This is a genomic window from Streptomyces sp. NPDC127108, from assembly GCF_042677545.1.
GTDB lineage: Bacteria > Actinomycetota > Actinomycetes > Streptomycetales > Streptomycetaceae > Streptomyces.
Map to the genome: position 1 here is coordinate 57,672 of NZ_JBHXTE010000015.1, position 55,879 is coordinate 113,550.

The 55,879-nt window shown below is 72.1% G+C and carries 50 protein-coding genes, 6 tRNA genes, 1 other RNA gene and 2 pseudogenes (2 of these 59 only partly in view); 31 read left to right on the forward strand and 28 right to left on the reverse strand.

What is annotated here, in order from left to right; genetic code table 11:
- The 3 genes from hrpA to ACFVHO_RS14800 all read left to right on the forward strand — a co-directional run.
- Positions 1 to 2,622 carry the 3' portion of an ATP-dependent RNA helicase HrpA gene (gene hrpA, locus ACFVHO_RS14790; RefSeq protein ID WP_385713551.1) on the forward strand. 1,344 nt of this gene lie to the left of the window's left edge, so the window shows 2,622 of its 3,966 coding nt (coding positions 1,345-3,966); its start codon lies beyond the left edge, outside the window; it ends in the stop codon at positions 2,620 to 2,622.
- Positions 2,623 to 2,730: 108 nt separating this feature from the next.
- Positions 2,731 to 2,805 (forward strand) — tRNA-Asp (locus ACFVHO_RS14795).
- A 215-nt stretch (positions 2,806 to 3,020) separates the two neighbouring features.
- On the forward strand, positions 3,021 to 3,263 hold the full coding sequence (locus ACFVHO_RS14800; RefSeq protein ID WP_385713553.1) for a DUF6274 family protein: 243 nt from the start codon (positions 3,021 to 3,023) through the stop codon (positions 3,261 to 3,263).
- A 581-nt stretch (positions 3,264 to 3,844) separates the two neighbouring features.
- Here ACFVHO_RS14800 and bldC read toward each other — a convergent pair.
- Positions 3,845 to 4,051, reverse strand: a complete 207-nt coding sequence (gene bldC / locus ACFVHO_RS14805; protein WP_003949541.1) for a developmental transcriptional regulator BldC — start codon at positions 4,049 to 4,051, stop codon at positions 3,845 to 3,847.
- 513 nt (positions 4,052 to 4,564) lie between these two features.
- Positions 4,565 to 5,476: a hypothetical protein gene (locus tag ACFVHO_RS14810; RefSeq protein ID WP_385713555.1), complete on the reverse strand. Its 912-nt coding sequence runs from the start codon at positions 5,474 to 5,476 to the stop codon at positions 4,565 to 4,567.
- A 236-nt stretch (positions 5,477 to 5,712) separates the two neighbouring features.
- On the opposite strand from ACFVHO_RS14810, the gene ACFVHO_RS14815 reads away from it, so the two are divergent.
- Both ACFVHO_RS14815 and ACFVHO_RS14820 read left to right on the forward strand, forming a co-directional pair.
- Positions 5,713 to 6,795, forward strand: a complete 1,083-nt coding sequence (locus tag ACFVHO_RS14815) for a Leu/Phe/Val dehydrogenase (RefSeq protein WP_385713557.1) — start codon at positions 5,713 to 5,715, stop codon at positions 6,793 to 6,795.
- Between the two features lie 331 nt (positions 6,796 to 7,126).
- Entirely contained in the window at positions 7,127 to 7,381 is a 255-nt protein-coding gene (locus ACFVHO_RS14820; protein WP_289948836.1) for a DUF3073 domain-containing protein, read from the forward strand.
- 139 nt (positions 7,382 to 7,520) lie between these two features.
- Here the strand turns inward: ACFVHO_RS14820 and purM are convergent, their stop codons facing one another.
- Positions 7,521 to 8,594 carry a phosphoribosylformylglycinamidine cyclo-ligase gene (gene purM / locus ACFVHO_RS14825; RefSeq protein ID WP_385713559.1) on the reverse strand — a complete coding sequence of 358 codons (1,074 nt, stop codon included), beginning with the start codon at positions 8,592 to 8,594 and terminating at the stop codon, positions 7,521 to 7,523.
- 31 nt (positions 8,595 to 8,625) lie between these two features.
- Entirely contained in the window at positions 8,626 to 10,152 is a 1,527-nt protein-coding gene (purF, locus tag ACFVHO_RS14830; RefSeq protein ID WP_385713561.1) for an amidophosphoribosyltransferase, read from the reverse strand.
- Between the two features lie 186 nt (positions 10,153 to 10,338).
- Between purF and ACFVHO_RS14835 the strand changes: the two genes are divergently transcribed.
- Both ACFVHO_RS14835 and ACFVHO_RS14840 read left to right on the forward strand, forming a co-directional pair.
- Positions 10,339 to 10,413 (forward strand): putative leader peptide, encoded by a 75-nt coding sequence (locus ACFVHO_RS14835; protein WP_380843595.1) that lies wholly within the window; start codon positions 10,339 to 10,341, stop codon positions 10,411 to 10,413.
- A gap of 47 nt (positions 10,414 to 10,460) precedes the next feature.
- A pseudogene (locus tag ACFVHO_RS14840) lies at positions 10,461 to 11,562 on the forward strand (sulfatase).
- Positions 11,563 to 11,658: 96 nt separating this feature from the next.
- Here the strand turns inward: ACFVHO_RS14840 and ACFVHO_RS14845 are convergent.
- The 8 genes from ACFVHO_RS14845 to purS form a co-directional block, all read right to left on the reverse strand.
- Positions 11,659 to 12,483 (reverse strand): META domain-containing protein, encoded by an 825-nt coding sequence (locus ACFVHO_RS14845; RefSeq protein ID WP_385713563.1) that lies wholly within the window; start codon positions 12,481 to 12,483, stop codon positions 11,659 to 11,661.
- Between the two features lie 91 nt (positions 12,484 to 12,574).
- Complete coding sequence (locus ACFVHO_RS14850) at positions 12,575 to 13,411, reverse strand: sterol carrier family protein (protein WP_385713565.1); 837 nt, start codon at positions 13,409 to 13,411, stop codon at positions 12,575 to 12,577.
- Between the two features lie 9 nt (positions 13,412 to 13,420).
- Entirely contained in the window at positions 13,421 to 14,152 is a 732-nt protein-coding gene (locus ACFVHO_RS14855; RefSeq protein ID WP_385713567.1) for a TetR/AcrR family transcriptional regulator, read from the reverse strand.
- Between the two features lie 36 nt (positions 14,153 to 14,188).
- Entirely contained in the window at positions 14,189 to 15,037 is an 849-nt protein-coding gene (locus tag ACFVHO_RS14860; RefSeq protein ID WP_385713569.1) for a M23 family metallopeptidase, read from the reverse strand.
- A 38-nt stretch (positions 15,038 to 15,075) separates the two neighbouring features.
- On the reverse strand, positions 15,076 to 15,582 hold the full coding sequence (locus ACFVHO_RS14865) for an ArsR/SmtB family transcription factor (protein WP_385713570.1): 507 nt from the start codon (positions 15,580 to 15,582) through the stop codon (positions 15,076 to 15,078).
- Between the two features lie 107 nt (positions 15,583 to 15,689).
- Positions 15,690 to 17,939: a phosphoribosylformylglycinamidine synthase subunit PurL gene (gene purL, locus ACFVHO_RS14870; RefSeq protein ID WP_385713572.1), complete on the reverse strand. Its 2,250-nt coding sequence runs from the start codon at positions 17,937 to 17,939 to the stop codon at positions 15,690 to 15,692.
- Entirely contained in the window at positions 17,936 to 18,613 is a 678-nt protein-coding gene (gene purQ / locus ACFVHO_RS14875; RefSeq protein WP_385713679.1) for a phosphoribosylformylglycinamidine synthase subunit PurQ, read from the reverse strand. The genes purL and purQ overlap by 4 nt, the downstream gene beginning before the upstream one ends.
- Before the next feature lie 56 nt (positions 18,614 to 18,669).
- Complete coding sequence (purS, locus tag ACFVHO_RS14880) at positions 18,670 to 18,933, reverse strand: phosphoribosylformylglycinamidine synthase subunit PurS (RefSeq protein ID WP_030362773.1); 264 nt, start codon at positions 18,931 to 18,933, stop codon at positions 18,670 to 18,672.
- 457 nt (positions 18,934 to 19,390) lie between these two features.
- On the opposite strand from purS, the gene ACFVHO_RS14885 reads away from it, so the two are divergent.
- From ACFVHO_RS14885 to ACFVHO_RS14920, 8 genes are all read left to right on the forward strand, one after another.
- Positions 19,391 to 19,708 (forward strand): Lsr2 family protein, encoded by a 318-nt coding sequence (locus tag ACFVHO_RS14885; protein WP_385713574.1) that lies wholly within the window; start codon positions 19,391 to 19,393, stop codon positions 19,706 to 19,708.
- A 144-nt stretch (positions 19,709 to 19,852) separates the two neighbouring features.
- Positions 19,853 to 19,924, forward strand: a tRNA-Gly gene (locus tag ACFVHO_RS14890).
- A gap of 79 nt (positions 19,925 to 20,003) precedes the next feature.
- Positions 20,004 to 20,079 (forward strand) — tRNA-Gly (locus ACFVHO_RS14895).
- A gap of 175 nt (positions 20,080 to 20,254) precedes the next feature.
- Positions 20,255 to 21,250, forward strand: coding sequence for an ABC transporter ATP-binding protein (locus ACFVHO_RS14900; RefSeq protein ID WP_385713576.1), 996 nt, complete (start codon positions 20,255 to 20,257; stop codon positions 21,248 to 21,250).
- Positions 21,247 to 22,068 (forward strand): ABC transporter permease, encoded by an 822-nt coding sequence (locus ACFVHO_RS14905; protein ID WP_385713578.1) that lies wholly within the window; start codon positions 21,247 to 21,249, stop codon positions 22,066 to 22,068. The genes ACFVHO_RS14900 and ACFVHO_RS14905 overlap by 4 nt, the downstream gene beginning before the upstream one ends.
- Before the next feature lie 46 nt (positions 22,069 to 22,114).
- Positions 22,115 to 23,398, forward strand: a complete 1,284-nt coding sequence (locus ACFVHO_RS14910) for a sensor histidine kinase (RefSeq protein WP_385713579.1) — start codon at positions 22,115 to 22,117, stop codon at positions 23,396 to 23,398.
- Positions 23,395 to 24,006, forward strand: coding sequence for a response regulator (locus ACFVHO_RS14915; RefSeq protein WP_385713581.1), 612 nt, complete (start codon positions 23,395 to 23,397; stop codon positions 24,004 to 24,006). The genes ACFVHO_RS14910 and ACFVHO_RS14915 overlap by 4 nt, the downstream gene beginning before the upstream one ends.
- A 23-nt stretch (positions 24,007 to 24,029) precedes the next feature.
- Positions 24,030 to 24,102 (forward strand) — tRNA-Gly (locus ACFVHO_RS14920).
- 45 nt (positions 24,103 to 24,147) lie between these two features.
- Here ACFVHO_RS14920 and ACFVHO_RS14925 read toward each other — a convergent pair.
- The 6 genes from ACFVHO_RS14925 to ffs all read right to left on the reverse strand — a co-directional run bounded on the left by ACFVHO_RS14925 (position 24,148) and on the right by ffs (position 33,793).
- Positions 24,148 to 25,062 (reverse strand): phosphoribosylaminoimidazolesuccinocarboxamide synthase, encoded by a 915-nt coding sequence (locus ACFVHO_RS14925; RefSeq protein ID WP_385713582.1) that lies wholly within the window; start codon positions 25,060 to 25,062, stop codon positions 24,148 to 24,150.
- A 153-nt stretch (positions 25,063 to 25,215) separates the two neighbouring features.
- Positions 25,216 to 26,724 carry a N,N-dimethylformamidase beta subunit family domain-containing protein gene (locus tag ACFVHO_RS14930; RefSeq protein WP_385713584.1) on the reverse strand — a complete coding sequence of 503 codons (1,509 nt, stop codon included), beginning with the start codon at positions 26,722 to 26,724 and terminating at the stop codon, positions 25,216 to 25,218.
- 571 nt (positions 26,725 to 27,295) lie between these two features.
- Positions 27,296 to 29,299 (reverse strand): hypothetical protein, encoded by a 2,004-nt coding sequence (locus ACFVHO_RS14935; RefSeq protein ID WP_385713681.1) that lies wholly within the window; start codon positions 29,297 to 29,299, stop codon positions 27,296 to 27,298.
- 464 nt (positions 29,300 to 29,763) lie between these two features.
- Complete coding sequence (purD, locus tag ACFVHO_RS14940) at positions 29,764 to 31,023, reverse strand: phosphoribosylamine--glycine ligase (protein WP_385713586.1); 1,260 nt, start codon at positions 31,021 to 31,023, stop codon at positions 29,764 to 29,766.
- A 220-nt stretch (positions 31,024 to 31,243) separates the two neighbouring features.
- The gene (locus ACFVHO_RS14945; protein ID WP_385713587.1) at positions 31,244 to 33,604 is read right to left on the reverse strand and encodes a DNA polymerase III subunit gamma and tau; all 2,361 of its coding nucleotides are present in this window, start codon (positions 33,602 to 33,604) and stop codon (positions 31,244 to 31,246) included.
- 90 nt (positions 33,605 to 33,694) lie between these two features.
- An RNA gene (gene ffs, locus ACFVHO_RS14950) (signal recognition particle sRNA small type) lies at positions 33,695 to 33,793 on the reverse strand.
- 120 nt (positions 33,794 to 33,913) lie between these two features.
- On the opposite strand from ffs, the gene ACFVHO_RS14955 reads away from it, so the two are divergent.
- Positions 33,914 to 34,001 (forward strand) — tRNA-Ser (locus tag ACFVHO_RS14955).
- Between the two features lie 95 nt (positions 34,002 to 34,096).
- Here ACFVHO_RS14955 and ACFVHO_RS14960 read toward each other — a convergent pair.
- From ACFVHO_RS14960 to ACFVHO_RS14970, 3 genes are all read right to left on the reverse strand, one after another.
- The gene (locus tag ACFVHO_RS14960; RefSeq protein WP_385713589.1) at positions 34,097 to 35,062 is read right to left on the reverse strand and encodes a CU044_5270 family protein; all 966 of its coding nucleotides are present in this window, start codon (positions 35,060 to 35,062) and stop codon (positions 34,097 to 34,099) included.
- On the reverse strand, positions 35,055 to 35,687 hold the full coding sequence (locus tag ACFVHO_RS14965) for an RNA polymerase sigma factor (protein ID WP_385713591.1): 633 nt from the start codon (positions 35,685 to 35,687) through the stop codon (positions 35,055 to 35,057). Before ACFVHO_RS14965 ends, ACFVHO_RS14960 begins: the two co-directional genes overlap by 8 nt.
- Before the next feature lie 279 nt (positions 35,688 to 35,966).
- Complete coding sequence (locus tag ACFVHO_RS14970; protein ID WP_385713593.1) at positions 35,967 to 36,419, reverse strand: hypothetical protein; 453 nt, start codon at positions 36,417 to 36,419, stop codon at positions 35,967 to 35,969.
- Positions 36,420 to 36,700: 281 nt separating this feature from the next.
- Between ACFVHO_RS14970 and ACFVHO_RS14975 the strand changes: the two are divergent.
- A pseudogene (locus ACFVHO_RS14975) lies at positions 36,701 to 37,396 on the forward strand (sensor domain-containing protein); the annotation flags it as partial.
- Here ACFVHO_RS14975 and ACFVHO_RS14980 read toward each other — a convergent pair.
- A complete protein-coding gene (locus ACFVHO_RS14980; protein ID WP_385713595.1) occupies positions 37,333 to 38,352 on the reverse strand; it encodes a DMT family transporter in 1,020 nt (339 codons plus the stop codon). The pseudogene ACFVHO_RS14975 and the gene ACFVHO_RS14980 sit on opposite strands and share 64 nt — an antisense overlap.
- Positions 38,353 to 38,446: 94 nt before the next feature.
- Here ACFVHO_RS14980 and ACFVHO_RS14985 point away from each other — a divergent pair, with 94 nt between their 5' ends.
- Positions 38,447 to 39,445, forward strand: coding sequence for a LysR family transcriptional regulator (locus tag ACFVHO_RS14985; protein ID WP_385713597.1), 999 nt, complete (start codon positions 38,447 to 38,449; stop codon positions 39,443 to 39,445).
- On the opposite strand, the gene ACFVHO_RS14990 is transcribed toward ACFVHO_RS14985, so the two are convergent.
- The gene (locus ACFVHO_RS14990) at positions 39,442 to 39,999 is read right to left on the reverse strand and encodes a GNAT family N-acetyltransferase (protein WP_385713599.1); all 558 of its coding nucleotides are present in this window, start codon (positions 39,997 to 39,999) and stop codon (positions 39,442 to 39,444) included. The two genes, ACFVHO_RS14985 and ACFVHO_RS14990, sit on opposite strands and share 4 nt — an antisense overlap.
- A gap of 56 nt (positions 40,000 to 40,055) precedes the next feature.
- Positions 40,056 to 41,648, reverse strand: a complete 1,593-nt coding sequence (locus ACFVHO_RS14995) for an ABC-F family ATP-binding cassette domain-containing protein (RefSeq protein ID WP_385713601.1) — start codon at positions 41,646 to 41,648, stop codon at positions 40,056 to 40,058.
- Positions 41,649 to 41,949: 301 nt separating this feature from the next.
- Between ACFVHO_RS14995 and ACFVHO_RS15000 the strand changes: the two genes are divergently transcribed.
- Entirely contained in the window at positions 41,950 to 42,543 is a 594-nt protein-coding gene (locus tag ACFVHO_RS15000; RefSeq protein WP_385713602.1) for an HhH-GPD-type base excision DNA repair protein, read from the forward strand.
- Positions 42,544 to 42,656: 113 nt separating this feature from the next.
- Here the strand turns inward: ACFVHO_RS15000 and ACFVHO_RS15005 are convergent, their stop codons facing one another.
- Positions 42,657 to 44,363, reverse strand: a complete 1,707-nt coding sequence (locus ACFVHO_RS15005; protein WP_385713604.1) for a helicase HerA-like domain-containing protein — start codon at positions 44,361 to 44,363, stop codon at positions 42,657 to 42,659.
- 120 nt (positions 44,364 to 44,483) lie between these two features.
- Between ACFVHO_RS15005 and ACFVHO_RS15010 the strand changes: the two genes are divergently transcribed.
- Together ACFVHO_RS15010 and ACFVHO_RS15015 are read left to right on the forward strand one after the other, a co-directional pair.
- Positions 44,484 to 44,780, forward strand: coding sequence for a type II toxin-antitoxin system VapB family antitoxin (locus ACFVHO_RS15010; protein ID WP_003955420.1), 297 nt, complete (start codon positions 44,484 to 44,486; stop codon positions 44,778 to 44,780).
- Between the two features lie 99 nt (positions 44,781 to 44,879).
- Positions 44,880 to 45,539 (forward strand): LytR C-terminal domain-containing protein, encoded by a 660-nt coding sequence (locus ACFVHO_RS15015; protein ID WP_385713606.1) that lies wholly within the window; start codon positions 44,880 to 44,882, stop codon positions 45,537 to 45,539.
- 77 nt (positions 45,540 to 45,616) lie between these two features.
- Here the strand turns inward: ACFVHO_RS15015 and upp are convergent, their stop codons facing one another.
- Positions 45,617 to 46,252 (reverse strand): uracil phosphoribosyltransferase, encoded by a 636-nt coding sequence (gene upp / locus ACFVHO_RS15020; RefSeq protein WP_030363603.1) that lies wholly within the window; start codon positions 46,250 to 46,252, stop codon positions 45,617 to 45,619.
- Positions 46,253 to 46,355: 103 nt separating this feature from the next.
- On the opposite strand from upp, the gene ACFVHO_RS15025 reads away from it, so the two are divergent.
- The 7 genes from ACFVHO_RS15025 (at position 46,356) to ACFVHO_RS15055 (ending at position 52,545) form a co-directional block, all read left to right on the forward strand.
- Positions 46,356 to 46,553, forward strand: a complete 198-nt coding sequence (locus ACFVHO_RS15025; protein ID WP_030363602.1) for a hypothetical protein — start codon at positions 46,356 to 46,358, stop codon at positions 46,551 to 46,553.
- 193 nt (positions 46,554 to 46,746) lie between these two features.
- Positions 46,747 to 47,304, forward strand: a complete 558-nt coding sequence (locus ACFVHO_RS15030) for a hypothetical protein (RefSeq protein ID WP_385713683.1) — start codon at positions 46,747 to 46,749, stop codon at positions 47,302 to 47,304.
- A gap of 54 nt (positions 47,305 to 47,358) precedes the next feature.
- Positions 47,359 to 47,820 carry a tRNA adenosine(34) deaminase TadA gene (gene tadA / locus ACFVHO_RS15035; protein ID WP_385713685.1) on the forward strand — a complete coding sequence of 154 codons (462 nt, stop codon included), beginning with the start codon at positions 47,359 to 47,361 and terminating at the stop codon, positions 47,818 to 47,820.
- Between the two features lie 48 nt (positions 47,821 to 47,868).
- Positions 47,869 to 47,956: transfer RNA gene (locus ACFVHO_RS15040), tRNA-Ser, on the forward strand.
- Between the two features lie 244 nt (positions 47,957 to 48,200).
- On the forward strand, positions 48,201 to 49,748 hold the full coding sequence (locus ACFVHO_RS15045) for a hypothetical protein (protein WP_385713608.1): 1,548 nt from the start codon (positions 48,201 to 48,203) through the stop codon (positions 49,746 to 49,748).
- A 2-nt stretch (positions 49,749 to 49,750) separates the two neighbouring features.
- Positions 49,751 to 51,586: a hypothetical protein gene (locus ACFVHO_RS15050; protein WP_385713610.1), complete on the forward strand. Its 1,836-nt coding sequence runs from the start codon at positions 49,751 to 49,753 to the stop codon at positions 51,584 to 51,586.
- A 26-nt stretch (positions 51,587 to 51,612) separates the two neighbouring features.
- On the forward strand, positions 51,613 to 52,545 hold the full coding sequence (locus tag ACFVHO_RS15055; protein ID WP_385713612.1) for a hypothetical protein: 933 nt from the start codon (positions 51,613 to 51,615) through the stop codon (positions 52,543 to 52,545).
- 171 nt (positions 52,546 to 52,716) lie between these two features.
- Here the strand turns inward: ACFVHO_RS15055 and ACFVHO_RS15060 are convergent, their stop codons facing one another.
- Together ACFVHO_RS15060 and ACFVHO_RS15065 are read right to left on the reverse strand one after the other, a co-directional pair.
- On the reverse strand, positions 52,717 to 53,745 hold the full coding sequence (locus tag ACFVHO_RS15060) for a hypothetical protein (RefSeq protein WP_385713614.1): 1,029 nt from the start codon (positions 53,743 to 53,745) through the stop codon (positions 52,717 to 52,719).
- An 82-nt stretch (positions 53,746 to 53,827) separates the two neighbouring features.
- Complete coding sequence (locus ACFVHO_RS15065; protein ID WP_385713616.1) at positions 53,828 to 54,226, reverse strand: hypothetical protein; 399 nt, start codon at positions 54,224 to 54,226, stop codon at positions 53,828 to 53,830.
- Positions 54,227 to 54,784: 558 nt separating this feature from the next.
- Here ACFVHO_RS15065 and ACFVHO_RS15070 point away from each other — a divergent pair.
- The 3 genes from ACFVHO_RS15070 to ACFVHO_RS15080 form a co-directional block, all read left to right on the forward strand.
- Entirely contained in the window at positions 54,785 to 54,964 is a 180-nt protein-coding gene (locus tag ACFVHO_RS15070) for a hypothetical protein (protein WP_030357901.1), read from the forward strand.
- A gap of 10 nt (positions 54,965 to 54,974) precedes the next feature.
- Complete coding sequence (locus tag ACFVHO_RS15075) at positions 54,975 to 55,268, forward strand: Dabb family protein (protein ID WP_030357900.1); 294 nt, start codon at positions 54,975 to 54,977, stop codon at positions 55,266 to 55,268.
- Positions 55,269 to 55,510: 242 nt separating this feature from the next.
- Positions 55,511 to 55,879, forward strand: partial view of an RNA polymerase sigma factor SigF gene (locus tag ACFVHO_RS15080; protein WP_385713618.1) — the 5' portion only. Its footprint extends 516 nt past the window's final position; the window shows 369 of its 885 coding nt (coding positions 1-369); its start codon is at positions 55,511 to 55,513; its stop codon lies off the right edge, out of view.

The following is a 55,879-nucleotide window of genomic DNA, read 5'->3' on the forward strand; positions in this document are numbered from 1 at the left end:
ATCGAGAAGTTCCCCTTCATCGACCCGCCGGACCACCGCAACATCCGGGACGGCGTGCAGCTCCTCCAGGAGCTCGGCGCCCTCGACCCCACCCAGAAGGACCCGAAGAAGCGGCTCACGCAGCAGGGCCGCAAGCTGGCCCAGCTCCCCGTGGACCCGCGGCTCGCCCGGATGGTCCTGGAGGCCGACAAGAACGGCTGTGTGCGCGAGGTCATGGTGATCGCGGCCGCGCTGTCCATCCAGGACCCGCGCGAGCGCCCCGCCGACAAGCAGACGCAGGCCGACCAGCAGCACGCCCGCTTCAAGGACGAGACGTCCGACTTCCTCGCGTACCTGAACCTGTGGCGGTACGTGCGCGAGCAGCAGAAGGAGCTCGGCTCCTCCGCTTTCCGCCGCATGTGCAAACGCGAGTATCTGAACTTCCTGCGGATCCGCGAGTGGCAGGACATCTACACCCAGCTGCGCACGGTGGCCAAGCAGCTCGGCGTCCATCTGAACGACGACGACGCGGGCGACAAGCAGGTCCACCTTTCGCTGCTGGCCGGGCTGCTGTCCCACATCGGGATGAAGGATGTGAAGAACGCCGGGGGGGAGGGCGGGAAGAACACAGCGAAGAACGAGTATCTGGGGGCGCGGAGCGCCAAGTTCGCGGTCTTCCCCGGGTCGGCGCTCTTCAAGAAGCCCCCGCGCTTCATCATGTCGGCCGAGCTGGTCGAGACGTCCCGCCTTTGGGCCCGCGTCAACGCGAGGATCGAGCCCGAGTGGATCGAGCCGCTGGCCCAGCACCTGCTCAAGCGCACGTACAGCGAGCCGCACTGGGAGAAGGACCAGGCAGCCGTCATGGCGTACGAGAAGGTGACGCTGTACGGCGTCCCGATCGTCACCGACCGCAAGGTGAACTACGGCCGCATCGACCCCGAGGTCTCCCGAGACCTTTTCATTCGCAACGCCCTGGTCGAGGGTGACTGGCGTACGCACCACAAGTTCTTCGCCGACAACCGCAAGCTGCTCACCGAGGTCGAGGAGCTGGAGCACCGCGCCCGGCGCCGCGACATCCTCGTCGACGACGAGACGCTGTTCGACTTCTACGACCAGCGGGTGCCCGAGGACGTCGTGTCGGGGGCGCACTTCGACTCGTGGTGGAAGAAGAAGCGCCACGAAGAACCCGAGCTGCTCGACTTCGAGCGGTCGATGCTCATCAACGAGCGCGCGGGCGACGTGTCGAAGAACGACTACCCGGACAGCTGGCGCCAGGGGCCGCTGAAGTTCAAGGTGACGTACCAGTTCGAGCCGGGCGCGGACGCGGACGGCGTGACCGTGCACATCCCGCTCCAGGTGCTCAACCAGGTCTCGCCCGACGGCTTCGACTGGCAGATCCCCGGTCTGCGCGAGGAGGTCGTGACCGAGCTGATCCGCTCCCTGCCGAAGCCGATCCGCCGCCACTACGTGCCCGCGCCCAACTACGCCAAGGAGTTCCTGAAGCGGGCCACGCCCCTTCAAGAGCCGCTGCACGTCACGCTGGGGCGCGAGCTGCAGAAGATGGTCGGCGTGCCCGTGCACGGCGACGACTTCGACCTGACCCGCGTACCGGACCACCTGAAGATCACGTTCCGGGTCACCGACGAGCGGCGCCGCAAGCTCGCCGAGGACAAGGACCTCGAGGTCCTGAAGCTCCGGCTCAAGCCGAAGGCGCGCAAGGCCCTGTCGCAGGCGGCCGCCGCCACGGCCGAGCGCTCCGGCGGCGAGTCCGTGGAGCGGACCGGCCTCACGGACTGGACGATCGGCTCGCTCTCGCGCGTCTTCGAGACGCGGCGCGCGGGCCAGCCCGTGAAGGCCTACCCGGCCCTCGTGGACGACGGCGACACCGTCTCCGTACGCCTCTACGACACCGAGGCGGAGCAGACGGGCGCGATGTGGCGCGGCACCCGCCGCCTCATCCTGCGCAACATCCCCGTCAATCCGGCCAAGTTCGCCCAGGACAAGCTCACCAACGCCCAGAAGCTCGCCCTGTCGGCGAACCCACACGGCTCCATGCAGGCCCTCTTCGACGACTGCGCGCGGGCCGCCGCGGACAAGCTCATCGCGGACTTCGGCGGGCCCGCGTGGGACGAGGAGTCGTACCGCAAGCTGTACGAGAAGGTGCGCGCCGAGATCGTCGACACGACCGTGCACGCCGTCGCGCAGGTCCAGCAGGTCCTCGCCGCCTGGCAGGCCTGCGAGCGGCGCCTGAAGTCCACCAGGAGCCCGGCGCTGCTCGCGAACCTCGCGGACGTGCGGGAGCAGCTCGACGCCCTCATCAAGCCCGGCTTCGTCACGGAGACGGGGCTGCGCAGGCTGCCCGACCTCATGCGCTACATGGTCGCCGCCGACCGACGGCTCCAGCAGATGCCGACGAGCGTCCAGCGGGACACCACGCGCATGGAGAAGGTCCGCGAGATGCGCGACGAGTACGCGTGGCTCCTCGAGCAGTTGCCGCAGGGGCGGCCCGTGCCGCGCGAGGTCCTGGACATCCGCTGGATGATCGAGGAGCTGCGCGTCAGCTACTTCGCGCACGCCCTGGGCACGGCGTACCCCGTCTCGGACAAGCGCATCGTGAAGGCCATCGACGCCGCGGCCCCCTAGCCGTACGACTGTAACCAACCGCTCACCCAGAGCGAGTTCGACCAGGGAGCCGACCTCCTGTACAGTCTTTTCTCGCAGCCCAGAGCAACAATCGGAGCTGCGAAACCTGGTCCTGTGGAGCAGTTTGGAGTGCTCGCCACCCTGTCAAGGTGGAGGCCGCGGGTTCAAATCCCGTCAGGACCGCAGTAACTGTGAGGCCCGTACCCGCGAGGGTGCGGGCCTCACCGCTTTATGGGCCCGCATCCGTCAGGGTGCGGGCCTCACGGCTTCATGGGCCCGCATCCGTCAGGGTGCGGCCCGCCGCGTTGTGCCCGTGCGCAGCAGGGTTGACGGCGTCACATTCCGCCGGTACCCCAGAACAACAGGGAGCGCGTCGCACGCTCCCGAGGAGGTGGCGCATGCCCGCATACCCCGCGTCCGCACGGCACGAGACCCGCGCGCTGCTGCGCGCCCATCTCGCGGCGGCCACCAGCTACCGCCATCTGACCCGGCACTGTCCCATCTGCCACCAACTGCTGCGCCTCGCCATGGAGCCCTCCGGCGACCCGCACGACACCCCGGAGCACAAGGACACCCCGGAGGCTCATGACGCTCCTGAGGCCGCTGAGCAACGCGAGGACGAAAGTCCTCCCAAGGCATGACCAAAGCCGAGGCGCACGACACCCGCCGAGTGGGAAGCTGAGCGGAGAGCGGGAGTGTTCTCCGGAGAGTTGGCCGGTGTCGGCGCGCTTCGGCTCCTCTAGCGCACGGGCGGTCAGGGCAACAAGCCACGGTTCGTGTGACGGTAGTCACCGAACGAGTTTTGGAAACCCCGGAACTTACACCTGCCCTACAACAGGTCAATCTAATATGTGCAATTGCACCACCTGACGCGCCGCCTTGACGGCGCGCACCCCACCCTCGCACGGCCCGCCCGACAGGGTCCCCCAGGGATCAACAGGGCGGCTCACAGAGGCCCCCAACAGCGCGCACCCACCCGAGGGACGGCGAGCACCGGCGGGCGCCAGGGGCGCGCGGGCATGAAAAATCGCGCTGGACCCGGCGGAGTCCAGCGCGATCTACGACGCACCCAGAATGATCAGGCGTGGGGCCCGTTGGGGCGGGTCCCGTGTCGTGTGTAGCTATATGTCGGACGTTACGGCCAGGTTGGGGGACCCGGCAGTGGTCGTGCTCATCGTCCGATGTGTACTGCTTACTGCTGCTTAGTTCACAAACGCCGTGCTCAGGCCTCGCTGCGCTGCTGGGGGATACCCGCCAGCAGAGCGCGGACCTCAGCCTCGCGGTAACGGCGGTGCCCGCCGAGCGTGCGAATCGACGTGAGCTTGCCAGCCTTGGCCCAGCGCGTGACCGTCTTGGGGTCGACGCGGAACATCGTGGCGACCTCAGCCGGGGTCAGCAGCGGCTCGGCATCAGGGGTGCGAGCGGTCATGAGCGGCCTCCTCGGGAGAACCGAACCTTCTCGGTTCATTCCTCTAAATTCTGCACCTTGACCCGCGTTGCCCGAAATGGCGGACGCGAGTCGAGTCGGTTATAGGACGAACGGCTTGTCCTCGGCACTACAACTACACCATCCGTCCAGCCGCGTCGGCCAAACCGATGGAATTGCCCTCCCAGGTGTCCATCAGCGACGGAAGCCGATGGACCATGCCATAGCGGACAGTCACGCCACAGTGACGATCAGTCACAGAGCGATCAGGAGTCAACAGACCCCCCATAGCGTGCAATGCAGAGCATTCCGCCCATAGTTGAACGGAAGGAGTCCTCTCCGGACTCCTTGTCCTATTTTGGCATGAGGAAGGCCGATCGGCGCAAGGGCGAGTTAAGTGCGGTCCATCACGCTTGAGGCAAAGGCCCGGATCGGGACCTACGTCCCGCCACCGGGACAAGCGCTCTCCATCGGCAGCGGGCCGGAGCGTCGCACCGGCACGAGACCTGGAGGCGATCAGTTCGAGAACTGCCGCTCCCGCACCGCCCGCCATCGCTCCACGAGCCTCGCATACGCCTCGCCGGCCCCCACCCCGTCACCGGCCCGCAGCGCCTCGATCCCGGCGGCCACGTCCGCCGCCGAGTGGTCCTCGTCGAGCAGCTCGCCCGGCAGCGCGTGCACCAGGCCGCCGTAGTCCAGCTCCACCAGGGAGCGCGGGTGGAACTCCTCCAGCCACCGCCCGACGTCCACCAGGCCGTCGATGAGCGGCCCCTCGTCCATCGCGTCCCGCAGCGCCTTCAGACCCCGTGCCACCCGGCGCCGCGCCTGCACCATGGGCGTGCGGTACCGCAGCACCGGCACCCCGCCCCCGGCGGACGCCTCCTCGCCCTCGGCACCGGCGGCCCCGGCACCCCCGGCACCCCCGGCGCCCCCGTCTGCGTATCCGGGCTCGTACAGCCGCTCCTCGTCCGCGACCAGGACGAACCAGTTCAGCGGCACGTGCCAGGTCGCCGTGCGGATCCAGGGGCGCGCGTCGGGGTTGCGGGCCAGCCACTGCTCGTAGTCCGCGGCGGCCTGGCGGCGCACCACCGGCGGCAGGACCGCGTCCAGGACCGGCGCGGGCAGCTGGCCGCCGAGCTCGCCGAGGGCCTGCCAGCCACGCAGCCGGGTCCGCCAGGGGCAGACGCACACCACGCCGTCCGTCTCCACCACGAACGCCTCGCCGCTCTCGTGCACCGGCACCGGGATGGGTGGCGTGGGCACCAAATCGGCCAGGGAACGACGGAGTTCGTCCTGGTAGGAGGGGCGTTCCCGGCGGCGGGCGTAGCGCGCCCAGTGGCCGCGCTCGGGCTCAGGGAAGGCCGCCAGGGGCTCATACACACGCAAGTACGACGCGTACGGGACGATCACCGAGGACACCTTGGGCACGGCTCCTCCCCTCCCCCGCCCAGCGACTGGAAAACACTGCAAATCGTGCCATGGCCGAACAGTGCCGTACTCCGTCCTGCGGCCCGGGAGAGTGGCCCGCGCGGGGACCGGACAGAGTCATGCCGACCACCGTGCGGCGGCCCAGCACCAGGAGGCTCTACTCTCTTGGCAAACGGGGCCCGCCACCCGCACGGGAACCCCGCCCAACCGCCGCTACGCAACCGGGAGTCACCACCGTGACCGATGTAACCGACGGCGTCCTGCACACCCTGTTCCACTCGGAACAAGGGGGCCACGAGCAGGTCGTGCTCTGCCAGGACCGCGCCAGCGGTCTCAAGGCCGTCATCGCCATCCACTCCACCGCCCTGGGCCCCGCCCTCGGCGGTACGCGCTTCTACCCCTACGCCTCCGAGGAAGCGGCCGTCGCCGACGCCCTGAACCTCGCGCGCGGGATGTCGTACAAGAACGCCATGGCCGGGCTCGACCACGGCGGCGGCAAGGCCGTCATCATCGGTGACCCGGACCGGATCAAGAGCGACGAGCTGCTGCTCGCCTACGGCCGCTTCGTGGCCTCGCTCGGCGGCCGCTACGTGACGGCCTGCGACGTCGGCACGTACGTCGCGGACATGGACGTGGTCGCGCGCGAGTGCCGCTGGACCACCGGGCGCTCCCCGGAGCACGGCGGCGCCGGCGACTCCTCGGTGCTCACCGCCTTCGGCGTCTTCCAGGGCATGCGGGCCTCCGCCCAGCACCTGTGGGGCGACCCCACGCTGCGCGGCCGCAAGGTCGGCGTCGCGGGCGTCGGCAAGGTCGGACACATCCTCGTGGAGCACCTCCTGGAGGACGGCGCCGAGGTGGTCATCACCGACGTGCGCGAGGACTCGCTGCTCCGCATCACCAGCAAGCACCCCGAGGTCACCGCGGTCGCCGACACGGAGACCCTGATCCGCACCGAGGGCCTGGACGTGTACGCCCCGTGCGCGCTCGGCGGCGCCCTGAACGACACGACCGTGCCGCAGCTCACCGCGAAGGTGGTGTGCGGCGCCGCCAACAACCAGCTCGAACACCCGGGTGTGGAGAAGGACCTCGCCGACCGCGGGATCCTCTACGCGCCCGACTACGTGGTGAACGCGGGCGGTGTCATCCAGGTCGCCGACGAGCTGCACGGCTTCGACTTCGACCGCTGCAAGGCGAAGGCCTCGAAGATCTTCGACACCACGCTCGCCATATTCGCACGTGCGAAGCAGGACGGGATTCCGCCCGCCGCGGCGGCCGACAGGATCGCCGAGCAGCGCATCGCGGAGGCCCGCCGCCCGTGACGCACCGCTGACGCACACCGCACGGAACGTGTGCGAACCGCGCCGATTCGACGCCGGATCACGGCCCGCCGACGCCCTCGGGAGACAAGACTCACCCCCGTCGGCGGGTCGCCTGCCAAGAAGAGGTTAAAATCGCAGCTGACCAGCGAGGAAAGGGCACCTTGCCAGTCGTGCGCCTAGGCGCGTCCTGCGGGCGACGTACCGTATGGCCGCAGGAGCAGGTACCGTGGAAGCCCTACGGACCGGTCTCTCCATGGAGAGTCCGTTCCAGATCATGAACGCGTGTCAAGACTCTGGGGCCATGAAGCCCCGATACCGAGGGGGTCGAGCCATGGGGCGCGGCCGGGCCAAGGCCAAGCAGACAAAGGTCGCCCGCCAGCTGAAGTACAACAGCGGCGGGACTGACCTGTCGCGTCTGGCCAATGAGCTGGGCGCTTCGACTTCGCAGCAGCCGCCGAATGGCGAGCCGTTCGAGGACGAGGACGAGGAAGACGACCCGTACGCGCAGTACGCGGATCTGTACAACGACGACGAGGAAGACGAGGACGACCAGTCCGGTCCCTCGTCGCAGCGCCGCGGCGCTTGACCTCGCGGTAGCCGCACAACGCTGAGTTCGCGCCAATCGCGCCGTTCTGACAGCGATCGCACTTCACCCGGCCCGGGGTGGTAACACCGCCGGACCGGGTTTTGTGCTGTCCCGGGGGGCTACTGCCCCGCCCCAGGGGCTACTTCGCGTAGTCGCCGGTGAGTTCGGCGCCGCTCGCGTGGTCACCGCGGTCGGTGATCTCGCCCGCGACCCAGGCGTCCACGCCGCGGTCGGCGAGGGTCGTGAGGGCCACGTCGACCGACTCCTGGGGCACGACGGCGATCATGCCGACGCCCATGTTCAGGGTCTTCTCCAGCTCCAGGCGCTCGACCCGGCCCGCGCGGCCGACCAGGTCGAAGACCGCGCCCGGCGTCCACGTGGAGCGGTCCACGGTGGCGTGCAGGCCGTCGGGGACGACCCGGGCCAGGTTCGCCGCGAGGCCGCCGCCGGTGACGTGGCTGAAGGCGTGCACCTCGGCCGTGCGGATCAGCGCGAGACAGTCCAGGGAGTAGATCTTCGTGGGCTCCAGGAGCTCCTCGCCGAGCGTGCGGCCGAACTCCTCGACCTCCTGCTCCAGGGACATCCCGGCGCGGTCGAAGAGCACGTGTCGCACCAGCGAGTACCCGTTGGAGTGAAGACCCGACGACTCCATGGCGATGACCGCGTCACCCTTACGGATGCGATCGGCGCCGAGCACGCGGTCGGCCTCCACGACGCCGGTGCCCGCGCCCGCCACGTCGAAGTCGTCCGGGCCGAGCAGGCCCGGGTGTTCGGCGGTCTCGCCGCCGACGAGGGAGCAGCCCGCGAGGACGCAGCCCTCGGCGATGCCCTTGACGATCGCGGCGACGCGCTCCGGGTGGACCTTGCCGACGCAGATGTAGTCGGTCATGAACAGCGGCTCGGCACCGCACACGACGATGTCGTCGACGACCATGCCGACGAGGTCGTGGCCGATCGTGTCGTACACGCCGAGCTTGCGCGCGAGGTCGACCTTCGTGCCCACGCCGTCCGTGGCGGAGGCGAGCAGCGGGCGGTCGAAGCGCTTCAGGGCGGAGGCGTCGAAGAGGCCGGCGAAGCCGCCGAGGCCGCCGAGGCCCGCGACCTCGGGGCGCTGCGTCTTCTTCACCCACTCCTTCATCAGCTCGACGGCGCGGTCGCCGGCTTCGATGTCGACGCCTGCCGAAGCGTAGGAAGCACCAGTGGTCTCAGACATTGCCTGGGATCTTTCGGGTTGATGACGGGGCTCAGGGGCGACGGATCGCGTCGGCCGCTGCCGTGGCCGCCGGACCGGCTGCCAGCTCCGTCTCCAGGAGCTGCTTGCCGAGGAGTTCCGGGTCGGGCAGATCCATCGGGTACTCGCCGTCGAAGCAGGCGCGGCAGAGGTTCGGCTTGTCGATGGTGGTGGCCTCGATCATGCCGTCGATGGAGATGTAGGAGAGCGAGTCGGCGCCGAGCGAGGTGCCGATCTCCTCGATGCTCATGCCGTTGGCGATCAGCTCGGCGCGGGTGGCGAAGTCGATGCCGAAGAAGCACGGCCACTTCACGGGCGGCGAGGAGATCCGGATGTGGACCTCGGCGGCGCCGGCCTCGCGGAGCATCTTGACCAGGGCGCGCTGGGTGTTGCCGCGGACGATCGAGTCGTCGACGACCACCAGGCGCTTGCCCTTGATGACTTCCTTGAGGGGGTTCAGCTTCAGCCTGATGCCGAGCTGGCGGATGGTCTGGGAGGGCTGGATGAAGGTCCGGCCGACGTAGGCGTTCTTGACCAGTCCGGCGCCGAAGGGGATCCCGGAGGCTTCCGCGTAGCCGATGGCGGCGGGCGTGCCGGACTCCGGGGTCGCTATCACCAGGTCGGCGTCGGCCGGGGCTTCCTTGGCGAGCTTGCGGCCCATCTCGACGCGCGAGAGATAGACGTTGCGGCCCGCGATGTCGGTGTCGGGGCGCGCCAGATAGACGTACTCGAAGACACAGCCCTTGGGCTTCGCTTCAGCGAATCGGGACGTTCGCAGGCCGTTCTCGTCGATGGCGATGAACTCGCCCGGCTCGATCTCGCGGACGTAGGCGGCGCCGCAGATGTCGAGGGCGGCGCTCTCGGAGGCCACCACCCAGCCGCGCTCGAGGCGGCCGAGGACGAGCGGGCGGATGCCCTGCGGGTCGCGTCCCGCGTACAGCGTGTGCTCGTCCATGAAGACGAGGCTGAAGGCGCCCTGGACCTGGGGAAGCACCACGCCGGCGGCTTCCTCTATGGTCAGCGGCTTGCCGTCGGCGTCCGTCTGGGCGGCGAGCAGGGCCGTGAGCAGGTCGGTGTCGTTGGTGGCCGCCACGCGCGTGGTGCGGCCCTCCTGCTTGGGCAGGTCGGCGACCATCTCGGCGAGCTGCGCCGTGTTGACCAGGTTGCCGTTGTGGCCGAGGGCGATGGAGCCGTGGGCCGTGGCGCGGAAGGTGGGCTGGGCGTTCTCCCAGACGGACGCTCCAGTGGTGGAGTAGCGGGCGTGACCGACCGCGATGTGTCCTTGGAGAGAACTGAGGGAGGTCTCGTCGAAGACCTGGGATACGAGCCCCATGTCCTTGAAGACGAGGATCTGGGAGCCGTTGCTGACCGCGATTCCCGCGGATTCCTGGCCCCGATGCTGGAGGGCGTAGAGCCCGAAGTACGTGAGCTTTGCGACCTCTTCACCCGGAGCCCAGACACCGAAGACGCCACAAGCGTCCTGGGGGCCTTTCTCGCCGGGGAGCAGATCGTGATTGAGTCGACCGTCACCACGTGGCACGCCACCGAGTGTAGGCGAGATCGACCACTGGTCCGAATTGGGGATACGGAGCCTGTACGGAACGTAAGCGCGCTCCTGGCGCGGGCGGCTTCCCGGGCGCCCATTGCTGCGATCGTACGAAGGCCTCGTGAACAGCGGCGACAAGGCATTGACGGGATTTCGCCCACTGGCTGAGGCTCCTGATTCATGCAGTTCCTTGTGGAGCGCCGCCACGTCGACCTGGTCCGGGTAGCAAGCGCCCTCTGTCCGCGCACGGCCTGAACTCTCTTCTCCCGCTCTTCCCCGCCTGTCCTGTTCAGGAGTGCTTCGTGTCTTCGTACGAGTCCGATTCATCCCGTTCGTCGGGTCCTGCCGCGACTTCGCGGCTGTCCCGGCGGGCCTTCGCCGGTGGGGTGGCGGGGGCCGCGGCCGCCGTCGGCGTCGGTGCCGACGCGGCCCGCGCCGACGCCCCCACGACCGCCGAGCGGCCCTTCGCCGCCGCCCCCGGGCGGCACTCCAAGCGGCCCAACATCCTCTTCGTCCTCGGTGACGACCTCGGCTGGGCCGACCTGTCGTCCTACGGGTCGCCGCACATCAAGACCCCGCACCTGGACCGCCTGGCCCGCCAGGGCGTCCGCTTCACCAACGCCTACTCCGGCTCCGCGACCTGCTCCCCGACCCGCTTCAGCCTCTACACCGGGCGCTTCCCCGGCCGGACGAGTTCTTCGGGAACTTCGGCGGGGCTCTGGAGTACTACTCGAAGCTCGGCGGCGGGGGCGAGTACGACCTGTACGAGGGCGCGGTGCGCGAGGGCGACGCCACGTACAAGGACCTGCGCTACTACACGCGGATCCTCACCGAGAGGGCGAGCGCGTACGTGGCGCGCGAGCACGACCGGCCGTGGCTGCTCAACCTGAACTTCACCACCCCGCACTGGCCCTGGATCGCCGACGGCGACACGGCGGCGAGCGCTTCTCGTACAACTGGCCCCTGTCGGGCAACAAGGGGTCGCTGCTCGAAGGCGGCATCCGGGTGCCGACGGTCCTGCGCTGGCCCGCCCGCCTGGACGGCGGGCAGGTCAGCGACGAGCCGGTGTACACGCCGGACTGGACGGCGACGCTCCTCGAACTGGCCGGGGCCCGGCCCGACCCGGCGTACCCGCTCGACGGCACGAGCCTCGCCGGGCATCTCCTGCGCGGGCGCGAGGTGCCCGAGCGGGACCTGTTCTGGCGGGTGCGCGGCGAGCGGGCGCTGCGGCGCGGCCACTGGAAGTACCACCGCGGCAGGAGCGGCCGCGACCAGCTCTTCCACCTGGGCCGTGACCAGCGCGAACAGGCTGATCTGAGCGGGCGGGAGCCGGGCCTCCTGAAGGAGCTGCGGACGGCGTGGGAGCGGACGGCGGCGGGCTTGCTGCCCTATCCGGCCGCGTGACGCCGACCGCATCCGGCCGCATGACGTCGGTCGGCCGCGTGACGCCGACCGCATCCGGCCGCATGACGTCGGTCGGCCGCGTGACGCCGTTTCGGGTCAGGCCGCCGGGGCCTGGGCCTTCACCGTCGTCTTGCCGTCGGGTGCGGTGAGGGTGAGGGTGCGGTGGTCCAGCTTGTAGGAGACCTTGCCGTCGAAGAGCTTCAGGAGGGCGCGCTCGGTCGGCATGACGTCGCCGGGGCACATCTTGCGGGTGGCCCGGGGCTGGCCCAGTTCTATCTTGCCGTCGGAGGCGGACGCGTTCGCGGTGACGTCGTTGCAGCCGAGGTTGCCGCGGACCGCGCCGTCCTTGGTGAAGGTGAGCTTGATCTTGTCGTTCAGGTCCTTGGGCAGGGAGGTCGTGGAGTCTCCGGTGCCGACGGAGGTCACCGTCCACTCGGTGCCCTTCAGCGGCGCCCCGGCCTCGGCACTGAAGGCGATGCGGTCGCCGTCGGCGGTGGTGAGCGTCAGGCGTTCGTCGTCCACCTGGGCCTTGAGCTTTCCGTCCATGGCGCGGGCGAGGCTCTTCTCGAAGTCGAGCGCGTCGCAGGCCATCTCGGTGTGCTGCCCGGGTTCGAAGTGGACGGTGTCGCCCTTGACGGACGCCTTGGCGCCGTAGCCGTTGCAGCCGAAGTTGCCGGCGGCGGTGCCCTTGCCGCCGAACTTCACATAGGCGCCGTTCGGGGCCGCCTTCTTCTTGCCGTCGACCGTGAGGCTGTCGACGTTCCAGCGGACTCCGGTCAGGGACGATTCCGAGCCGCCGCCCTTGCCGGAGCCGGAGTTGCCCGGTCCGGCCTTGTCGGAACCGCCGTCGCCGGAGTCGGACTCAGAGCCGCAGGCCGCGAGCAGCCCGGCGGCGGCGAGGACGGTGAGGGTCTGGGTCACACGCTGCTTGTACATGTCATTGTGACGGGGCGGCTCCGGGTCCGGTTCCCTCCGGGTCCCGCCGGTGGTCACGGCACTCGGGCCCCACCCGTCACGACATGATCGGCAGCAGCCCGCCCAGATCGGCCCGTTCACCGCTCGCGCTGACCTGTGCCGCCTCGCGGGCCGCCGCCCACGTCGTCCGGCCCGTGGCGAGCCTGATCCAGGTCAGCGGGTCGGTCTCGACGACGTTCGGCGGGGTGCCGCGGGTGTGCCGGGGGCCCTCGACGCACTGGACCACCGCGTACGGCGGGACGCGGACCTCCACCGAGCCGCCGGGGGCCTTCGTGGCCAGGGCGTCGAGGAGGAGGCGGGTGCAGGCGGCCAGGGCCTGGCGGTCGTACGACACGTTCAGGCCCGGCAGCGCGTCGTTCAAGTCGTCGGTGTGGACGACCAGTTCGACGGTGCGGGTGACCATGAAGTCGGCGAGGGTCATGCCGCCGGTTGGGGTCTCCCCTGCTCGAGCGCAGTCGAGAGCTTGGGGAAGGGAGGGGACGAGGCGGGTGTCGGCGGCGCCGGGGAGGGTCTTGGCCAGCCGGTCGACGGCGTGCGCGAACAGGGCGTCCAGGTCGGTGCCCGCGTCGACGATCGCGTGCACGTCCTCGTCGACCTGGCCCGCCGCCGAGGACGTGCGGAACGGCCAGTCCTGGAGCGGCACTTCGAGCTTCTCGGGCTCGGGCGCGTCCAGATAGCGGGCCACGGAGCCGAGCACCATCGTGAGGTGGGCGGCCAGTTCGCGCACGGTCCAGTCCCCGAGCCGGGTGGGCGCGGCCAGTTGCTCCGGGGTCAGGCCCGCGACGGCCGTGCGCACCGTGGTGAACTGGGCGAGCACGGCGGTGCGGATCTTGGTCGGGTCGTAGCTGCGGGTGCGCTTCTTGGCCGGTGGCATGGGGGGAGCCTAAGCCTTGACCGCGTAGCCGCTGAGTCCCTTTTCCACCAGGGCGAAGGCGTCCCTCGCCAGGCGCGCGGCGTCGGCGGCGACCTGGTCGAGGGGGACGTCGGCGACGCGGCGGCGGTGCACCTCGGCGAACACCGCGTTGCGTACGCCGATCAGTTGGGCCGCGGCGACCTCCGCGAGGACCGCGTCGCCGGTCTCCGCCGCGAGGACGTCGGCGAGGAGGTCCTGCCGGCGCAGGTGGAAGGAGTGCGCACGGTGCAGGAGCACCGGCGTCTCGGTGATCAGGCGAAGCACCTGGAGCGTGCGGGCGCTGTCGCCCAGGCCGACGGACGGGTCCCTGGCCTCGATCAGGTCGAGCAGCTGACGGCGCAGGGCCTCGGCGGCGGACTCGCCGGGGGCGCGGGCGCGCACGGCTTCGGCGGCGTCGGCGACGTGCTCCTCCATGGGGCTGAGGAGCAGGTCCTCCTTCGTGCCGAAGTAGTTGAAGACGGTCATCTTCGAGACGTCGGCGGCGGCCGCGATCTCGGCGACGGACACCTTGTCGAAGCCCCGCTCGACGAACAGCTCCACCGCGGCCTGCCAGATCCGCGCGGCGGTCTGCCGCTTCTTGCGCTCCCGCAGCCCCGGCTGACGGGGGCCCGGGGCCCGGGCCCCGGGCTCGTCCGCGGGCGTGGACGCGGACGCGGGCGTGGGCCCGGACGCGGATGCGGATGCGGCTTCTCGTGCGGCCATGCGGCGGACTATACCAGGATGAATTTTAATCTTGGATTAACTCTGGACCGAGTACACCTCAGTGGCCTCGACCGTGAACACCTCCCGGTTGGCGGGCACCCCGACCCCCCGCCACCGGAAGGGCACGCCCCTGGCCGTGTCCAGGTCCGGGCCGTCCATCAGCTGGAAGTGGACGTGCGGTTCGGTGGAGTTGCCGGAGTTGCCGCACTGGCCGAGCACCTGACCGGCGAGGACCTTGTCGCCGGTGCGGACCTCCAGCGAGCCCTTCCGGACGTGCGCGTACACGGCGTACGTCCCCTCCCCGAGGTCGAGGACGACGTGGTTGCCGACGATGCGGCGGGTGCCGCCGACGCTCCGGCCGATGCCCTCGATCAGCCAGAAGTACAGGACCCCGGCGAGGGAGCTGCGGCTGAGGTGGTCACGCTGGCCGTCCTCCGCGTGCACGACGGTGGCGTCGCCCGCCGCGTGCAGCGGCGCCCCGAAGGCGGGGTAGTCCTGGTTGCGCCGGGCGACGGGCCAGAACCAGACCGGGCCCGGCCGACCGCGCTCCGGGTCCTCCGGCTCGGCCGTGATGTCGATGGCGTAGGTCTGGCCGAGGCTGTGCGTGCCGTGGCTCGGCACCTTGTCGGCGGGGCTGTTGAGGGCGGACCAGCGGCCGGTGACCGGGGGCTCGACCTCGACGGGCGCGGGCGGGTCCGTCGCGATCTCCTGCCGGACGGAGCGGGCGGTCGTCAGACTGATGGCCATCGCACCGAGCGCGGGCAGCCAGCCCAGCCAGTAGTTGTACGGCAGGTCCACGAAGAACCCGGCGACGGCCTGGACGAAGAAGATCAGCCACAGCACACGCTTGACCAGCGCGGCGAGCCTGCGTTGACGTACGGACACGAGTCCCCCTCGTACGGAAAGCGGAAAACTGAGAACGGTCAGGTCACGGGGCGCGCGGCGGTGAGCACCACCAGGAGCGGCACGACCCGCCCCGCGGGCACTTCGTAGCGGCCGCGCTCCGCGCTGTGCAGCCAGCCCGCGCCGGTCAGTTGGCGCAGGTGGTGATAGATCTGGCCGGTCGTCCCGATGTCCTCGAGCGCGGCCAGCTCGGCGGCGGTGCGCAGACCGCCGAGGATCTCCCGAAGCAGCCGGAGCCGTACGGGATTGCCGAGCGCGGCGAAGGAGTCGGCAAGCTCGGACCAGTCGCCCTCGAAGACCGTCTCGGTGAGCTGGCCGTACTGCCACTCGTACCGATGTCCCGTCGGCACGCGCACCGCTCCGGTGAACAGGACGGCGCCGTCCGCGTCGTCGGTCACCGGATGCCGGGCCTTCAGCGCGTCGAGGGCCCAGAAGTCGCCCTCGCCCACGGGAGGCGCGGCCGGGCCCGCGCTCTCCAGCTCCGCCATGCGCCGCTCAAGATCGGCGACGCGCTCTTCCAGATCCATGATCTTGAGATTACGTAGTTACGTAATTCCGCGCAACCTCAGGCCCCGGAAACGCCGAAGCCCCCGCCCGGACCAGGTCCGAACGGGGGCTTCGAAGGAGCGACGGATCAGGCGAAGAGCCCAGGCACCGTCTCCTCGTGCGCCGCACGCAGCTCGCTCAGCGGCAGCGTGAACTCGCCCTGCACGTCGACGGCGTCCCCGTCGACCACACCGACGCGCGTGACGGGCAGACCCCGCGCCCCGCACATGTCGGTGAACCGCAGCTCCTCGCTGCGCGGCACGGACACGACGGCACGCCCCGCGGACTCGGAGAGGAGGAAGGTGAAGGCGTCCAGGCCGTCCGGCACCACCAGGCGCGCGCCGGTGCCGCCGCGCAGGCAGGACTCCACGACCGCCTGGATCAGACCGCCGTCGGACAGGTCGTGCGCGGCGTCGATCATGCCGTCGCGCGAGGCGGAGATCAGGATCTCGCCGAGCAGCCGCTCCCGCTCCAGGTCGACCTTGGGCGGCAGGCCGCCGAGGTGGTCGTGCACGACCTGGGACCAGGCCGAGCCGCCGAACTCCTCGTGGGTCTCGCCGAGCAGGTAGAGGAGCTGGCCCTCTTCCTTGAAGGCGATCGGCGTGCGGCGCGTGACGTCGTCGATGACGCCGAGCACGGCCACGACCGGGGTCGGGTGGATCGCCGTCTCACCGGTCTGGTTGTAGAGGGAGACGTTGCCGCCGGTCACCGGGGTGCCGAGCTGCAGACAGCCGTCGGCGAGGCCGCGGGTGGCCTCCGCGAACTGCCACATCACGTCCGGGTCCTCGGGGGAGCCGAAGTTCAGGCAGTTGGAGATCGCGAGCGGCTTGGCGCCGGAGGCGGCGACGTTGCGGTACGACTCGGCGAGCGCGAGCTGGGCGCCCGCGTACGGGTCGAGCTTCGCGTACCGGCCGTTGCCGTCCGTCGCCATCGCGACGCCCAGGTTGGACTCCTCGTCGACGCGGACCATGCCCGCGTCCTCGGGCTGCGCGAGGATCGTGTTGCCCTGGACGAAGCGGTCGTACTGGTCGGTGATCCACGCCTTGGAGGCCTGGTTCGGGGAGGCGACCAGCTTGAGGATCTGCTCGCGCAGCTCCGCCGCGTTCGCCGGGCGCGCCAGCTTGTTCGCGTCGTCCGCCTGGAGCGCGTCCTGCCAGGACGGGCGCTCGTAGGGGCGGTGGTAGACGGGGCCCTCGTGGGCGACCGTGCGCGGCGGTACGTCGACGATCTGCTCGCCGTGCCAGAAGATCTCCAGGCGCTCGCCCTCCGTCACCTCACCGATGACGGTCGCGATGACGTCCCACTTCTCGCAGATCTCCATGAAGCGGTCGACCTTGTCGGGCTCGACGACCGCGCACATGCGCTCCTGCGACTCGCTCATGAGGATCTCCTCGGGCGAGAGCGATGAGTCGCGCAGCGGAACCGTGTCCAGCTCCACGCGCATGCCGCCCGAACCGGCCGACGCCAGCTCGCTGGTGGCGCAGGACAGACCCGCGCCGCCGAGGTCCTGGATGCCCGCGACCAGCTTCTCGCCGAAGATCTCCAGGGTGCACTCGATGAGGAGCTTCTCCTGGAAGGGGTCGCCGACCTGGACGGCGGGACGCTTGGCCGGTCCGGTGGACTCGAAGGTCTCCGACGCCAGGACGGACACGCCGCCGATGCCGTCGCCGCCCGTGCGGGCCCCGTACAGGATGACCTTGTTGCCGGTGCCCGACGCCTTCGCGAGGTGGATGTCCTCGTGCTTCATGACGCCGATGCAGCCCGCGTTGACCAGCGGGTTGCCCTGGTAGCAGGAGTCGAAGACGACCTCGCCGCCGATGTTGGGCAGACCCAGGCAGTTGCCGTAGCCGCCGATGCCCGCGACGACGCCCGGCAGGACGCGCTTGGTGTCGGGGTGGTCGGCGGCGCCGAAGCGCAGCGGGTCCACGACCGCGACCGGGCGCGCGCCCATCGCGAGGATGTCGCGCACGATGCCGCCGACGCCGGTGGCCGCGCCCTGGTAGGGCTCGATGTACGACGGGTGGTTGTGCGACTCGACCTTGAAGGTGACCGCGTAGCCCTGGCCGACGTCGACGACGCCCGCGTTCTCGCCGATCCCGACGAGCATCGCGTCGTTCTCGGGGACCTTCTCGCCGAACTGCTTCAGGTGCACCTTGCTGCTCTTGTACGAGCAGTGCTCGGACCACATGACGGAGTACATGGCGAGCTCGGCGCCGGTCGGGCGGCGGCCGAGGATCTCCCGGATCCGGGTGTACTCGTCCTCCTTGAGGCCGAGCTCCTTCCAGGGCTGCGCGGACTCGGGGGTCTCCGCCGCGTGCTTGACGGTGTCCAGGGTCATCGGGCGTCCACCAGCTTCTTCAGGATCGAGGTGAAGAATCCCAGACCGTCCGTGCGGCCGGTCCCGATCAGCGGCTCGACCGCGTGCTCGGGGTGCGGCATGAGGCCGACGACGTTGCCCGCCTCGTTCGTGATGCCCGCGATGTCGCGCAGCGAGCCGTTCGGGTTCATGTCCAGGTACCGGAAGGCGACGCGGCCCTCCGCCTCCAGCATGTCGAGGGTGCGCTCGTCGGCGACGTAGCGTCCGTCGATGTTCTTCAGCGGGATCGAGATCTCCTGGCCCGCCTCGTAATCGGCGGTCCAGGCAGTCGAGTTGGTCTCCACGCGCAGCTTCTGGTCACGGCAGATGAAGTGCAGGTGGTTGTTGCGCAGCATCGCGCCGGGCAGCAGGTGGGTCTCGGTGAGGACCTGGAAGCCGTTGCAGATCCCGAGGACCGGCATTCCGGCCTTGGCCTGCTCGATGACCGACTCCATGACGGGCGAGAAACGCGAGATGGCGCCGGCCCGCAGATAGTCGCCGTAACTGAAACCGCCCGGAAGGACCACGGCGTCGACCTGCTTCAGGTCCTTGTCGCGGTGCCACAGCGGCACGGCCTCGGCACCGGCGACGCGGACGGCGCGCTGCGTGTCCCGGTCGTCGAGCGTTCCAGGGAAAGTGACGACTCCGACACGAATATTCCAGCGGCCCGCAGGGCCCCCGTTGAGGGTGGTGGCGGGTGACGGGAGGGAGGTCACTTCGCCTCCACCGCCGGCTCTTCGACCTTTACGACGAAGTCCTCGATCACGGTGTTGGCGAGGAAGGTTTCCGCCATCTCGTGGATACGGGCGAGGGCGGCGTCGTCGACGGGCCCGTCCACCTCGAGTTCGAAGCGCTTTCCTTGACGTACGTCGGAGATGCCCTGGAATCCGAGGCGCGGCAGTGCACGCTGCACCGCCTGTCCCTGGGGGTCGAGGATCTCCGGCTTGAGCATGACGTCGACTACGACGCGTGCCACTGGCACTCCCGGTGTGTGGTGCTTGCGCTGCTGCTTGCGGGGTACTGCTCACCTGGCGCCGAGCGGGCCGCCGAGCAGGTTCCTTCAGACTACCCGCACAAAATTTCTACCCGCGTAGATTCGTAGCAACATACGTGACCGCAGTCACTTCTCAGGGGTCGGCACGGCGTCGAGCAGGACACGTACGCGAAAAATCCTGGAAAAGATCACAGCTCGCCATTGCGCCCACCACCCCGCCGCACCCACCCTGCTGGGGAAGCGCCCGGCCTGCCCGTATTCTCCCGGACACGCCACCGGAACACGCGGTCGGTTTTCCATGGCTTCACTATTCAATGCCAGGCACTGTACAAAGGAATTGGCAATAGCCGATACTTTGTCCCAAAACTGCCGGACAGTCGGCATCACCGCACATCGCTGCACGTCAATGCGGTGACGCCGCACGAAAGGACCGATATTCGTGGCGCAGCGTGTCGTGGTCACTCTCTTTGACGACATCGACGGCTCAGAAGCGGCGGAAACGGTCGCCTTCGGTCTGGACGGGAAGTCGTACGAGATCGACCTCAACCAAACCAATGCCGAGAAACTCCGCAAGGTGCTCGCCCCCTACCTGGAGGCGGCCCGCAAGCAGTCGAAGTCCGGCAAGGTCTACCGGCACACGGCGGTGACCCCCGACCCGGCGGCCGTGCGCGCCTGGGCCCGCTCGCACCGCCTCGACGTACCGCCGCGCGGCCGGATCCCGAAGAAGGTGTACGAGGCGTTCGAGGCCGCCAACTGACTCCGGACGCAGGCGTCGGGGCTCCTCGGAGACCTCGGGGCGGGGGTGCTCGCGCAGCCGACTTGCGCAGCACCCCCGCTGGTCAGCTAGAGTCTGGAGCACGCCGAAGGGCAAGGCCGAAAAGGCCGAACCCCGAGGAGTCGTGCGGGTGTAGTTCAGTAGTAGAACATCCCCCTTCCAGGGGGAAGGCGCAGTGTGCAATTCCTGTCACCCGCTCCGCACCGCTCACCGACCACCCATTCGGGTGCGGTAAGCTGGTGCTCGCGCCGATCAGTGAGAGCTGGTCGGAGGCAATGCGAACGTAGCTCAGTTGGTAGAGCGCAACCTTGCCAAGGTTGAGGTCGCGAGTTCGAACCTCGTCGTTCGCTCCAGTCACGAAGGCCCGGTGTCCCAGACACCGGGCCTTCGTCGTTTCAGGACCGGCCGCCTCCACATATCCGGCACCCCGCGTGATCCTCGCGCCTGATCCCCGCGTCTGACATTTGTCATGCGAGTCGATGACAACGCGCACTGCCCGGCGCCCCGGCAGCGGGCGAGCCTTGAGTCATGACAGACCAAGTGATCGAAGTGACCGGCCTGCGGCGCCGCTACACAGGAGGCTTCGAAGCGGTCCGGGGGATCTCGTTCACCGCCGGTCGCGGGGAGCTGTTCGCTCTGCTCGGCACCAACGGCGCGGGCAAGACCTCCACCGTCGAAGTCCTCGAAGGCCTCGCCGAGCCCACCGCCGGGACCGTGCGCGTGCTCGGGCACGACCCGTACCGCGAGCGGGACGCGGTCCGGCCCCGGATCGGCGTGATGCTCCAAGAGGGCGGCTTCCCCTCAGAGCTGACCGTCGACGAGACACTGCGCATGTGGGCCGGGTGCACCAGCGGCGCCCGCCCCGCCGCCGAGGTCCTCGAATCCGTCGGCCTCACCGGCCGCGGAAAGGTACGGGTCAAGCAGCTCTCCGGCGGCGAGAAGCGGCGCCTGGACCTCGCGACGGCGCTGCTCGGCGACCCCGAGGTGCTGTTCCTGGACGAGCCCACCACCGGGCTCGACGCCGAAGGCCGCCGCGAGACCTGGAAGTTGGTGCGCGCCCTGCGCGACCGGGGCACCACCGTGCTCCTCACCACGCACTACCTGGAAGAGGCCGAGAACCTCGCCGACCGCCTCGCGATCCTGCACGAAGGCCGCATCGCCGCCACGGGCACCGTCGCCGAGGTCGTCGCCTCCCAGCCCGCCCGCATCTCCTTCCAGCTGCCCGAGGGGTACTTCCCCGGCGACCTGCCGCCGCTCGCCGAACTCGGCGTGACCGGACACGAGGTGGAGGGCCGCACCGTCCGGCTCCGCACCGACCAGCTCCAGCGGGTCGCGACGGCGCTGCTCACCTGGGCCCAGGCCACCAGGGTCGAGCTGGGCAGGCTCGACGTGCGCGCCGCGTCGCTGGAAGAGGCGTTCCTGCAGATCGCGCAGGAGGCGACACGGACGGCCGAGGAGACCGGCGACGTCCGTCGGGTCGGCGGCTCCCGCCGGGCGAACCAGCAGAAGGAGACCGTCCGATGAGCCCCACCGACACCGTCGCCCCACGGACCGCCCGGCCCGCCCGCGGCGCCACCACGACCACCCCGACCGGCCGCCTCCTGGCACTGGCCCGGGCGGAACTCACCCTGATCGGCCGCGCCAAGGGCACACTGTTCGCGGCGCTCTTCGTGCCCCTGGTGGTGCCCTTCACCATGAAGTCGGCGGCCCAGGAGATGGACCTCAAGGGCACCGGCCTCTCCGTCGGCTCGGTCCTGCTGCCGTCCGCGATCGCCTTCTCCCTCCTCTTCGCCGTGTACTCGGCGCTGGTCACCGTGTACGCGGCCCGGCGCGAGGAACTCGTGCTCAAGCGGCTGCGCACCGGCGAGGTGCGGGACGCCGAGATCCTCGCGGGCGCGGCGCTGCCGTCCGTCGCCATCGGGCTCGTCCAGTCCCTCGTGCTGATCGGCATGTGCGCCGCCATGCTCGACGTGGGCACCCCCGGCGCCGTGCACTACGTGGCCCTGGGGCTGCTCCTGGGACTCGTGATGTTCCCGCTGCTCGCGGCGGCCACCTCGATCATCAGCCAGAGCGTGGAGAGCGCCCAGGTGATGGTCATGCCGCTCCTTATCGCCTCCCTGATCGGCTCCGGCGCGACCGTGCCGCTGGAAGTCATGCCGGACAAGCTGGCCAGGATCTGCGAACTGCTGCCGCTGTCCCCCGTGATCGCGCTGATCCGCGGCGGCTGGACCGGTGAGCTCGACGCGGGCGAGGCGCTGCGGGCCCTCGCGATCGCGGTGGCCTGGATCGTGGTCGGCGTGTTTGCTGTACGCAAGTGGTTCCGCTGGGAGCCGCGGCGCTAGCGGCACCCGTCAGGGGGCTGCCGGGCGGGTGAAGGGACAGGGAGCTGTGGGCAGGATCCGGGGTTGGCAGCGGGGCTGGCGCGGTCTGAGGAAGATCGAGCAGGTCGAGCTGCAGAGCATGGTCATGTGGCACACCGTGCCGTGGATCTTCCTCGTCAGCTGGTGCGTGATGCCGGTGGGCCTGAACCTGCGGCACGAGACCACCGCGCAGCTCCTCGGCTGGTCGATGATCGTGGTGGCCGCGCTCCAGTGCGTGCAGGTCAACCGCATGCTGCGCCGAGCCCTCGACCACTACCTGGGCCGTGCCCCGTTCCCGCGCCGCGACCTGGCCGTCATGTTCGGCCTCACCGCCGCCGGCTTCGGCCTCGCCCTCGCGCTCCAGCACGTCGACGGCGTCAAGGGCGACGTGATCGGCATCGGCATGCTGTTCCTGATCACCCCGTACGCGGAGGGGCTGGGCTTCGCCCTGTCGATCCGGAGCTTCTTCCTCCATCTCGCGGGCATCATCGTCGTCCTGCTGGCCGCCTTCGCCGCCGTGGGGACGCGCGGCGGCCTGTTGGCCGCCCTGGCCGTGCTCATCACCGTCGGCGGCCTGGTCTCGCTGCTCACCTCGCGCTGCGGGGCCTGGACGCTGTCCGTGATGTGGGAGGCCGAGCGGGCCCGGGAGACCGAGGGCCGCCTCGCCGTCGCCGAGGAACGCCTGCGCTTCGGCCGCGACCTGCACGACGTCATGGGCCGCAACCTCGCCGTCATCGCCCTCAAGAGCGAGCTCGCCGTGCAGCTCGCCCGGCGCGGACGACCCGAGGCGGTGGACCAGATGGTCGAGGTGCAGCGGATCGCGCAGGAGACCCAGCGGGAGATACGGGACGTCGTCCGCGGCTACCGCGCGGCGGAGCTCGGCGCCGAACTCGCCGGGGCGCAGGGCGTCCTGGAGGCCGCCGGGATCGGCTGCCGGGTGAGCGGGGCGCCCGTCGGGCTGCCGGCGGCCGTGCAGGCGGCGCTCGGGTGGGTCGTGCGCGAGGGCACCACCAACGTGCTGCGGCACGGTGACGCGGAGACGTGCACCATCACGGTTTCGGTGACGGAAGGACGTACGGAGTTGACCATCGAGAACGACGGGGCGCCCGAGGCCCCCGTCGGCAGCGGCGGGTCCGGGCTCAGGGGACTCGGGGAACGGCTCGCCACCGTGGGCGGCACGCTGGAACACACGTCGGCGGACGGCCGCTTCCGGCTCACGGCGCGGGTGCCGCTGCCGGAGCCGGGCCGCCCGAACGGGACACAGGACCCGGCGGACGCCGTCCCGCTCGCCCCGGAGGCCAAGGCCTCATGACCGCCGTACGCGTACTGCTCGCCGACGACGAGCATCTGATCCGTGGCGCGCTCGCCGCCCTGCTCGCCCTGGAGGACGACCTCGTCGTCGTCGCCGAGGCCGCGTCCGGGCCCGAGGCGCTGGCCATGGCGCGGGCCCACCGGCCGGACGTCGCCGTGCTCGATCTGCAGATGCCGGGCACCGACGGTGTGAGTGTCGCCACACTCCTGCGGGACGAACTCCCCGACTGCCGCACCATGATCGTCACCAGTCACGGTCGGCCCGGGCACCTGAAACGGGCACTCGAAGCGGGTGTGCGCGGGTTCGTCCCGAAGACGGTCAGTGCGCAACGGCTTGCGGAGATCATCCGCTCCGTGCACGCGGGAAACCGCTACGTGGACCAGGAGTTGGCCGCCGACGCGATCTCCGCCGGGGACTCCCCGCTGACCGCCCGCGAGGCCGAGGTGCTCGAACTCGCCGCCGACGGCGCGCCCGTGTCGGAGATCGCGGAGCGGGCCGCGCTCTCGCAGGGAACGGTCCGCAACTACCTCTCCTCGGCGGTGACCAAGATCGGTGCGGAGAACCGGCATGCGGCAGTGCGTCTCGCGCGGGAGCGAGGTTGGGTATAGTGGCTCTCGCGCTTCGGCGCAGCGCGGACGTAGCTCAGTTGGTAGAGCGCAACCTTGCCAAGGTTGAGGTCGCCAGTTCGAACCTGGTCGTCCGCTCAGCGAAAGCCCCCCGGTTCTCGGAACCGGGGGGCTTTGTCGTGCTTACGCCCAGGGACTTCCCGTGAGCCGCTCGTACGCCTCGATGTACTTGGCGCGGGTGGCCGCCACCACGTCCTCGGGCAGCGGCGGGGGCGGCTGCTCGCTCGCGCGGTCCCAGCCGGACGCGGCCGACGTGAGCCAGTCGCGCACGTACTGCTTGTCGAAGGACGGCTGGGCGCGGCCCGGCCGCCACTCGTCCGCGGGCCAGAAGCGGGACGAGTCGGGGGTGAGGACCTCGTCGGCGAGGACGAGCGTGTCGGGCTCGCCGTCGCGGGCCTCGAAGCCGAACTCGAACTTGGTGTCCGCGAGGATCAGACCGCGCTCACGGGCGATGTCACGGGCGCGGCCGTACACGGCGAGGGTCGTCTGCCGCAGCTGGGCCGCGGTGTCGGCGCCGACCTGGCGGGCCACCTCCTCGTACGACACGTTCTCGTCGTGCTCGCCGACCTCCGCCTTCGTGGCGGGCGTGAAGATCGGCGCGGGCAGCTCGGAGCCGTTCTCCAGGCCCTCGGGCAGGGCGAGTCCGCAGACGGTGCGGGACTCCTCGTACTCGACGAGCCCCGAACCGGCCAGATAGCCGCGGGCCACGCACTCGACCGGCACCATCGCCAGGGACTTGCAGACGAGCGTGCGGCCCTCCCAGTCGGCGGGGGCGCCGGGCGGCACGTCGGTGGAGATGACGTGGTTGGGGGCCAGGTCGGCCAGCTGCTCGAACCACCACAGGGAGAGCCGGGTAAGCACCCGCCCCTTGTCGGGGATCTCGGTGGGCAGCACCCAGTCGTAGGCGGACAAGCGGTCGCTGGCGACCATCACGAGGTCGCCCGCCTCGTTCTGGTACAGCTCGCGCACCTTGCCGGTGTGCAGATGCACCAGACCCGGAACCTGAATCGGCTCGGGCTTTTCGACGAATCCGGACACGGTTCCTCCCCGTGGTTCTGTCCAATGGCTCGATTCTCCCGTATGCGGGAGCTGGTCTTGGCCACGGGTTGCCCGGATGGGGCGTGGTGAACGCGAACGGGCCCGGTCATGTCCGCGCGGGCGGGCCGCAGCCGTGTCCGCGGGGGCCCGGGTTCAGTCGCGTTTGCAGATGCGGTCCAGGAGGTTGGCCGTGGCGCGCTGGACGCGTGGGTCGATGTGGCCGGGGCGGTCCAGGGCCGGGGACCAGGCGAAGGTGCCCGACGCGAAGACGAGGGCGCCGGACGGGGCGCGGTACAGCGACGTCTCCTGGTGGCGCACGGCGCCCTCGCTGTCCTCGTACGGGGAGTGGGCGAGCAGGATGCGGCCCTGGTGCTCGGGGAGCGCGGTGCGCGGGAAGTAGCGGTCGGCCTCGCCCGCGACCAGGCCGTCGATCTCGTCGCTCTCGTGCGCGCCGGTCGCCTCCCACAGCCAGTGGTCGGCGTTGCGGACGATCAGCGGATGCGGCTCGGGGACCCGGCCCGCGTACTGGATGCCCATCAACTGCTGCTCGGGGACGTCCACTTCGCGCCACAGCGCGGCCTTGCCGGGTCCGCGGCGTTTTCGGCAGGTGAGCAGGCGGTCCGGGACGCCGGAGGGCGAAGGGCCCAACTCGACCTGCCAGTACATGGTGTTGGCGGAGAGGAAGACCAGGGACGTGCCCGCCTCACGGGCCAGCTCCGTGGTGCGGCGCATCGCCGCCGACCAGTACTCGTCGTGGCCGGGGAAGACCAGGCCCCGGTAGCGGGTGGGGTCGATGCGGCCCGCGTGCAGGTCGCGGGTGTCGGCGTACGCGAGGTCGTAGCCGTAGCGCTCGGCCCAGCGGATGAAGTCGTAGGCGTGGCCCACGTGCAGGGGCAGGCCCGCGCCCGCGTACGGCCGGTCGAAGGAGACCGTGGTCGCGGCCTCGCTCTCGCCGAGGAGCCGGCCGTAGTCGTCCCAGGCGTGGTAGAGGCTGGCGCCGGTGTGGCCGTCCTCCGGGTAGAGGTTGTACGCCTGCCAGGTGATGTCGGGCAGCAGGACGAGCAGGTCGGCCGAGGGGGCGACCGGCTCGCCGGGGCCCGGGGGGACGCTGTCGCGGACCGTGAAGGGGACGTGGGAGCGGTAGCCGTCGGTGGTGGTGAGGACGGCCACGTACGCCCCGATGTTCCAGTACGACGGGATCTGCAGGCGCCAGGACAGCCACCAGTGGTGGCAGGAGACCGTGCGGTCGGCGGCGAGCGGGGCGGGCTGCACGATGCCGGAGAGGCGGGGGCTCGTCGTGATCTTGCGGGCGCCGTCGCCGCTGTAGTGGCCGATGCGGTAGATGTCCACGCTGAACTGCTGGGGCGGGTCCACGGTGATGTGGAAGTCGATCGCCTCGCCGGGGGCGGCGGCTCCGGTGCTGGTGAAGCCCTTGATCTGGCGGTGTATGTCGTCGGCCGTGCGGGGGCTGCCGGTGCGGGGGGTCGGGACCGGGCCGGTGGCGCCCGGTGTGTGGTCCACGTACCAGGGGACGACCTGGCCCGTGTCGTCGAAGTAGTGCTCGGCGCCGCGGAGCCAGGGCAGCGGGCCCTGGCCGAACGGGTCGGTCACGGCGTGGGCGAGGGCGCCCGACTCCCAGCGGCGGATCGGCTCCGGTCCCATGCGTTGTCCCCTCCCTCGCTCCCCCGGCCTGGGCGACACGGGTTGTGCGGCGGGGGGTGCGCGGTGTGCTCTGCGCTGTCCCACGTGGCCGTGTCGGGTGCCGGGTCCAGCACATCACATTACGCACGTGCGTCGTTACCGTTCGTCGTGAATTGGCGTGGCCCTCCCCAACCCCGCCCCTTTCCCGAAACCATGGGCTGCGCCCCTGGACCCCGGGGGTGGGTGTCCCCTTCGGGTGGGACGATCCGCCCCCGAATCGGCGCTCCGCGCCTCGTCCTCAAACTCCCCCAAGCTCTTAAGGAGCAGGGGGGACCCCCACGACGGGCTGAAAACAACTTCGCCGATGTCGGGCAGAAGGTGCCGGGCTGTCGGTCTGCTGGTGCAAGTTCGGGCGGGCGGGTGGGAAAAAGCCCGTCCGGCGTTTGAGGACGAGCGCGGAGCGCGATCCGGGGGTGAGCCATTCGGGGCTGAGGTGCCGGGCTGTTGGGCGGCTGGGTGCGAGGTTGGGCGGGTGGGTGGGAGATAGCCCGTCCGGCGCCTGAGGACGAGGCGCGGAGCGCCGGTACGGGGGTCAGACCAGGCGTACCGGCTTCTCGGGGCGGACGCCCAGTTCGGTGAGCCAGCGGCGGAGCGGCTCGGGGTCACCGTCCTCGACCAGGGTGAGAACCTTCGGCGCGAGATCGGCCGCACGCTCACCACGCATCAGGAGCGAAGGCCCGTCGAGCCAGTCGAGCCCCGGCGAAGCCCCCGCCGTGTCCACGGCCGCACAGCACACCATCGCCGTGACGTGATCGGCCAGCAACTCCCGCCCGGACCGGGGCGGTTGCAGCGGGAACAACGGCAGCACCCCGTCGTCCCACAGGGCCTCGTCCGGCCCCTGCCCCGCAGGCGCGGGCCGGGGCGGCGCCTCGGCCTCCTCCCGGTCCAGCTCCTCGCTGAGCCGCGCGGCCAGCTCCCCGCCCGGCCCTTCCGGCGCGTCGACGACGTCGGCCGGATCGACGGCGGCGGCGAAACCGGCCTGGGCCAACTCGGCGTCGGTGAGGCCCGCTTCGGCGAAGTCGGGGTCGGAGAGGCCCGCCTCGGTGAAGCCGGAGTCGCTGAAGCCGGAGTCGGTGAGACCGGGGTCGGTGAGGCCCGCCTCGGTGAAGTCGGGGTCGAGGTCGGGGTCAGGCTCGGCGGTGGTGAGGCCGCGTTCGGCCAGGCCCGCGGCCGCCTCCGCCGCCGCCCGCCGCGCCATCGCCTCCGGGTCCGTGAGGTGCTCGATGACCCGCTCGAGCGTCGGCCCCTTGGGGTCGGCCGCCGTCGGGTCGCTGGAGCGGCTGACGCCGAGGGAGTCCAGGACGCGGTGCAGACGCGCCGCGTCCATCCGCCACTTCCGGTCGACGACCTCGTCCGGATACTCCTGCCAGGCCACCGGCGCCCAGCCGGGCCCGGTCTCGGCGGGCCCGCCGTGGAACAGCCGGGCGGCGAGCAGCGAGGCGGCCTCGTCCACCGCGCCGGGCTCCTCCAGGAGGTCGCACGCGGGGCGTTCGCCGAGCCGGGAGGCGAAGCCCTCGGCGAGGCGGTCGCGGCGGGAGAGCTCGGTGAGGGCGGAGACGACACCCGCGTCGAGCCGCGAGGGCCACCGCCCCATGCGCCAGGCGGGCAGCGCGACCCGGGTGAGCAGCCGGTCCCACCCCGCGTACGCGAGGCCGACCTGCTCCTGGGCGACGATCCGCACGCCGTAGTCCACGCTCTGGGCCCGCTCGGCCGCGGCCGCCGCGACACCGCGCTCCATCTCCGCGGCGTGCACCCGGCAACTGCGAAGGAGCAGCCGGGCCACCTTCCCGACCCCGCCGAGGACGGTGCGCGCGAGCGCCCCGCGCCCCGGCGCCGACGCGACGGCGACGGCGGCGTCCAGGCCGCGTACGAAACGGCGGGCGGCCGCTATGTCGGGGTGCGCCGAGGGACCCGTACCCGCGACGACCGGGGCGAGCACCGCGCGCAGTTCGCCGACGCGCATCCACCACAGGAAGGGCGAGCCGATGACGAGGACGGGGGCGGCGGGCGCGCGGCGCCGGGGTGGCCGGGCGCCCTGGATGGCCGTGCCGTGGGGCGGGGTGGGCAACTCGGTGCGCGAACCGTCCGGGCCGGTGCCCGTGCCGGGGGCGGCGGTGTCGGCCGGGGTCCCGTGCGCCCGGTGGGTGCGGTCCTCCAGCCAGCTGTCGCAGTCCGGGGTGAGCGCTATGGCCGAGGGGGCGGGGACTTCCAGGCGGTCGGCGAGGTCCCGCACCAGGCGGTACAGATCGGGGGCGGAGGCCTCCGTGATCGGGACGGTGGGGCTCATGGCGGGTCTGGCCCGGGCTACGACGAGGGCGACGGCCCCGGCACCGAGCAGTACGAGCACCGCGAGCACCGTCACGGCCCAGCGCGCCGCGGCCCAACTGCCGCCGCCTATGTGCCCCATGGCCGTGGCGGCGAGCAGCACGACGGCGACGGCCGCGGGCAGCAGGGCGACGGCCAGCGCCCGGCTGCGGATGCGCAGCACGGCGAGGGCCCGGGAACGCGCTGCCCGCGCGCCCACCTCCACACCCATCCCTGACACGACCGAAGTCACCCCCTGCTGCCTACAGCTCGGCCGGCGACCGGAGCCGACGGCGCACGTCGTTGGCGTTGCTCACTCCCCCACTGTGGCACCCGCCACCGACATCGCAATGCCGGTGGGCTGTTTGGCTGTGAGTGCCTTCAATGCCTTCGCCGCACCCTAGTTGGGGTGTCGGTCATCGTCAGCCGGATGGCCGAGCGGTCACTCGATGGAATGGCTTTGGGCAAAGCTGGCCCGCTCCGCGAGGGGCCGGGAGACGGGGCGCGGGCCCGTGCGCAGGGGCCTCGGGGCCGACGTCCACGGCGGCGACCAGGCCCGCGGTCCCGGCAAGTCGGCGGCCGTCATACGGCGGGCTCAGCGAACACCCTCCGTAACGCCTGACGGGTCTACGGATGACCGTAGACCCGTGGGGCGCAGGGGTGGGAGGTGGCGCGGGACGACCCGAACCGTGCGGGCTACGCGGCGCCGCCCCGTGCGGCCTGCTCCGCGATGTCCGTGCGGTGCTGGGAGCCGTCGAGGCGTACGCGGCCGACCGCCGCGTACGCGCGCTCGCGGGCCTGCGCGAGGTCGGCACCGGTGGCCGTCACCGAGAGGACGCGGCCGCCCGCGCTGACGACCGCGTCGCCGTCGCGCCTGGTCCCGGCGTGCAGGACGTACGCGTCCGGGGCGTCCTGGTCCGCGACGTCGGCGAGGCCTTCGATGGGGTCGCCGGTGCGTGGCGTACCGGGGTAGTTGTGCGAGGCGATGACGACGGTGACGGCCGCGTCGTCGCTCCAGCGCAGCGGCGGCAGGTCGGCGAGCGTGCCGTTCGCCGCGGCGAGCAGGAGGCCCGCGAGCGGGGTCTTGAGGCGGGCGAGGACGACCTGGGTCTCGGGGTCGCCGAAGCGGGCGTTGAACTCGATGACGCGCACGCCGCGGCTGGTGATCGCGAGCCCGGCGTACAGCAGACCGGAGAAGGGGGTGCCGCGGCGGCGCAGTTCGTCGACGGTCGGCTGGAGCACCGTCTCCTGGACCTCGTCGACGAGCTTCGGGTCGGCCCACGGCAGCGGCGAATAGGCGCCCATGCCGCCGGTGTTGGGGCCCTCGTCGCCGTCGAGGGCGCGCTTGAAGTCCTGGGCGGGGCGCAGCGGGACGACGGTCTCGCCATCGGTGACGGCGAAGAGGGAGACCTCCGGGCCGTCGAGGAACTCCTCGATGACGACGCGTCCGCAGGCGAGGGCGTGCTTCCTGGCCTGCTCGACGTCGTCGGTGACGACGACGCCCTTGCCCGCGGCGAGGCCGTCGTCCTTGACGACGTACGGGGCGCCGAAGGCGTCGAGGGCCGCGTCGACCTCTTCGGGGGTGGTGCAGACGTAGCTGCGGGCGGTGGGTACGCCCGCGCCCGCCATCACGTCCTTGGCGAAGGCCTTGGAGCCCTCAAGGCGGGCGGCCTCCTTGGACGGCCCGAAGCACGGGACACCCGCTTCCCGCACGGCGTCGGCGACTCCGGCGACCAGGGGCGCCTCCGGCCCCACGACGACCAGACCGACGCCGAGCTCCGTGGCGAGCGCGGCCACGGCGGCGCCGTCGAGGGCGTCGACCTGGTGCAGCTCGGCCACGTCCGCGATCCCGGCGTTGCCGGGAGCGCAGTGCAGGGCGGTGACCGCGGGGTCGAGGGACAGGGAGCGGCACAGGGCGTGTTCGCGGGCACCGCTGCCGATGACGAGGACCTTCACGGGGGTCAGCCTAGCCCGGCGGACGGGGTGCCTTTGTTCGGGCGTCCGAGGCGCGGGCGGTCGGAGGGTTGTGGGTTTCTCCAGGTGAGGGGTGCGGAGCTGGGGATTCCCCACTCGTTGCCCGCTGCTCGTCAGGGCACTTCACCCGTTGCCCGCGGCTCGTGGGAGTACTCCGCCCGCTGCCCGCTACTCGTTGTTGGAGCACTCCGCCCGCTGCCCGCTACTCGTTGTTGGAGTACTCCTCGACCACCGTCGCGCCCAGCTCCCGGACGATCAGCTCGTGGCCGGAAAGGGCCGAGTCGACCAGGTCCGGGTCGTCGTCCTCGGGGATGTCGTCCTCGGGGGCGACGTGCTCCGGGGCTCTGGACGGCGGGGCCTGGGCGGGCGCCGGGGCCGAGGGGCGCGACTGGCCCTGCTGGGGGGCGGGGGGCGCGGACGCCGACGGGGCGGGGCCGGGCTGCGGGGCCGGGGCGGGGGGCTGCGGCGGCGCGGGCTGCTGGGGGGCGGGGCGGGGGGCCACCGGGGCGCCGCCGAAGCCGCTCGCCGCGGGCGGCGGTGCCGAGCCGCCCGACGGGTCGACGATCGCCTCGACCTTCCACTGCACCCCGAACTGCTCGGTCAGCGCCTGCCGCAGGACGTCCTCGCTGCCGCTGGACGCGAAGTTGTCCCGGGCGCCGGCGTTCACGAAGCCGAGCTGGAGCGTGGTGCCGTCGAACCCGGCCACCTGGGCGTTCTGGCTGAGCAGGATCCAGGTGAAGCGGCGGCGGTTCTTGACGGCGTCGAGGATGTTCGGCCAGAGGGAGCGGGGGTCGGGGCCACCGCCCGTGTACGCGGCGGCGGGGGCGGCCGGGGCCGACTGGGCCGGGGCCGCGGGAGCCGGCTGCGGGGCCTGGGCGGGGGGTGCGGCGGGGGGCTGCGCGGGGCCGCCGCCCGCGGGGGCCGCCGTCGGCCAGCCGCCCGGGCGGTTCGCCGCGGCGGCGGGGGCTGCGGGCGCGGGCCCACCGGTCGGGCCGCCGGCCGTGCCACCGCTCGGGGCCGAGGCTCCGCTGCCCGGGGCGGAGGCCGTGGGCCAGCTGCCGGGACGGGTGGCCGCGGGGGCCGGGGCGGTGGGCTCGGCGGGTGCCGGGGGTGCGGCCGGGGCGGCGGAGGGCTGGGGCTGGGGGGACGGCGGGGCCTCGGGGGCGGGAGCCGGAGCGGGAGCAGGGGTGGGCTGGGCCACGGCGGGCGGGGCCCCGGCCTCGGCACCAGCACCAGCACCAGCACCCCGGACAGCCGCGCGAGCCGCCGCGGCGCCGCCCCCGGGCGGGACGTCCGGGCCCGGCTGCGGCATCGCGACGCCCGGCTGCCGCACCGCGGCGTGGGCCTCGGGACCGGGCACGTACCCCATGGCGGGAGCACCGGCGGGACCCGCGGCCATGAAGTTGCCGCCGCGCTCCAGGCGGTCGAGGCGGGCCATCACCGAGCGCTCGTCGTCGTACGCGGCGGGGAGCAGCACGCGCGCGCAGATCAGTTCCAGCTGGAGGCGGGGCGAGGTGGCCCCGCGCATCTCCGTGAGGCCTTCGTTGACGAGGTCGGCGGCGCGGCTCAGCTCGGCGCCGCCGAACACCCCGGCCTGGGCCTGCATGCGCTCCACCACGTCGCTGGGGGCGTCGATGAGGCCCTTCTCGGCGGCGTCGGGCACGGCGGCGAGGATCACCAGGTCCCGCAGCCGCTCCAGGAGGTCGGCGACGAAGCGGCGCGGGTCGTTGCCGCCCTCGATGACGCGGTCCACGACCTCGAAGGCGGCGGCGCCGTCACCGGAGGCGAAGGCCTCGACCACGGAGTCGAGGAGCGAACCGTCCGTGTACCCGAGCAGGCCCGTCGCCATGGCATACGTCACACCGTCCTCGCGGGCGCCCGCGAGGAGCTGGTCCATGACGGACATGGAGTCACGCACGGACCCGGCACCGGCGCGCACGACGAGCGGCAGCACGCCGTCCTCGACGGGGATGCCCTCGCGCCCGCACACCTCGCCGAGGTACTCGCGCAGGGTGCCCGGGGGGACGAGCCGGAACGGGTAGTGGTGCGTACGCGACCGGATGGTGCCGATGACCTTCTCGGGCTCCGTCGTCGCGAAGATGAACTTGAGGTGCTCCGGCGGCTCTTCGACGACCTTCAGGAGGGCGTTGAAGCCCGCCGACGTGACCATGTGGGCCTCGTCGATGATGTAGATCTTGTACCGGCTGGACGCGGGTCCGAAGAAGGCCTTCTCGCGCAGGTCGCGCGCGTCGTCCACGCCACCGTGCGAGGCGGCGTCGATCTCGATGACGTCGATCGAACCCGGCCCGTTCCGCGCGAGGTCGCGGCAGGACTGGCACTCGCCGCACGGGGTGGGAGTGGGACCTTGCTCACAGTTCAGACACCGGGCGAGGATGCGCGCGCTCGTCGTCTTGCCGCAGCCGCGCGGGCCACTGAACAGGTACGCGTGATTGACCCGGTTGTTGCGCAGCGCCTGCTGCAGCGGGTCGGTTACATGCTCCTGCCCGATGACCTCGGCGAACGACTCCGGGCGATAACGGCGGTACAGCGCGAGAGACGACACGTATACGAGGTTATAGGCGCCCACTGACAACCCGGACCGCCCCGGACGAAGCCCCCGCCCCACCGGCCCCGCCACACCCCCGGCCCCGGAACGCAAAGCGCCCCCCACGCACCCGCCAGAGCCGACCTACCCTTGCTGCCTTCCGGCCCTGGGGGAGTTCAGTCAGATAGCGCCACGTGAGGGGCTGGCCCCCACCCTAGCCGATCCCGGGGGGTGCGAACGAGCCCGCTCCCCGGAGAGGAACGCTCCAGCTCCCCGCGACCGGAACGCGTTCGCGAGCACTCCTCCGAGTCTTGTATTGTTTGCGGCGGAGGATTCGCCTAGAGGCCTAGGGCGCACGCTTGGAAAGCGTGTTGGGGGCAACCCCTCACGAGTTCGAATCTCGTATCCTCCGCCAGTGCCTCACCGGGCACGATGTCGAAGGGCCCCACCGTTCGCGGTGGGGCCCTTCGACGTGTGCGGCCCTGCGGGGCCCGGCCGCGGGGCAGCGGACTACGGGCGCTGCCTCACCCGGTCGACGATCCCCCAGTCCACCACGTGCGACAGCTGGCTGTACTTCTTCTTTCCGGAAGCCGAGGTCCGCTCGTCGCGGAAGCCCAGGAACTCATACGACGCCGGGTCGAAGATCAGGTACTTGTCTTCGTGGGACCCGCGCCCGGTATGGGCGATCCCCACCCCGGTCCGCCCGGCGGAGTCCTTCACTCCCGGGATCGTCTTGACGCCGGGCACAATGGCCAGCGCCTCGTACGCCGCGGGGCGCAGTCCCTGGGGCAGCACCGGGTTCTTCAGGAGCTCGCCGAGCAGCCAGTAGGCCTCGTACCGCTCGAGCTTGTCGAGGTCGCTGACCGGCCGGTCGTCGGACTTGACGCGGGAGCCGAGGGAGAGGATGGCCCAGATGAGCTTCTTCGGGTCCTGGGGCAGCTTCTTCAGCTCGCTCCACTGCCGGGGTGGCCACACCTTCCCCGTGGGCTCCTCCCACATCTCGCGGCCCAGTTCCATGGACAAGGAGGGCTTGGAGACGTCCACCGAGTCCCACATCTCGTCGGTGTAGGTCTTGACCTCGCCGGTCTTCTGCTCCGTCTCCTTGATGATCCGCTTCGAGTAGATGAACTGGTCGTCGCGCGGCGCCACCGGCTCCTTCTCCTGCTTGCGCTCCCACGCCGCCGCCCCGTTCAGCACCACGGCGGCGTTCTGCACCCGCGGGGTGCTCGTGCCCGGTGCGCCGCCCTCGCCGGAGCCGTCCGTGCCGATCAGCACCGCCGTCCCCGTGACCGCCGTGGCGACCACCGCGGCCGCCGCGAGGCGCAGTGCGCGGCGGCGACCGGGGCCGGTGCCGGTGCGCTGGTCCGCGTGGGCCATCGCGTTGAGCAGCCGGTGCCGGGCCCGGTCCCGGGCCGGATCGGTGAGGGGGGCCGCATCCGCGTCCCACTCCCTCAGGAGTTCGAGTTCGTCATGCATGGTCGGATACCTCTCGCAGTGCCGTCGGATTGGATCCGCCCAGTGCTTCGCGCAGCTTGCTGCGAGCCCGGTGCATCCGTGATCTGACCGTGCCCACGGGGATACCGAGGGCCTGGGCCGCCTCCCCGTAGCTGAGATCCCCCCAGGCCACCAGCAGCAGCACGTCCCGGTGCCGAGCGGGCAGCGAGGCCAGCGCCGCCGCCAGCTCGCGTCCCACGGCCCGCGCCACCACCCGGTCCGCGGCCCGGTCGGCCAGCGGCTCGTCGTGGTCGGCGGGGGCCGGGACCCGGGCCATGGCCTTGAACCGGCGGGCCTCGGCCCGCCGATGCCGGCCGACCAGGTTGGTCGCTATGCCGAACAGCCAGGGCCGGGCGTCGGCGCCCGCGCCGCGGGCCGGGTCGTAGCGATGCCGCTGCTGGAACGCGGTGGTGAAGGTCTCCGCGACGAGGTCGTCGGCGACCTCGCCGCCGAGGCGGCGGGCCGCATAGCGGTGCACGGCGTCGGCGTGCCGGTCGAAGAGCACGGCGAACGCCTCGGGCTCGTCCCGGGACCGCGCGATCACTGAGGCGTCGCTCTCCACATCGGCACGCGCGGTGCCGATGCCGACGCCTGGTACGACGGCCATCGGGGCTCCTCTCGTCCAAGGGACGATGCTCGAATACTTGGGCTTTCACCTGTCCTTCGCCCATCGCGCCGAAGCGGTTCCCTCGGACAACTCGACGACACCGTGGTCTGCGGCCACACCCACACTCCGCACCCGCCCGTCAGGACAGACGAAGGCTCCGACCGGATCACGGTCGGAGCCTTCATCGTTCGCGAGAGGTCATTTGCGAGAGGTCGTTCGCGAGAGGTCAGAGGGCCGGCGGCCCGGGCACGGTGTGCACGGGCCGCCGCACGCCGATGCTCAGTGGTCGTTGATGAAGCCCGCGACCGAGCCGCCGTTGTCGCCGCGGCCCTCGAAGTTGAGGGTGTACTGGCCGCCCTCCGCCAGGTTGTACCTGCCGCCTTCGGCAGCCGAGTGGGACGTGCAGGTTCCCTTGCCGCCGCGGGCGTACATCTTGTAGCCCTCGACGTCGGGGTTCAGACGGTCCACCGTCGTCCAGGCCGAGTGACCGTTCGCGGCCGTGTCGCACACGGAGACTATGTCTCCGCGCTCCTTCACATAGACCTTGACGCCGGTCCCCGACCACACGTGGTCCCACGAGCTGCCGCCGGGCGGGACGGGGCCGGCCGCGGCAGTTGGCGCGTTCACGGTGCCCAACGCGGCCAGGGCGGCCGCGCCGACCAGGGCGGCGACAGTGCGACGGACACGGCGTACGCGGGGCCCGTCGGTGGAGAATGCGCTGATCTGAGGCATGTTCCCTCTCTGATGAAGCTGCTGGATGGGGTGATCACCCTACGAACCACTCGGCATGACGTCAGGCGAGATCCGGCCACTGTGACCAAGTCGGGACGCTCAGGACCGAGTTGTCACGGGAGACACTCCGGTCCCACGGCCGGGCGGGGCGAAGAGGGGTGCTGGGTACACCCCCGGACACCGTCTCCCCCTATGCCCTCGCGCCCTCGTCCGCAGCAGGGTTGGGGATGTCAGCACGGTACGTCCCCTGCCGGGCGAACAGACGAATACGAGGCCCCCTGATGACCATCGACACGCTTCCCCACGCACCCGCCCCCACCTTGTCCGCAGCCGCGGCCGCGGCCGCTGCCCCGGCCCCGGCCCCGGTCAGGGAACACGTCCCCTCCCCGCGCCCCGCCTCCCCGCGCCCCTCCTTCTGGCGCGCCCCCTTCGCCGCCGTCACCTTCCGCGAGTTCGGGTACACGCTCGTCTCGCTGCCGATCGCCGTCGCCGGGTTCGTCTTCGCCGTCACGCTGTTCTCGCTGGGCGCGGGGCTCGCCGTCACGTTGCTCGGGCTGCCCGTGTTCGCGGTGATGCTGGCCGGGGCGCGTGGGCTCGGGGCGGTCGAGCGGCGGCGGGCGCGGGTGCGGCTCGGGGTCGAGGTGGCCGGGCCCCCGGCCTTGCGGGTGGGGGACGGCGGGGTGTGGGCGCGGGCGCTGGCCCGGATCGGGGACGGGGCCGGGTGGCGGGCGCTGGTGTTCCAGGTCGTGATGTTCCCGTGGCGGGTGACGAGCTTCGTGGTGGCGGTGACGCTGTGGGTGACCGGGTGGGTCGTCGCGCTCTTCCCCGCGTACTCCTGGGTGTTCGCGCGCTACACCGACTGGCCCGGCTACCGCCTCTTCGACTACACGTCCGGCGGCGAGCACCACGCGTACTACATCGAGTCGCCCTGGCAGGTCGCCGGAGTCGGCGCCGTCGGCTGGCTGCTCGTGCTGCTCACGCCGCTGGTCGTGCGCGCGCTGACCGGCGTGGACCGGGCCGCGGTGCGCTCGCTGCTCGGCAGGTGAGCCTCGGGCCGGGCCCCGCCCCCTCGCACGGCCCCCGCCCTCCCCACCCGGGCCAGCCCCACCCCCACGAGCACCACCGCCATCCCGGCCACCACCCGTACGCCGACCTCCTCCCCCAGGACCAGCGCGCCGAGGCCGACCGAGACGACCGGGAGCAGATAGCCGACCGTGGCCGCCGCGGTCGGCCCCTCGTCGGCGATGAGGCGGGAGTTGAGGTGGAAGGTGAGGCCGGTGCCGAAGACGCCGAGTACGACGACGGCCAGGACGCCGGTGAGGGTCGGCGCCGACTCCGTGTGCGGGCTCGCGGGCAGGCCGAGCGTGGTCAGGCCGGTGGCGGCGAGGAGTTGGGCGGCGGAGAGGGCGAGCGGCGGGGTGTCGCGGCCGATGAGGTGGCGGGCCATGTACGCGAAGGCGACGGCGTAGCTGACGGCGGCGGCGAGGAGCGCGAGGGCGCCCCAGGTCGCGAGCCCCGACTGCTGCCAGGGCGCGAAGATCAGCAGGGTGCCGCCGAAGCCGAGGCCGAGCCCGGCGAGCCGCTTCCGGCCGAGCCCGCGCTCCGTGCCGAGCAGCAGCCCGAGGCCGAGGGACCACAGCGGGGTCGTGGCGTTCATGACGCCCGCGACACCGGAGTCGACCGTCTGCTCGCCGATGCTGAAGAACAGGAACGGCAGCGCGTTGCAGAACAGGGCCGCCACGATCAGATGGCCCCAGACGCGGCGCTCGCGCGGCAGGCGCTGACGGGCCGAGCGGGCGAGGACCAGGAGCACGGCGGCGCCGAGCGCGCAGCGCACGATCGTCACGTGCAGCGGCGCCAGGCCGCCCTCCAGGGCCAGCTTGATCCACAGGAAACTGGAGCCCCACAGCAGGGCGAGCACGGCGATTCGCATGTCCTCGACGGTGCCCCGACCCCATTCGTAAGACAAGAGAAAAGATTCGAAGGCAGATTTAAGCTCTGCTTCATTCGGGGCGTACGCTGGCCGCATGCTCGACATGCGGCGCATGCAGATCCTGCGGGCGGTCGTCACCAGCGGCTCGGTCACCGCGGCGGCCCGGAACCTCGGCTACACCCCGTCCGCGGTCAGCCAGCAGATGGCGGCCCTGGAGAAGGAGGCCGGCACCCGGCTCCTCGAACGCACCGGACGCGGGGTGCGGCCCACGGACGCCGGGCTGCTCCTGGCCGACTGCGCGACCGCCGTCGGCCTGCACGTCGCCCGCGCGGAGACGGCCCTCGCCGATCTGCGGACGGGCCGCACGGGCCGGATCTCGGTACGGTACTTCGCCACCGCGGGCGCCCGCGTCGCCGCGCCCGCCCTGGCCCGGCTGCGCCGCGAACACCCGGGCGTGCGGGCCGAGTTGCGCCTCACCGACCCGGACGACCCGCTGCCCGAGGTGAAGGCGGGCCGCACGGACGTGGCCCTCGTCGTCCGGCGCCACGACGCGCCCCCGGTCGACGGCATCCGCTTCGTCCACCTCCTGGACGACCGGTATCGCGCCGTGCTGCCCCCGGCCCACCCCCTCGCCGCCCGCACGGAGCTGCGGCTCACCGACCTCGCCGAAGAGCCCTTCGTCGGCAGCGAGTTGCCGGGCCCCTGCCTGGACGCGGTCCTCGACGCGTGCGGATCGGCCGGGTTCACACCGGACTTCGTGGTCGAGAGCGGGGACTACGCCACCGCGCAGGGGTTCGTGGCCGCCGGGGTCGGCGTCGCCCTGGTGCCGGAGATGGGCCTGGCCACGGCGCCGGGCACGGACGGGGGCCGTCCCGCGTGGGTCGTACGCGAGGTCCGCGATCCGGAGCCGGTGCGGTCGATCTGGGCGGCGGTACGGGCGACGGCGCCGCGGGGGCCGGTGCTGCGGGCGTTCCTGGGGGCGCTGCGGGACGCGGCGGCGGAGGCGGGCGGGGCGGACGGGTCCGGCAGGGCGGACGTGACAGTCGAGGCGGGCGTGACAGTCGAGGCGGGCGTGACGAGCGGGACGGCCTAAGCCGACGCCGACCCTGACGCCGACCCCACCCCCGGCCCCGCGTAACACCGCACCCGCACCGTCTGCCGCGCGCTCCACCGCTGCTCGCCGACCCCGAGCAGCTCCCAGCCCGCGCGCTCGTACAGCGCCACGGCCCCGGTGTCCGTGGCCACCACGTCGAGCACCGGCCACAGCCCCCGCTCCCGCGCCGCCCCCGCCACCCGGTCGAGGAGCACCGCGCCGATCCCCCGCCCCCGTGCCGTCGGCCCCACGAACAACCGGCTGACCACGGCCGTCGAGCCGTCCCGCGTGCCCCACATCCCGGGCGCCACGTCGTCCGCCGCCGGCCCGCAGAGCGCGACGTGCCCGACGACGTCCCCGTCGGCCTCGGCCACCCAGGCCCCGAGCAGGCCGGACGGCGTCAGCCAACCGGCCGGGTCGGCGGGCCAGTTGGTGGGGTAGCCGTCGCCGACGTGCACGTCGGCGAGGACGCGCGCGCAGGCGTCGAGGTCGGCGGGGACCCGTCCCCGTACAAGAAGATCCACGGCTTCGGCACCCTCGCGTCGGTCGCTCATCCGGGCATGGAAACACACGCCTCGGGCGCCCGGCGTCAGGTCTCAGGCCTGAGGCCTCAGGCGAGGGACACCAACTCCCGGTACTCCGTGCTCCACAGGTCCTCCGTGCCGTCGGGCAGGACGAGGACCCGGTCGGGGCGCAGGGCGTCGAGCGCGCCCTCGTCGTGGGTGACCATCACGATCGCTCCGGGGTACGTCCCGACGGCGGCGAGGACCTCGTCGCGGGAGGCGGGGTCGAGGTTGTTGGTGGGCTCGTCCAGGAGCAGCACGTTGGCGCCGGAGTGAACGAGTCCGGCCAGGGCGAGCCGGGTCTTCTCGCCGCCGGAGAGCACCTTGGCGGGCTTGTCCGCGTCGTCGCCGGTGAACAGGAACGACCCCAGCACCCGCCGCACCTCGCCGTCGGTCAGTCCCGGCGCGGCCGCCGCGAGGTTCTCCCGCACGGTCGACTCCCCGTCCAGGGTGTCGTGTTCCTGTCCGAAGTACCCGATCCGCAGCCCGTGCCCGCGGACGACCCGGCCCGCGTCCGGTGTCTCGCGCCCGGCGAGGAGGCGGAGCAGCGTCGTCTTCCCGGCCCCGTTGAACCCGAGCACCACCAGACGGCTGCCCCGGTCCACAGCGAGGTCCACGCCGTGCAGCACCCGCAGGGTCCCGTACGACTTGGCCAGGCTGACGGCGCCGAGGGGCATGCGGCCGCAGGGGGCGGGTTCGGGGAGCCGGATGCGGGCGACCTTCTCGCCGCGCCGCACGGGTTCGGTGCCCGCGAGCAGCCGGTCGGCGCGGCGCGCCATGTTCTTCGCGGCGGTCGCGGTGGCGACGTGGGCGCGCATCCGGTCGGCCTGGGTGCGCAGGGCGGTGGCCTTCCGCTCGGCGTTGGCGCGCTCCCGGACGCGGCGGCGCTCGTCGGCGGCGCGCTGGGCGAGGTAGGCGGGCCAGGTGGTGTTGTGGACGTCGAGGGCGGCGCGGCCGGGGTCGAGGTGGAAGACGCGGTTGACGACGTCGGCGAGCAGCGTCACGTCGTGGCTGACCAGGACGACACCGCCCGGGTAGGCGCGCAGGAACGCCCGCAGCCACTCCACCGAGTCCCGGTCGAGGTGGTTGGTGGGCTCGTCGAGCAGCAGGGTGTCGTGGCGCGAGAACAGCATCCGGGCGAGTTCCACACGGCGCCGCTGCCCGCCCGAGAGTTCGCCCACGGCCTGCCCGAGGACCCGCTCGGGCAGGCCGAGCCCGGCCGCGACCCGGGCGGCCTCGGCCTCGGCCGCGTAGCCGCCGCGGGCCTGGAAGGCGTCGTCGGCGCGGGCGTAGGCGGCGAGCGCGGCCCGTTCGTCGGCGCCGTCGGCGAGGGCCGCCTCGGCGTCCCTGAGCGCGCGCACCGCCTCGTCGAGGCCGCGCGCGGACAGGATCCGGTCGGTGACGGTGGCCGCGGGGTCGGCGGCGGCCGGGTCCTGGGCGAGGTGGCCGAGGGAGCCGGTGCGGGTGATGGTGCCGGTGGTACTCGGGGCCTGCCCGGCGAGGGTCTTCAGGAGGGTGGACTTGCCCGCGCCGTTACGGCCGACCAGGCCGACGCGGTCGCCGGGGGCGACGTGGAAGGAGATGCCGGACAGCAGGGTCCGGGCGCCGACGCGCAGGTCGACGTCACGTACAGAAAGCATGGGGAAACGCTCCGCAAGGGCGAAAGGACACACGGGTGACGTGGAGGCGTGTGTCCTGGCTAGGAGATGCGGGGCGTAGACATGCCTCCAGGCTAGGCGGCGGCCCACCGCGCCCGCACCAGCTTTTCCGGGCGCCTGCCGCCGGCGCTCCGGCCGAACCCCTTCGCTGGCGCTCCCGCCGGTCCCCTTCGACGCCACCGCCCGCACGCACGCCCACCGCCGCCCACCGCCGCGCCCCGTCCCCGCACCCGCCCGCACGCGCCGCCCTGCGAACCCCCCGCCCCCGCGAGATGATCGCCCCATGGACGCCACGCTGCACCTCGCCCAGCAAGAAGAGGCCGACGCGCTGCTGAGCCGCAGCCCGCTGGCCGCGCTCGTAGGGATGCTCCTCGACCAGCAGGTGCCCATGGAGTGGGCCTTCGCGGGGCCGTACACGATCGCGCGGCGGATGGGGGCGGACGACCTCGACGCCCACGACATCGCGGCGTACGACCCGGACGCCTTCGTCGAGCTGCTCTCCGCAAAGCCCGCCGTGCACCGCTACCCGGGCGCGATGGCCGGGCGCGTGCAGAAGCTGTGCCAGTACCTCGTGGAGCGGTACGAGGGCGACGCGGAGGCCGTCTGGCGGGACGCGGCCGACGGCAGGGAACTGCTGCGGCGCCTGAACGAGCTGCCCGGCTTCGGGCAACAGAAGGCCCAGATCTTCCTGGCCCTGCTCGGCAAGCAGCTCGGCGTGCGGCCCAAGGGCTGGCAGGAGGCGGCCGGGGCGTACGGGGAGCCGAAGGCGTTCCGGTCCGTCGCGGACATCACGGGACCCGAGTCGCTGCAGAAGGTCCGCGCGCACAAGCAGGAGATGAAGGCGGCGGCGAAGGCGGCCAAGGCCGCGAAGGGCTAGCCGCCCCGGAACAACCGCCTGGCCGCCCCGGCCTGGCCACCCCGGCCCGACCGCCTGGCCGCCTCGGTGCGAGCCGCACGGCGCGGTCCACCACCCGCCGGGGCGCCCCGGGGCTAGCGCCGACGCTTCGCCGTGCCGAAGACCGACCGTGAGATCTCCCGGCCGATCTGCGTCCCCATCGACCGCAGCAGCGACTTGAACATGCCGCTGCCCACCACCTGCTCGACGACGGACCCGCCCCCGCTCTCCTTCGGCTTCGCCTTCGCCGGACGCGGAGCCTCCGCCGCGGCGGGCGCGGACGCGGCGGCCCGCTCGGCCTCCCGCGCGCTCAGCCGCTCGTACGCCGACTCCCGGTCCACCGCCTCCGCGTACCGCCCGTACAGCGGCGACTCGCGGACGGCCCGCTCCAGGTCCGCCGCCGGGATCGGGCCCATCAGCGACTGCGGCGCCCGCAGCCGGGTGACCGCGACCGGCGTGGGCGCGCCCTTCTCGCTGAGCACGGTGACGACGGCCTCGCCGGTGCCGATGCCGGTGAGGGTCTCCTCCAGGTCGTACGCGGAGTTCGGGAACGTACGGACCGTCGCCTTGAGGGCCTTCTCGTCCTCGGGCGTGAAGGCACGCAGCGCGTGCTGCACCCGGTTGCCGAGCTGGGCGAGGACGTCGGCGGGCACGTCCTTCGGGGTCTGGGTGACGAAGAAGACGCCGACGCCCTTGGAGCGGATCAGCCGCACGGTCTGCGTGATGGACTCCAGGAACGCCTTGGAGGCGCCGCTGAACAGCAGATGGGCCTCGTCGAAGAAGAAGACGAGCTTGGGCTTGTCCACGTCCCCGACCTCGGGCAGGTCGTGGTACAGGTCGGCGAGGAGCCACATCAGGAAGGTGGAGAAGAGGGCGGGCTTGTCCTGCACGGAGGGAAGTTCGAGTACGGAGACGAGGCCCGGCGCACCGGATCCGCCACCGGCACCCGCCGCACCCGCACCCGCCCCTGCCTCAGCACCCGCACCCGCACCCGCACCCGCACCCGCACCCGCACCCAGCAGCTCACGCGTGTCGAACTCCGGCTCCCCGAAGAAGTCCCCCATCCCCTGTGCCTCGAACGCCGTCAGCGCCCGCAGGATGACCCCGGCGGTCGCCGTGGACAGGCCGCCGACCGTCTTCAGCTCGGGCTTGCCCTCGTCCGACGTGAGGAAGGCGACGACGGCGCGCAGGTCCTTCAGGTCGACGAGTTCGAGGCCCTTCTGGTCGGCGTAGTGGAAGATCAGGCCGAGCGACTGCTCCTGCGTCTGGTTCAGCTGGAGCACCTTCGAGAGCAGCACGGGGCCGAAGCTGGTGATGGTGGCCCGCACGGGAATCCCGGTGCCGATCCCGCCGAGGGCGTAGAACTCGCTCGGGCATCCGCGCGGCACCCACTCCTGCCCCACGTCCCGGGCCCGCCCGGTGACGCGGTCACTGGCCTCGCCGGGCGCCGAGATCCCCGACACGTCGCCCTTGATGTCGGCGAGGAAGACGGGCACGCCCTGGGCGGAAAGCTGCTCGGCGATCAGCTGGAGGGTCTTGGTCTTGCCGGTGCCGGTGGCGCCCGCGACGAGGCCGTGCCGGTTGAGCATCGGCAACGGGATGCGCACCTGTGCCCCGGGGAGGCACTGCCCGTCCCACAGAAGCGCGCCGAGGTCGAGGGCGGGTCCTTCGAAGGCGTACCCGGCGGCGATCTCGACGGCCTCCGGAGGCAGCGCGGACGGCGTCACCGAAGCGTCGGACACGGACTCGTTCGGGCGGTTTTCGCCATCGGGTGTGGACGGCATCGGCTGGCTGTCGCTCACTTCGGCCCCTGCTCCCGGCTTGAGAGTTCCGGGTTTGTCCCGGTTTCCGACGTCATTTCCCAGGGTCGCACTCGGCCGCCATGGCTGCGCCCGGAGAGCCTTGACCGGTAGGCTTTCCGTGTGATCTTCAAGCGCATCGGAAACGGCCGGCCGTACCCCGACCACGGCCGGGAAAGCACCCGGCAGTGGGCGGACGTCGCGCCGCGCCCGGTCCGCCTCGATCAGCTCGTGACCACCAAGGGCCAGCTGGACCTGGAAACGCTGCTCGCCGAGGACTCCACGTTCTACGGCGACCTCTTCGCGCACGTCGTGAAGTGGCAGGGCGATCTGTACCTGGAGGACGGGCTGCACCGCGCCGTCCGCGCCGCGCTCCAGCAGCGCCAGGTGCTGCACGCGCGCGTTCTCGAACTGGGCTGAGCCCGGGCCCCGGCCCACATTGGCCCTTTTGGGTTGCACCGGGCGCCGGGCAATGATCATTTAGTAGGAATCACCGCCGCGCGGCACTACGCTGCGCCCATGAGCATGCTCACTCCCCCCGGCATGGGCGGCAAGTACCGCATCACGGGGGACAAATACCCGCGAATGCGCCGCCCGAGCGGCCGTCGGCGGATCGTGCTCGGAGCCGTCGCGTCGCTCGCCGTGGCCGGGCTGCTCGGCTGGGGCAGCCTTCAGCTCATCGACGTGTTCTCCGGCGACGACAAGGCGTCGGCGGCGGGCGGGGCGAAGGACTGCGCGACGAGACCGGCGTCGGCCGACGCGGCCCGCGAGACCAAGCCGAAAGCTTTCCCCCAGCCCCGCCAGATCACCGTCAACGTCTTCAACGCCACCCAGCGCGACGGCCTCGCCAAGGAGACCGCGGCCGAGCTGAAGAAGCGCGGCTTCGACATCGGCGACGTGGACAACGCGACGAAGGCGTTCGACAAGAAGGTCGAGGGGCCGGGGATAGTGCTCGGCGCGAAGTCCGCCGCCGACACCGCGCTGCCGGTGCTCGCCACCCAGCTCAAGGGCGCCGCCCGGCAGACGGACGCCCGCAAGGGCGGTGAGGTCGACCTGATCCTCGGCAGCAAGTTCAAGGACCTGGCGAAGAAGGCGGACGCCGACAAGGCCCTGGCGGCACTCGCCAGGCCCGCGCCGACGTCCGCGAAGGCGGAGCGGTCCGACGGCAAGAACTGCTGAGCGCCCGCAGGGGCTGACTCAGCGGTCCCGTGCCCGTACCCGTTCCCGGGCGGCCGCGCGGCCGCCCCGTACGACGGCTATTCGGCCGTCCCGTACATGCGGTCCCCCGCGTCGCCGAGCCCCGGCACGATGTAGCCGTTCTCGTTGAGGCGCTCGTCCACCGCCGCCGTCACGACCGTCACCGGCGTGCCCGCCAGCTCGCGCTCCATGACCTCGACGCCCTCCGGGGCGGCGAGGAGCACCACGGCGGTCACGTCGTCCGCGCCGCGCTTGATGAGCTCCTGGATCGCCGCGACCAGCGTGCCGCCGGTGGCGAGCATCGGGTCGAGGACGTAGACCTGGCGGCCCGAGAGGTCCTCCGGCATGCGGGTCGCGTACGTGGACGCCTGCAGCGTCTCCTCGTTGCGGATCATGCCCAGGAAGCCGACCTCGGCGGTCGGGAGCAGGCGGACCATGCCGTCGAGCATGCCGAGACCGGCGCGCAGGATCGGCACGACCAGCGGGCGCGGATACGACAGCTTGACGCCGGTCGTCCCGACCACGGGGGTCTCGATGTCGACCTGCTCGGTGCGCACGTCCCGGGTGGCCTCGTACGCGAGCAGGGTGACCAGCTCGTCGGCCAGGCGCCGGAAGGTCGGGGAGTCGGTGCGCTTGTCGCGCAGCGTGGTGAGTTTGTGCGCCACCAGCGGGTGGTCGACGACGTGGATCCGCATTGTTCAACAGTAACCGGGCGAAGCGGCCCCCCGATCCCCCCGCGCTGGCATCAACCCCGGCCACGGGGGGAAGGTGGACGTACGAACTGGGGTGGTGTGGCCTATGCCCGACCGGGAAGCGCGGGAGAGCGACGCCGAGCGCCGCAGGCGGCGCGAGACGGAAGCCGAGCGGCGCAGGCGCCGCGCCCAGTTCCTGCACGAGTTGACCGAGGCCCGCGAGCTGCGGGCCCGGGTGACACCACGCCGCGCACGGGCGGCCCGACTGCGGCAGGCGATGCGTATGCGTACGTTCCGCTGGTAGCCGCGAGGGGGGCCGCGGCACGAAAGCGGCCTGTGATTCGCAACGCGACGCGGACACAGCGGTCCGAAGACCTCTCCTGAAGCCGTTGTTTCTGCCACGATTCCGAGTGGGCGGGGCTTGGAACAGCACTCCCGCCGCCGACGTCCGCCGGGGGGACCCCCAACCGGCGCCTATGAACAGTGGGAGAGTCACGGTGTACTTCGCCGCACTGCTCGCGCGCACCGAAGACGGGTGGGAAGCGAGCGACACGGAGCTCGACGATGTGGAGACCCTGTCGGATCTGACCGACCTGGCCCGTGAGGCCGCCGCCGGCATCACGGGCGCCGACGACGACACAGTCCTCGTCTTCATCGAACAGGAAGACGCCTGGTTCGGCGTCGTCCGTGTGGACGGCGAGGAGGACCCGCGGATCTACGTCTCCGACGCCGCGGCCGCCGCCCGCAGCGCCTACGGCGAGATCCTGCTCACCGACGAGATGCTGGGCCGCGACCCGGACGACGGGGCGGACGACCTGGACGCGCTCGACCTCGACGGCACGGAGGACGGCGAGTCCGAAACGGCCGACGAGGGCGACGGCGACGCCACGGACGCGTCCGGCGAGGCCGTGCCCTCCGGGCCGCTCGGGGACAGGCAGATCCTCAGCGACCTCGGCGTGCCGGAGAAGGACCTGCTCGCCCTGGAGAGCGGCGACGCGCTCAACGAGATCGCCGACATCCTGGGAGCCGCGGAGGTCCTCGAAACCGTCCGTTAGGTTCGCTGTGTGACACAACTCCCAGATCCGGTACGAGAGCGCTGGCGGGCGCCGATGCGGATCGCCCTGGACGAGGCCGAACGGGCCGTCCGGGGCGGTGACGTGCCCGTCGGCGCCGTCGTGCTGTCCGCGGACGGCGAGACGGTGCTCGCCACCGGCCACAACGAACGCGAGGCCGGGGGCGACCCCACCGCGCACGCCGAGATCCTCGCGCTGCGCCGGGCCGCCGCGAAGCTCGGCGGCTGGCGGCTGCCCGGCTGCACGCTCGTCGTCACCCTGGAGCCCTGCGTGATGTGCGCGGGCGCGCTCCAGCAGTCCCGCGTGGAACGCGTCGTCTACGGAGCCCGCGACGCCAAGGCCGGTGCCGCGGGCTCCCTCTGGGACCTGCTGCGCGACCGGCGCCTCAACCACCGGCCCGAAGTGATCGAAGGAGTCCTCGCCGAGGAGGGCGCGCGGCTGCTCACCGACTTCTTCGCCCGCTCCCGGGACCGCGGCGGCCCGCCCGCCGAGGGGTAGCCCAAACGGATTTCGGTCCACGGCCCACCTTGGGCTAGGATCTCTCTCGGTAGCGTGTCCGAGCGGCCGAAGGAGCTCGCCTCGAAAGCGAGTGTGGCGCAAGTCACCGAGGGTTCAAATCCCTCCGCTACCGCCATAGACACCCCGTTGGTCCAGGAAACTGGACCGGCGGGGTGTTTCGCGTGCGGCCCCCACCCTCACCCCCGGCGGCCAGTGAAGCGGAACGCTTCGTACTAAGTGCGCACAAGCGATCGAGTGCCGCCACAAGCAATCAATTCTTCGTTTTATGTGACGGGCCGGGAGAATCAGGCATTCCGTCGCGCGGTCGCGGGTAGGGCACGGCCACAGTCAGCCGACCCGCACCGGACGGACGTACGGCCATGGGCATCATGAACTTCATCCGCAGCCTCGGTGACACGGCCAAGGAAGTCGCCCGCGGTGTCGCGGACGCCATCGGCGGCCTGCCCAAGGCCTGCGTGGACATCTACAGCGCCCGCCAGGAGACCAAGCGGCTCGAGATCCACGACCGCAGGCTGCGGGACTTCGCCCGGGACGAGCGCAAGCACGCCGCCACGGCCGGCGGCGGGGGCGGCTCGCCGTCACCGTCGCCGTCGTCCCAAGTGGACCTGCTGCCACCGCACTCCACCGTGACGGTGCCCCCGAGCCAGTGGTCGGAGGAACAGCGCGAGCACGAGCGCAAGCTCCAGCAGGAGGCGGCCAGGCTCGCCGAGCGGCACGCCCGCCTGACGGACGAACTGGCCCGGGGCCGGATCGAGTTGAAGGCCGGACTGCGCCGCGACCAGTCCGACCGGGAGCACCGCCAGCGCAAGGACGAGCGGACGCACGGCGCGCAGGTGGACTACGAACTGAACCAGGCGCTCGCCGACGCCGCCCACCACCGCGAGCACACCCCCTTCGCGCTGGTCTATCCGCACCAGGTGAGCGCCCAGATCACCGCCGAGACCCGCAACGGCACCCTGCCCGCGCTCATCACCGCCCCCTTCTTCCGCGCCAGCGACCCGCACGCGCTCGTCGACCCCGTCAACGCCGAGTTCGACTCCCATCTGCGCGACGCCCTCAGGGAACTGCCGGGCCCCAAGCTGATGGCGGGCGTGCCGGGCCTGTTCCGGCGCCCCCTCAACCGGCACGAGACCGACCTGTACCTCGTCCGCCAAGTGCTCGCCGCGCACCCCGTGGTGCTCGTCCACGGGGAGATCACCGAGGGCTGGCGCACCCGCGTCGACATCGTCGCCTGGAACCTCTACGGCGAGGCCTCCGCCGCCGCCACGCTGCCCGAAGTCCCGCGGCGGCTCGGCACCTTCGACGCGCTCTCGCCCCTCGTGCCCGCCGCGGTGCGGCTCTCGCTGCCGTTCCCGGCGCTGCCGGCGGAGGCGGGCAAGGACCGGCACGCGGTGGAGGCGCAGATCGCCACGGTGGCCGCGGGCGTCGCCGCCGTGATCGCCGAGTGGTTCCACGTGGCGGCGGGACACGACCCGCGGCTGCACGCCCGGCTCGACGGCTCCCTCGACCCGCTGCCCCGCGCCGCCGCCCTCGGCACCGCCGCGATGCTGGACGTCTCCGTCGACCGGGGCCTCAAGGCGGAGACCGACGCGCTCATACAGCAGGCGGCCACGTACCAGGAGGCCGGACTCGACGAGCCCGCCCTGATCACCGCCCGCCGCGCGCTGCACCTGCCCACGCCCGGCACGCGCGCGGAACGCCAGATCTATCTGGACCGCGTGCGCGGACTGCTGCCCGTCCTGGACTCGCTGAAGCTCGGCACCGAGGCGGCCGGGCTGCGGGCGTCCGCCGAGGGCATCGCGGCCGAGGAGAACCGCCGCAGGCTCCTCGGAGAGGACGACGGCGATGACGACGACGTGGGGGGCCCGAGCGGTGCGCCGGGCCGCGGCAAAGAGGAGGACGGCTGACGATGGCGCGGTTTCGGGTGGCGGCGGCCATCGACTTCGGTACGCACGCCAGCGGGTACGCCTGGAGTGCCGTCACCCGGGACGGCGCGGACCCACGGCGGCGCGACATCGTCGACCGGGAACAGTGGCCCGGGACCACCGAGAAGCGCTATCCGAAGACCCGCTCGGCCCTGCTCCTCGACGCGTCCGACGCCGTGCTCGCCTGGGGGTACCCGGCCGTGCGCGCCGAACGCCCGCCGGGCTCCCGCCTCGTCACCGGCATGAAGATGTCGCTGCGCCCGGCCGACGACCCGTCACGGCCCGCTCCGGGGAACCGCGTCCCCCGCGCGCTCTCCGACGACCTGTCACGCCCCGTGCCGCTGATCGCCGCGTATCTCGCACAGCTGCGGGAGGTCGCCGTCGCCGAGATCACCGACGGGGGCCGGTACCGCGAGTCGGACATACGGTGGTGCCTGACCGTGCCCGCCATCTGGTCCCAGGCCGCGCTCGGCGCCATGCGCGAGGCCGCGGGCACGGCCGGTTTCCCGTCCGGGCACGACGCGCTGCTGCTCGAACCCGAGCCGGACATGGCCGCGCTGTACTGCGCCGTCCAGGAGCTGACGCCGACCGGCCCGGTGCAGACGCTGCGCAACGTGTTCCGCAGGCCGGGGCGGCGGTTCGTGGTGGCGGACTGCGGCGGCGGCACGGTCGACGTGGTGGCGTACGAGGTGCTCGGGGACGGCTCGCTCGCACAGCTCGGCCGCCCCTCCGGCGGCGCGTTCGGCGCCACGTACACGACGAACGGGTTCATCCAGGACGTGCTCGGCAGCCGGTTCCTCGACCAGACGAACCTGGAGCGGCTGACCCGGTATCACTGGGCGGAGTTCCAGGAGCTGTTGAGCGACTGGGAGACGCACCGCAACAAGTTCACGGTCGGCTCCCGCGAGAGCGTGGCGCTCCGCATGGACGGGCTGCACGGGCTGCTCTCCCCGGAGGACCTGCGGCACCTCGGCGCGGTCCAGGGCGGCAAGGGGGGCCGGATCGTCGTCCGGCCCAAGGAGATGACCGACCTCCTGGAGTCGGCGGTCGGCGGGATCCTGCCGCTCGTGGACGAACACTTAGAGAAGGCGGCGATGGCGGCGGGGGCGGCTCAGGGGGCCGGGGGCGGTGGCGCGGCCCGACCGGACGTGTACTTGGTCGGCGGGTTCTCGCAGTCGCCCTACCTGCGGGAGCGCGTGCGGGCCCACGTCGGGGAGCGGGCGCGGGTCTTCACCCCGGACCGGCCCGAGCGGGCGGTCCTGCACGGGGCGCTGCACCGGTGCTACGCGTCGGCGGTCCGCGAGGGCGGCGAACGCGTCGGGACCGCGGGTTCCCCGTCCGGCGCGCGCCGGAGAGGGCCGGACATCTCGGAACGCTGCGCGCTCTACACGTACGGCGCCCGCGTCTCCGAGCCGTACGACGACGAGGACGGCGCGCAGGACCGGACCCTGGAGGCCAACGACGAGGGGCGGCACTTCTGCCCCGACCGCTTCCTGCGGTTCGTCGCCATCGGCGAGCGCGTCGGCGTCGACCACGAGGTGGCCCACCGGAACCTGGTCCCCATCCGGGCCGACCGGCGACTGATGACGATCGAGTTCTACGCCACCCACGACCCCGACCCCCGCTACTACGACTCGGCGCCCGCCAAGCGCATCGGCCACATCACCGTCGACCTCGGCTCCTGCATGCACCTGCCGCGCGAGCAGCGCGAGGTCGACGTCCACCTGGCGTTCGGCCGCGCGGAGATCACCGTCCGCGCGGTCAACCGGCACGACGGCAAGGCGGTCGACTCGACGCTCGACCTCGACCCCGAGTTCTGAATCCGGCTGATGGGGAGGTGATCCGGATGTTCTCCCGAAGGGGCAACCGCGACGAGGACGGCGAGCGCGGGACGGCGCACGTCGGCGGCGGGTACGCCGACGCCGCCCTCCCGGACGTGCTCGCCCGCCTCGACGCGCTCACCGCGGCGGTGGGCGACCTCGGGGACGACGTGGAACGGCACGAGGAGGACATCCGCGACCTCCTCGCCTCGGAGCGCCCCGGCACCACCGACGTGCTCGACGAGCCCCGCCGCCGGGCCCTCGACGTCGCGGACGACCTCCAGCACGTGTGGCTGCGGGCTTGGCATGCGGGCACGGAGGACGACCGGGGGACGCGGGAGAAGGCGTGGGAGGTGGGGGAGCTGATCCGGAGGGTGTTGGGGGTGGGTGGGGTCGTCGGGATGAGCGGGGCTCCGGGGGCTCCCGGGGCCGATGGTGGTGCGTGGGCGGCCGCAGCTGTGGCGTTGCGGGCTGCCACGGCCGAGGCCGGGGTGGAGTTCTCGTGGGATCCCGTGTCTCTGGGGCGGGCTGACGGACAGTCGGGGGCCGGGGCGGAGGTGGATGCGGGGTTGGGTACGCGGGCGGGTGCGGGGTTGGGTACGCGGGCGGGTGCGGTGGTCGACTGCGAGCTGTGGCCCGGCTGTGTGGCCTGGGACCCGGTGCTGTTCGTGGTGCGGCCCGCGGTCGTGCACCGGGGGCAGCGGGTGGCGCCGCCGATGGTGTTCACGGGGGCGGTGGTGCCGGACGGGGCGGGCTCCGGGGGTGGGTGGGGGGCGGCGGGGGTGCGGGGCGGAGGTCTGTCGGGCAGGGGGCTGCCGGACGGGGGTCTGTCCGGGGTGCGGGGCGGGGAGTTGGCCGGGGTGCGGGGGCGGGAGCCGTCGGTGGTGCGGGGGCGGGGGCGGTGGGCCTGGCGGGTGCGGGGGCATCGGGAGCGGCGGGGGTTGGGCGGGGTGGGGTGAGGCGGAGGCTTGCCGTTCGGGTAGTGGGCGGGACCTGATCGTTCGGGTAGTGGGCGGGACCTGATCGTTCGGGTGGTGGGCGGGACCTGGCCGTCCGTGCGGGGGGGAACCTGACCGTCCGTGCGGTGGGTAGAGCGGACCCGTCGGCCCTTCACCCCTCCCCGTGGCCCCTCACCCCTCCCCGTCGTCCTCCGCCCGCTCCGCGAGCACCAGCGCGACGAAACGCGCCAGATGCGCCCCGGCGGCCAGCACCGCGCCCGCCGCCACCGCCGCCCGCACCGGCGCCGAGTCCGTCGTGAGGAGCAGCCCCGCACCGGCCGCGAGCACGGCGGTGCCCGTGCCGAAGGCCACCGCCGACCGGACCATCGGCGACGGGGCCGACGCCGTACGCGGCACCGCACGTACCCAACGCACCGCACGCACCACCCGTGACGCCCGTGCCGCAGGCACCACACGTACCGCCCGCGCCGTCCGCACCGCCCGCACCGCCCGTCCCGTCACCACCCCGTGCCCCGCCGCCGCCCCGGCGAGCACCACCCCCGCCACCACCCGCCCCGTCCCCCCGAAGGACGGCACCGACGCCACCCCCGCGGCGAGCCCCGCCACGGCGGCCGCCAGGTGGCCGTGGGCCGCGCGGCGGCGGGCGGGGTCGAAGAACGCGGCGTGGACCAGCCAGGCCAGTTCCCCGGCGAGGCCCAGGGCGGCCGTGCCGATGAGGGTCCAGCGTGGGCCGGGAACCCGCCCCGGTGGTACGCCGACGACGAGGGTGCCGCTCAGGAGGAGGACGATCCCGGCGTGGTAGAAGCCGCGGGTGCGGTCGGCCCAGCGCAGGCTGAGGGTGGCGTGGCCGCGCTGGACGTTGCGCAGCCAGCGGGTCGGCCGCCCGTCGCGCACCTCGCCGGGCCACCACTGGGCCAGTTCCTCGGGCAGGGTGTCGTAGCGGCGGGCCCAGACGGCGGCCTGGACGGCGCCGATCTGGGCGAGCCCGGAGGCGATGAACAGGGACACCGCGGCGTCCGGCCAGCGGGCGAAGCGGGGTTGGGCCGCGGCGAGGGTCGGCAGGAGCAGCGCGGCCATGGTGAAGCTCGCCCCCGCGAGCAGCGGGGCCGCGAAGCCGCCGAGCCCCTGGATGCTGGCGGCGTACCCGAGCGGGAGCGGCGGCTGCCAGGTGTCGCGCGGGAGCCGCCGCGGCGGCCGCACGGACGGGCGCGACGACCGGCGTACCGCCCGGCGCCGCGCACCCGCACCACGTGGAGCCCGTGCCCCGCGCCGCCCCCGCCCCTCAGCTCCGGGAACGCGGGCACCCCCGCTCGTGCCGCTCGTCGACCCCGCCGCACTCGGCGCACACCCGCCCGCGCCCGCGGGTGCCGCCGAACTGGAGCCGGCGGGTGCCGGTGGCGCCGGTGCGGGCCGGGGGGACGATCTGGTGGGAGCCGGGGCGCAGCCCGAAGGCGCCGCGCAGCAGCCGCATGACCTGCTCGATGGTTTCGGCGGTCGGCTGCGGGTCGGCGGGCAGCGTGAAGTACAGCTCGACGCCGTCGGGCGGGTGCAGGCTCAAGGACTGAAGCGTTCCGCCCATCCGTTCGAAAAGGGTGCGGAGCGTCGGCTCCGCGGCGGGAACGAGGAACCTGGGCAGTTCGTCGGCGGCCACGGACAGCCGTACGTGAATGACCATCTGCATGGGACGCATCACCCCCCGTAATACGGACAAGCATACGGACCGGGGGTATTGATCACGAGTGCTTCGCCATTTCACGGGGCGACGCCGAAGAACACCGAGGCAGCACCGGAGAAGCGCCGAAGAACATCGGAGAACACCGGAGAACGCTGAAGAACGCCGGAGAACACCGAACAGACACGGAAAAACCCCGGCGCCGTCATGGCGCCGGGGCGTTCTTCCGATAGGACGGGGGAAGCGGCATCGGGGGGACAAGCCGCTTCCCCCGATGAGGACCGAACTCTCAAGTCAACGCCGCCACCGGGGGAAGAGGACGGCGCGGACCCCGCAGTGGAGACCGGTCCCGGGCCCTTGGATTCCTGCCAGATCCGCCGGGCTCACCACCATCCTGCGCCGCCCGCAACCGGAAACGGCCAGGCGAAGGGCCCCTGCCCCCGGGTCATTGGTCCTTAAAAACCAGGTGAGTTCGCGCCACGTTAGACTCGCCCGGCACAAGCGGAACACGGCACGGAACACGGCACACGGGGGTTCGGGGATGAACGGGCAAGGGGAGGCCACAGCGTGAAGGACCCGAAAAAGATCATTCTTTTCGTCCTCGTGGTGTTCGTCCTGTACGTGATCATCACCGACCCGGCCAAGGCCGCGGACTACGTCCAGGTAGGGTTCGAGGGCATTTCGAACGCCGCCAAGGCCATCGGCGACTTCATGACCTGGGTCGCCAACGGCGGCAAGGACGACTGAGGGAGCGCCCGTGATCCGCCATCTGGTCCTCTTCAAGCTCAACGACGGCGTCGAGCGCGACGACCCGCGCGTCGTCGCCGGTGTCAAGGCCTTCGAGGAGCTCGGCGGGATCATCCCCGAGCTGCGCTTCTGGGAGTGCGCCTGGAACATCTCCGAGCGCCCCATCGCGTACGACTACGCCATCAACTCGGCGGTCGACGACACCGATGCGCTCACCCGGTACCTGGAGCACCCGGCGCACCAGGCGGGTGTCGGGCTGTGGCGCGAGTTCGCCACGTGGGTGATCGCCGACTACGAGTTCTGAGGCCGCCGCCACCACGAGTTCCGCGGCCGCCACCACGTTTTCCACGGCCCCGCACCGGGAACGGTGCGGGGCCGTTTTGCGTCTTGTGCCCCAACTTGCCCCTCAACACGGAGTTATCAGGTGCTTGCACACAGTGCACATGTCTTGTGATGCTATGACCGCTTTTGACGGATGAGTTGACCGAGGTCGACCGAGCTTGACCGAGCTCGGCCGGACTCACCGGAGAAGGGGTGGCGTTGACCGTGCCGGCCAGTTCTGCGCCCGAAGCACCGCCCGCACAGGCGCCCGAGACCCCGCCCGCCCGGGCCCCCGAAGCCCCGCCCGCGCAGGCCACCGAGCCGCCGCCCGCCAAGGCGCCGAGCAGCAGGGGCGCCGACACCCGAGCCCTCACGCAGGTGCTCTTCGCCCAGCTCAAGGAGCTGGAGCCGGGCACCGTCGAGCACGGCAGGGTGCGCGGCGCGCTCATCGAGGCCAACCTGCCGCTCGTGCGGTACGCCGCGGCCCGCTTCCGCAGCCGCAACGAGCCGATGGAGGACGTCGTCCAGGTCGGCACCATCGGCCTGATCAACGCCATCGACCGCTTCGACCCCGACCGGGGCGTGCAGTTCCCG

What these genes read in the sequence shown, in the direction of transcription:
- bldC (WP_003949541.1), bottom strand. Translation starts at nt 4,051, where the DNA reads ATGACCGCTCGCACCCCTGATGCCGAGCCGCTGCTGACCCCGGCTGAG.
- ACFVHO_RS15050 (WP_385713610.1), top strand. Translation starts at nt 49,751, where the DNA reads ATGGCGCGGTTTCGGGTGGCGGCGGCCATCGACTTCGGTACGCACGCC.
- ACFVHO_RS14960 (WP_385713589.1), bottom strand. Translation starts at nt 35,062, where the DNA reads ATGCATGACGAACTCGAACTCCTGAGGGAGTGGGACGCGGATGCGGCC.
- purM (WP_385713559.1), bottom strand. Translation starts at nt 8,594, where the DNA reads ATGTCTGAGACCACTGGTGCTTCCTACGCTTCGGCAGGCGTCGACATC.
- ACFVHO_RS14930 (WP_385713584.1), bottom strand. Translation starts at nt 26,724, where the DNA reads ATGGGACCGGAGCCGATCCGCCGCTGGGAGTCGGGCGCCCTCGCCCAC.
- ACFVHO_RS14905 (WP_385713578.1), top strand. Translation starts at nt 21,247, where the DNA reads ATGAGCCCCACCGACACCGTCGCCCCACGGACCGCCCGGCCCGCCCGC.
- ACFVHO_RS15065 (WP_385713616.1), bottom strand. Translation starts at nt 54,226, where the DNA reads ATGCAGATGGTCATTCACGTACGGCTGTCCGTGGCCGCCGACGAACTG.
- upp (WP_030363603.1), bottom strand. Translation starts at nt 46,252, where the DNA reads ATGCGGATCCACGTCGTCGACCACCCGCTGGTGGCGCACAAACTCACC.
- ACFVHO_RS14865 (WP_385713570.1), bottom strand. Translation starts at nt 15,582, where the DNA reads ATGGATCTGGAAGAGCGCGTCGCCGATCTTGAGCGGCGCATGGCGGAG.
- ACFVHO_RS15015 (WP_385713606.1), top strand. Translation starts at nt 44,880, where the DNA reads ATGAGCATGCTCACTCCCCCCGGCATGGGCGGCAAGTACCGCATCACG.
- purL (WP_385713572.1), bottom strand. Translation starts at nt 17,939, where the DNA reads ATGACCCTGGACACCGTCAAGCACGCGGCGGAGACCCCCGAGTCCGCG.
- ACFVHO_RS14965 (WP_385713591.1), bottom strand. Translation starts at nt 35,687, where the DNA reads ATGGCCGTCGTACCAGGCGTCGGCATCGGCACCGCGCGTGCCGATGTG.
- tadA (WP_385713685.1), top strand. Translation starts at nt 47,359, where the DNA reads ATGCGGATCGCCCTGGACGAGGCCGAACGGGCCGTCCGGGGCGGTGAC.
- ACFVHO_RS15000 (WP_385713602.1), top strand. Translation starts at nt 41,950, where the DNA reads ATGGACGCCACGCTGCACCTCGCCCAGCAAGAAGAGGCCGACGCGCTG.
- ACFVHO_RS14900 (WP_385713576.1), top strand. Translation starts at nt 20,255, where the DNA reads ATGACAGACCAAGTGATCGAAGTGACCGGCCTGCGGCGCCGCTACACA.
- ACFVHO_RS14800 (WP_385713553.1), top strand. Translation starts at nt 3,021, where the DNA reads ATGCCCGCATACCCCGCGTCCGCACGGCACGAGACCCGCGCGCTGCTG.
- ACFVHO_RS14970 (WP_385713593.1), bottom strand. Translation starts at nt 36,419, where the DNA reads ATGCCTCAGATCAGCGCATTCTCCACCGACGGGCCCCGCGTACGCCGT.
- ACFVHO_RS14855 (WP_385713567.1), bottom strand. Translation starts at nt 14,152, where the DNA reads ATGGCCGCACGAGAAGCCGCATCCGCATCCGCGTCCGGGCCCACGCCC.
- ACFVHO_RS14980 (WP_385713595.1), bottom strand. Translation starts at nt 38,352, where the DNA reads ATGCGAATCGCCGTGCTCGCCCTGCTGTGGGGCTCCAGTTTCCTGTGG.
- ACFVHO_RS14935 (WP_385713681.1), bottom strand. Translation starts at nt 29,299, where the DNA reads ATGGGTGTGGAGGTGGGCGCGCGGGCAGCGCGTTCCCGGGCCCTCGCC.
- ACFVHO_RS14820 (WP_289948836.1), top strand. Translation starts at nt 7,127, where the DNA reads ATGGGGCGCGGCCGGGCCAAGGCCAAGCAGACAAAGGTCGCCCGCCAG.
- ACFVHO_RS15025 (WP_030363602.1), top strand. Translation starts at nt 46,356, where the DNA reads ATGCCCGACCGGGAAGCGCGGGAGAGCGACGCCGAGCGCCGCAGGCGG.
- ACFVHO_RS14850 (WP_385713565.1), bottom strand. Translation starts at nt 13,411, where the DNA reads ATGCCACCGGCCAAGAAGCGCACCCGCAGCTACGACCCGACCAAGATC.
- ACFVHO_RS15045 (WP_385713608.1), top strand. Translation starts at nt 48,201, where the DNA reads ATGGGCATCATGAACTTCATCCGCAGCCTCGGTGACACGGCCAAGGAA.
- ACFVHO_RS14995 (WP_385713601.1), bottom strand. Translation starts at nt 41,648, where the DNA reads ATGCTTTCTGTACGTGACGTCGACCTGCGCGTCGGCGCCCGGACCCTG.
- ACFVHO_RS15055 (WP_385713612.1), top strand. Translation starts at nt 51,613, where the DNA reads ATGTTCTCCCGAAGGGGCAACCGCGACGAGGACGGCGAGCGCGGGACG.
- ACFVHO_RS14985 (WP_385713597.1), top strand. Translation starts at nt 38,447, where the DNA reads ATGCTCGACATGCGGCGCATGCAGATCCTGCGGGCGGTCGTCACCAGC.
- ACFVHO_RS14990 (WP_385713599.1), bottom strand. Translation starts at nt 39,999, where the DNA reads ATGAGCGACCGACGCGAGGGTGCCGAAGCCGTGGATCTTCTTGTACGG.
- ACFVHO_RS14915 (WP_385713581.1), top strand. Translation starts at nt 23,395, where the DNA reads ATGACCGCCGTACGCGTACTGCTCGCCGACGACGAGCATCTGATCCGT.